Origin of the sequence: Methylobacterium sp. J-068, from assembly GCF_022829445.1 — a bacterium.
Lineage (GTDB): Bacteria > Pseudomonadota > Alphaproteobacteria > Rhizobiales > Beijerinckiaceae > Methylobacterium.
This window is the reverse complement of sequence record NZ_JAKSXY010000122.1, coordinates 113,088-168,283: the sequence shown is the minus strand read 5'-3', so window position 1 is coordinate 168,283 and position 55,196 is coordinate 113,088. Positions and strand designations below refer to the sequence as shown.

Below are 55,196 nucleotides of genomic sequence, written 5' to 3'. Positions count from 1 at the left end.
GAAGGCCGAAGAGACGATCGAGATCGACCTGATGGGCCGGACGTCCCTGGCCGACACCATGATCATCACCTCGGGCCGCTCGCAGCGCCATGTCGGCGCGATCGCGGACCGCGTCCTTCAGGAGATGAAGGCGAAGGGGCTCGGCACCGCCCGCGTCGAGGGCCTGCCGGCCTGCGACTGGGTGCTGATCGATGCCGGCGACATCATCGTGCACATCTTCCGTCCCGAGGTGCGGGGCTTCTACAATCTCGAGAAGATGTGGGGCGCCGACCGTCCCGTCGCCGCCCCGGCCGAGTGAGCGACGGCGCCGCGTGCGCCTGCTCGTGGCGGCGGTCGGCCGCCTCAAACCCGGCCCCGAGCGGGACCTCGCCGCGCGCTACCGCGAACGCGCCGCGCAGGCCGGACGGGGGCTCGGCTTCACCGCCTGCGACATCGTCGAGATCCCGGAGAGTCGGGCGCGCCGCGCCCCGGACCGCGCCGCCGAGGAGGCTGCCGCGATCCTGGGCCACGCATCGGCCACCGGCGCCGTGCTGGCCGTCTACGACGAGCGCGGACGCGCGGATCTGACCAGCGAGACCATCGCCGAGCGCGTGGGCGGCTGGCGCGATGCGGGCCGCTCCGTCCTCGTTCTCGCCATCGGGGGCGCGGACGGGCTCGACCCGGCCGTGCGGGCGCGCGCCGAGCTCGGCCTGTCCTTCGGCGCCGCCACCTTGCCGCATGGCCTTGTGCGCGTCCTCGCGCTGGAGCAGGTGTATCGCACGCTGACGATCCTCGCCGGCCACCCGTACCACCGCGGAAACCTCGACGAGCGATGAATCCGGTCCGGCGACGCAGGCGAGCAGGGGTGAGGCGCGGTCTGCTCGTGGCCGCCTGCCTCTCCGTGACGGCGGCTCCCCGCGCCGAGGAGCCGACGACGCCGGACGCTGTCCAAAGGGCGCTCGACGAGAAGAACCGCCGGGCCGAGAACCTGAAGCGCATCGAGGAGGCGCTCGCCGCCAGCACCGGCGCGCGGGCGAAGTTCGAGGCCGAGATCGCCGCGATCGGCGGCGATCGGGCCAAGCTCAACACCGCGCTCCTCGACGCCGCGCGGCAATCCCAGGCCACCGAGGTGCGGATGAGCCGGCTGGAGGAGCGTCTGAAGACGCTCGGCGCCAGCGAGGCGGCCCTGCGCCGCTCGCTCGAATCCCGGCGCGGCGTCATCGCGGAGATCCTCGCCGCGCTCCAGCGCATGGGCCGGCGCCCGCCGCCGGCCGTGCTGGTGCGGCCGGAGGACGTGCTGGCGGTGATCCGCACCTCCATGCTCCTCGGCGCCGTGGTGCCCGAACTGCGCGGCGAGGCCGAGACCCTGGCCGGCGACCTCTCCGAGCTCGTGCGCCTCAAGGGACTGATCGCGTCGGATCGCGAAGGTTTGACCGGCGATCTCGCCGGCTGGGCCCGCGAGCAGCAGCGCCTGAACGCGCTGATCGCGGCGCGCCGGACCCGGCAGGCCGAGGTCGAGAGCGGCCTCTCCGCCGAGCGGACGCGCACCGCCGAACTGTCGGTGCAGGCCAAGAGCCTGAAGGATCTGCTCGACCGGATGGAGGGCGAGGTCGCCTCCGCACGGCGCGCGGCGGAGGAGGCGCGGGCGGCCGAGACCCGCGAGGCGCGCGCGACCCAGGAGCGGTTCGCCGCCGCAAGCGCGCGCGATCCGGCCCGGCTCAGCCCCAAGGTCCGCTTCGTCGATACGCGCGGCGACCTGCCCCGCCCCGTGAGCGGCACCCTCCTGCGCGGCTTCAACCAGCCCGACGGAACGGGCGGCGCCAGCCGCGGCATATCGCTCGCGACCCGGCCCAAGGCGGTGGTTTCCTCTCCGGCGGATGGCTGGGTGTCCTTCGCCGGCCAGTTCCGCTCGTACGGGCGACTCTTGATCATCAACGCCGGCGATGGCTACTATCTCTTGTTGGCGGGGATGGACCAGATCAACGTCGAGGTCGGCCAGTTCGTGCTCGCGGGCGAGCCGGTGGCGGCGATGGGGGAGGGCGGCACCGGCGCCGATTCGGCGGGCGGTGATCGCGGCGATCCGGTCTTATACGTCGAGTTCAGAAAAGACGGCGGCTCCATCGATCCGGAGCCTTGGTGGGCGAAAAGCCCCAGCGAGAAGGTTCGCGGATAATGCGCAAGGTTTCCCTGATACTGCTCGGCGCGTTCCTCGGCGTCGGATCCTCGGTGGTGGCGACCCAGACCCGCCTGCTCTCGGGGACGAGCGCCGTCGCCGCCTCCGCCGAGACCTACCGCCAGCTCAGCCTGTTCGGTGACGTGTTCGAGAAGGTCCGCACCGACTACGTCGAGAAGCCCGACGAGGCGAAGCTGATCGAGGCGGCTGTGAACGGCATGCTCACCTCGCTCGATCCGCATTCCAGCTACATGGATTCGAAGAGCTTCCGCGACATGCAGGTGCAGACGCGCGGCGAGTTCGGCGGCCTCGGCATCGAGGTCACGATGGAGGACGGCCTGATCAAGGTCGTGACCCCGATCGACGACACCCCGGCCTCGAAGGCGGGCATCCTCACCAACGACGTGATCACGCAGATCGACGAGGATCAGGTCCAGGGCCTGACCCTGAACCAGGCCGTCGACAAGATGCGCGGCCCGGTCAACTCGCCGGTCAAGCTGAAGATCAGCCGCAAGGAATCCAAGGACCCGATCGAGGTCACGCTCAACCGCGACGTGATCAAGATCAAGCCGGTGCGCTCGCGCGCCGAGGGCGGCGACGTCGGCTACATCCGCCTGACCCAATTCAACGAGCAGACCTTCGACGGCCTGCGCGCGGCGATCGACAAGCTCAACACCGAGATCGGCGCCGACAAGCTCAAGGGCTACGTGCTGGACCTGCGCAACAACCCGGGCGGCCTCCTCGACCAGGCCGTGATGGTGTCGGATGCGTTCCTCGACCGGGGCGAGATCGTCTCGACCCGCGGCCGCAACCCCGACGAGACCCAGCGCTTCTCGGCCAAGTCCGGCGACCTGACGAAGGGCAAGCCCATCGTCGTGCTCGTCAATGGCGGGTCCGCCTCGGCCTCCGAGATCGTGGCCGGCGCCCTCCAGGACCACAAGCGCGCGACGGTGCTCGGCACCCGCTCGTTCGGCAAGGGCTCGGTGCAGTCGATCATCCCGCTCGGCGGCAGCGGCGCGCTCCGCCTGACCACCGCGCGCTACTACACGCCGTCGGGCCGCTCGATTCAGGCCAAGGGCATCGAGCCGGACCAGGAGGTCCTGCAGGAGGTGCCGGACGAGCTGAAGGGCAAGGACGAGACCAAGGGCGAGGCCGGCCTGAAGGGCCACCTCAAGCAGAAGGATGTCGAGGAGCGCGGCGGTTCCTCCGCCTACGTCCCGCCGGACCCGGCCAAGGACAAGCAGCTCATCGCGGCCTTCGACTTCCTGCGCGGCATCCAGAAGGGCGCGGCCAACACGCCGAAGGCGGCCGTTCCCAACTGAGACCCGGTCGCCGCGCCTTAGCGAAGCGTTAACCATGTCGGCCCCCAATGTCGGTTCAGAACCGGTCGTGGGGGCCGTTCTCGTTTCACGACGGGCTTGCCTCCGCACCGGTCCACGACCCTGGGGAAGCGGCTGCGCGTGGCCACCGACGACATCCTGACCCGACCGCTCGGGGCGAAGCCTTCCGCCGGCCAGCGTCTGCGATCGCTGCGGCAGGTCAGGATCACCGCGCCGCTGATGCTCGGTGGCCTCGTGGCGGGCCTCGTCGTGGGTCTCAGCATCCTGGTCGTGGTGGGAGATCCGGAGGGCGGCGAGCCGAGCGCGGTCGCGGCCATCACCCTGCGCGAACCCGTCATGGCGCCCGTGGCGGCGCAGGTGCCGCCCAAGGCGGAGCGGCCGAAATCCGCCTCGAGCAGCGCCGACGAGGTCGAGACCGCCTCCGGCGTCACGGTGTTTCGCCCCACCGGAACCGCCGCCCCGACCGACGCGGTGGTGATCCAGGTTCCCTCCGCCGCGCCGATCCGGCTGAGCGCGGCGCCCGATTCCCGTCTGATCGAGCGTGGCCGCCACGGTAACCTGCCGCGCCTCGGCGAAGGGCGCTTGCGTTCCCTCGACGTCTATGCCCGGCCGGAGGCCGGCGGCGGCTCGGGGCCGCGCGTCGCCATCCTGGTCTCGGGGCTCGGAATCGGGCAGGCCGCCACCGCGAGCGCCATCACGCGGCTGCCGCCGGCCGTCAGTCTCGCCTTCGCACCCTATGGCGGCGACCTCGAACGTACCGTGACCCGTGCGCGCGAGGCCGGGCACGAGGTGCTGCTCCAGGCGCCGATGGAGCCGTTCGATTATCCCGACAGCGATCCTGGCCCCCAGACGCTGCTGACCACCTCGCGGCCGCCGGAGAATCTCGACCGCCTGAGCTGGATCATGAGCCGCTTCCCGGGCTTCGTCGGCATCGTCAATTACATGGGCGCCAAGCTGACCAGCGACGCCGCCGCCCTCGATCCGGTGCTGCGCGAGATCGGCGCCCGTGGCCTCGGCTTCGTGGACGACGGCACCTCGCCGCGCTCGCTCGCCACCACCCTGGCCGGCAAGGCCAAGGTTCCGGTCGCCCGTGCCGAGATCGTGCTCGATGCCCTGGCGCGTCCCGAGGCCATCGACCGCGAACTGGCCCGGCTCGAGGCCCAGGCCCGGCAGAAGGGCTTCGCCCTCGCCTCGGCCAGCGCCATGCCGATGAGCATCGACCGGATCGCCCGCTGGGCCGCGGAGGCGGAAAGCCGCGGCATCCGGCTGGTGCCCGTGAGCGTCGCCCTGCGCGGGAGCGGACCCACCCGCCTCACCAGTGCGAAACCCTGAAGTGTGATGCCTTGTCGTTTCGTGCGTTGCGGCACATGGCGTCCCTGCCTATGGTCTCGCTTATGACCGCATCCCCGATCGCCGACGGCGCCGACCTGCCGTACCGCCGCTGCGTCGGCATCACCCTGATCGCGCGGTCCGGCCTCGTCTTCATCGGGCGCCGGCGCGCCGATGCGGGGCCGGAGCACGTCGCGGACGGTCGCGCCTGGCAGATGCCCCAGGGCGGCATCGACGCGGGCGAGGACCCGGAGGCGGCGGCCCTGCGCGAACTCTACGAAGAGACCAACGTCTCGGCCGGCTCGGTGGTGCGGCTCGGCGAGACGGAGGGATGGCTCTCCTACGACCTGCCGCCGGCCGTGCTGAAGCAGGCCTGGAAGGGGCGCTATCGCGGCCAGACCCAGAAGTGGTTCGCCTTCGGGTTTCTCGGCTCCGACGACGAGATCGACGTGATCTCCCCCGGCAACGGCGCCTTCAAGTCCGAGTTCGACGCGTGGCGCTGGGAGCCGATGTCGGGCCTGCCCGACCTGATCGTGCCCTTCAAGCGGCCGGTCTACGAAGGTGTGGTCGCCGCCTTCGCGGGGCTGGCCGCCTGGCGCGCGCCCTCGTGATCGCCTGAGCCGGCGCCCCGATGCGGTGGTGGTCGATTCCGATCCTGGTGGCGCTCGGCTGGTTCGCCTTCACGCTGACGCCCCTGTGGGCGCTCTACGATCTGGCCCGCGCGGTCCAGGCGCACGACACCGACTACATCGCCCGGCACGTCAATTTCCGCACCCTGCGGCTCTCCGTCATCCGCCAGGCCGCCGCGGCGGCCCAGGCGCGCGATCCGTCCGCGCCCGACGTGGAACCGCGCGAGCGCCAGCGCATCTCGGAGGCCGCCGCCGCCCTGGCGATCCCGATCGCCGAGGCGCTGGTGACGCCCGCCATGGTGGTGGATCTCCTGGACGACGGCTGGCCGCAATCGGTCGAACTCGGGCGGGAGGCGCCCGCGTCGAAATCCGGGGGCGGGGGGCTGCGCATCGAGAGCCTGCGCCGGCTGATCCCGTTCTATCTCGCCTCCGAGATGCGCGGCTTTCGCACGGTGGTCGTCGGCGTGCCCCCCGAGGCGAGCCGGGATCGCCGGCTGCGCATCCGCCTGCGCCTGCGGGCCTGGACCTGGCGCGTCGTCGACATCGAGCTGAACAACGAGTTGCGCGAGCGGATCGCCCAGACCTTCGCCCGCGCGAACGCGAAAGGGCGCTGACGCCCCTCGGTTCGCCGCCGGCGGGCGCCCGTCGTCCCAAATCCCGTTGATCCCTTCCGGCGATCCGTGAGGGATCGCGTTCGGGATCGCGTATCCGGGCTTCGCTCGGGCGCCGCGCGGTCTTTAGTCCTCGTCCGCCTCGGTGTTGCGGTTGGTGAAGCGCGCGTTGCCGAGGCCGGTGCCGATGGTGAGCACGCCCCAGCGCTCCACGTCCTTGCGGTCCGGCACCTCGCTCAGGCCCTGCACCACGGCATCGTTGTGCATCACCACCATGGTGGCGTGCTCGCCGATGCGCGGGATCGCCTCGACGAGGCGCTCGGCGAGGTTGAAGTCCCGGCCCTCCCAGTTGCCGGGCAGGTTCTGGCCGCCCCGCGAGATGGTGCCGTCGGCCGCCATGACGCCGGGGCAGCCGATTCCGATGAAGGGCGCCAGGGTGAGGTCGGCCCGGTCCGCGCGCCGGATCAGGTCGTTCAGCATGCCGATCAGGCGGTCGACGGCCTCCTCGCGGCTCGGCATCGGCTCCTCGTCGCGGTGCCGCCAGATCTCCGAGCGCCAGACCGCGCTGCGGGAAAGGTCGGGCGCCTTCCGGAGGTTCGTCGTGACCACGCCCGCGCGGATGTTGCTGCCGCCGATATCGACCGCGAGCAGGCTGTCGTAGCCGGAGAAGATCCAGGCCGGGGCGAGATGCACGGCCCCGATCAGGCCCCCCTCGTCCGGATGGTGCCGGATCGGGGTGAGCGTGATGTCGATGCCCTCCGCGCGCAGGAGGAAGCCGGCCCGTCCGATGGCGAGGCAGCCGGCGCGGCTGTCGCGGAACCCGCCGCCGACGACGATGGCCTGGGTTCCCTGCCAGCCGTCCTGCGACAGGAAGATCCGCACCACGCGGGCGAGTTCCTGCGCGAAGGCCTCGATGGCGCTCCACACCACGCCCGAGGCGATCGGGTCGTCGGCGAGCAGGATCTGATCGAGGCGACGTTTCGAGAAATCGCAGCTGTCCCGGTCGCCGAGCGGGTCCGGGCCGAGGGGGCGGAGGCGCTCGCGGCACGTTTCCAGCATCGCGCGGAAGGCGGTCTTCGACACCCGGTCGCCGATGAAGCCGTCACCGTCCTTCAGCTCGATGTTGTAGTCGTCGATGACGACGGACGGCAGCCGCTGGGCCGCGTGGGCGATTCCCGCCTCGCGGATCTGAGTTTCTCTCGCCATGCTCGTCCGCTTACCTCTCGTCATGCCTTCGTGCGCATCCCAACGCGCGAGCCGGCTATTTGGGCTTGGCGGTTTCGGCGGCGGGCGGCGTTTTCGGCTCGCGGGCCTCCATGAGGTCCTCGGCCTTCTCCTCGTCGGTGTCGCCGCCGCGCTCGATGGTCTTCTCCGGGTTCGCCGTCAGGGAGCGAACGATCGCCACGAGGCGCTCGCACTCGGCCTCGTACTTGTAGGTCTCGAGCACGATGGCGGCGTCGCGCAGGGTGCGAAGGTCGCGCACCGTCTGCTTGTTGGCGGTCTCCCGCAATTCGGATTTGCCGGCGATCGCCTCCTCGAGCTTCGCGCCCTTCACGTCGCAGGCGGCATCGGCCGTGGCGGCGCCGGCGAGCAGGACGAGGGCGGCGGTGAGGCCGGACCACAGGGGGAATGGGCGCATCGTGAGGCTCCGGGGGCTGGGTCTCGCGCGACGGGTCGCGCGGCCGGCTCAGGCGAGATGGGGAAGGGGACGCAGGATCTCGTTGGCGAGGGCCACGAGGTGGCTCAGCCGGTAGGGCTTGGGCACGAAGACCGAGTGCGCGACCGCGTCGGCCTGCGAGAGGTGGGCGCGCCCGCCCGACGTGTAGACCACGGGCAGGTTCGGCCGGTGCCGGCGGGCGCGATGGGCCAGGGCGATGCCGTTCGTGTTGCGGGCCAGATCGATATCGGTGAAGAGCAGGTCGACGCGCTCCCGCGCCAGGATGTCCTCGGCTGCGTCGGCATCGGCGGCGGTGAGGACGCGGTAGCCCTCGTCGAGCAGCGCCTCGGCGGCGAGTTCGCAGACCATGATCTCATCCTCGACCACCAGCACGGTCTCTGCGGCGGCGCGCGGGCTGAAGGCGGGGATGGCGGGAAAAGCGCAGGCGAAGGAAATCATGACGCAACTCCTACTCACCCGGTGTGAGGCCTTACGGCTCGTGCCGGATCGTCAGACAAACGGGTCGCCAGGGCGCATCGTTCGCCGCCGTTCACTCCAATTGCGCGGACTTGGTAAGCGAAGCTTTAACCCTGCGGGCCGGGAGATGAACGGACGCGCGCATCATCCATGATCCGCACTTCGCCATGACCCGCCCTTTTCGATGACTCGTACTTTCCTATGACCCGTACTTTCCTATGACCCGTTCCTGGCACCTCGGCTTCGGCCTCGTCCTGACGGCGCTCGCCGGCTACGTCGACGCCCTCGGCTTCATCCGCCTCGGCGGCCTCTACACCTCGTTCATGAGCGGGAACACGACGCAGTTCGCGGTGTCCCTCGGCCACGGCGACCCGCACCATGCGCTGCTGCCGGCCCTCCTGATCCTCGCCTTCCTTCTGGGCGGCATCTGCGGCGGCGGCCTCTCGGCGCTGACCCCGTCGCGCTGGGTCACGCCGGTGGTCCTCGGCTTCGAGACGGCGGTGGTGAGCGGCGCCTTCCAGGCCGCCACCGCCGCGCCCGATTCCGGGATCGCCTCGCTGATGCTCGCCCTGGCGATGGGCGCGCAGAACGCGGTGCTCTCGCACGTCCAGGGGTTCCGGGCGGGCACCACCTTCGTCACCGGCGCGCTGTTCGGCTTCGGCCAGAAGCTCGCCCTGGCGCTGGCCCGGCGCGGTGCGCGCACGGCCTGGGTCGGCGACGGCGTCGTCTGGTTCTCGCTGCTCGTCGGATCGGTGACCGGAACCATCGCCTACGGGAAGCTGGCGTTGTATGCCCTCGCCATTCCCGCCGGCATCGCCGGTTTCCTTGCGCTCCTCGCGACGATCCTGATCGCGCGCGCCGCACCCGCCAGGGCAGGCGCCCCGAAGGTCGCCGCGAAGGGAACCCGCGAGGCCTCAGCGTCGAGAGGCGCGTCTTGAGAGATCCGTTCGCATGAGTGCCCCCTCCCTCCTCGATCACGTCGTGCCGGTCGCGGCCGGTGCCCATGTCACCCAGGCGATCTGGCTGAAGGACACGCTGGCCCTGGCGCTGGGCGATGGCGGCGTGCTTCTGGTCTCCGGCACGGAGACCCGGCGGGTGGACGCGCATCCCGACGCGGCGATCCTGGTGGGAGCGAGCGATGGCCGGCGCCTCGTCACCGGCGGCGACGACGGCCGGGTGATGGCGACGTCCCCCACGGGCGACGTCGTCGAAGTCGCGTCCGCGAAGAACGGCGCCTGGATCGACGCCCTGGCCCTGCACCCGGACGGCGCCATCGCGTACGCCGCCGGCCGCAACGTCGTCGCCCGGGATGCCAAGGGCCGCGAGAAGATCTTCGCGGCACCCTCCACCGCGCGCGGCCTCGCCTTCGCGCCGAAGGGCTACCGCCTCGCGGTCTCGCACTACAACGGCGCGACCCTGTGGTACCCCAACCTCGACAGCGCGCCCGATCTCATCGAGTGGAAGGGCTCGCATATCGACGTGACCTGGTCGCCGGACGGGCGCTTCGTCGTCACGACGATGCAGGAGAACGCGCTGCATGGCTGGCGCCTTCAGCCGGACCGCGGCCACATGCGGATGTCGGGTTATCCGGGCAAGGTCCGCTCGGTCTCCTGGTCCGGCGACGGCGACTGGCTCGCCACCAGCGGCGCCGAGGCGGCGATCGTCTGGCCGTTCGATTCGAAGGAAGGGCCGACCGGCAAGGCCCCGCGCGAGTGCGGCGTGCGCCCCGCCCGCGTCTCGCGGGTCGCGTTCCACCCCAAGGCCCTGGTGCTGGCGATCGGCTACGAGGATGGCTGCATCCTGCTCGTGCGCTTCTCCGATGCGTCCGAACTGCTGGTGCGCCACGCCGTGAAGGGCAGCGCGATCTCGGCCCTGGCCTGGGACGGGCGCGGCAACCGCCTCGCCTTCGGCTGTGCCGACGGGCAGGCGGGCCTCCTCACCCTGCCGGCCTGAGGCGGTTGCGATGGCCCTGTTCGGACTCGGCCGCCGTCAGCCCCCGGCGGACCAGGGCGCACGCGCGGCGATCGTCGCCTGGGTTCGCCGCGTGGGCGGGTTCGACGAGGCCGTCATCGTCAAGGTGAGCGAGATCGTCTGCGCCGATCCGGCCTGTCCGGGCACCGAGACGGTGATCCTCGTCATGGTGCCGGGTGTCCCGACGCGGGCGGTCAAGGTCGCGCGCGCCATGGCCGAGGTCACCGAGGCGGAGATCGCGGCGGCGTTCCACGCCGGCCCGTGACCGGACGCTGGAACCTGCCGCGCCGTCGGGCCCTTGTCCCAGGTCGTCAAGAGCGGGAGGTTCCGTGTTTCGCGTCCTGCGCACCCTCGGCCTCGCGCTCGGCCTCCTCGGCGGTGCCATCGCGGCCCAGGCCCCGGAATTCGCCCAGCAATACGCCCAGCGCCTCGGCGGGACCGTCGACGAGCTGCGCCGGGTGGTGGCGGCCTTCGAGGCGGATGCCGCCGCCAGCGGCCGCAGCCGGGACGCCGCGCTCGACCGCCTGCGCGGTGACGGGGATGCCCTCGTGGCCCGGCGCGGCGAGGCGGCCCGCCACGACATCGCGCGTCTCGACGCCCTGAGCGCGCAGCAGCGCAGCCTCGCCGAGGCGGGCGGGCCCCTCGGACGGGCCGTCACCGTCCTGCGCGATCCGGACCTGTCACTCGCGCGCGCCACCTACGAGGATTACAGGCCGGCCATCCCGACCACCGCCGACGGGTTGACCGCCGGCTTCCTCGGATTTCTCGCCACCTGGGCGGGCTGGCGGCTCGTCGCGGATCTCGGGCGACATCTCGCCACCGGGCGACGCAGGCGTCCCACGATCGAACGGGCCTGACGCCGCCGGGCGGGGCCCGACTGTTGCACATCGTCTACAGCCCGCCCCGCCTCGCTGCACTAGGACTGGAGCCGTAGCGCGCGGGCTCGATCCTGGCGCCGTTTCACGGCCTCGATCGAACGTATGGCGCGCGCCCCTCACTCTTCCGTCGATCCGGCCCTCGATGCCGCGGCGCTGCTGCGCCGCATCGGCTTCATCGGCCTGTTCGTGATCATGCCGGTGAGCGCGCAGTTCGCGCGCCGCGCCGTGGTCGTCCTGGCGCCGATCGCCGTCGCGCTGCTGGTTCTGGCGAGCATCATCGACGGCAAGTCGCGTCCCGTGCGCCCGGCCTCGACCCGGCTGCTGCGCTCGCCCGCCTTCCTGTCCGGATGCCTGTTCATCCTCTGGGCCGCCCTGTCCCTGGTCTGGACGCCCTTCCTCGACCTCGCCACCGAGCGCCTGCTCAATCTCGTGGCCACCCTGCTGATGACGATGGCCGGCTACCTCGCCCTGCCGGACCGGATGCGCTCGGCCAATCTCTACCTGCTGCCGGTGGGCCTCGCGGCGGCCTCCATCGTCGCCATCGGCCTCGGACTGACCGGGAACGGCCTGTTCGGGCGCGGCCTGGGGGCGCTGGCCGACGACGAGTCCATCCTCGATCGCGGCCTCATCCTCCTCGTCCTGCTGGTCTGGCCGGGCGTCGCGTGGCTCCGGTCGCGCGGGCGCAACGCGGAGGCGCTCGGCCTCGCCGTCCTCGTCTCCGTGGCCCTCATCGCCTCGCCGGGGCCGACCACCCTGGTGGCGCTGGCGGTCGGCGCGCTCGCCTTCGCGCTCACGGTGTTCCGGCCGACGCTCGGCCCGCGCATCCTGGCCTTCGTCGCCGCGTCGCTGCTCGTGCTCGGCCCGGTCCTGCCGTTCCTCGCGCGGCCGATCGGCGCGACGCTGTTCGGCGGCCGCTCGCCCGGCGTGCTCAGCCTGAAGGCCTGGCAGACGATCGTCACCTCGGAGCCCGTCCGTCTCGTCACCGGCCACGGGTTCGAGACGGCCCTGCGCGGCCGCTTCGTCAACCTGCTGCCGATGAATGCGCCCCGCACCCTGCTGTTCGAACTCTGGTACGAACTCGGCCTCGTCGGCGCCTTCGCCGCCGCATTCGCGCTCCGCGCCGCGATCCTGCGGGCCGGACGGGAGGTCTCCGTGCTGGTGCCGGGGGCTATGGCGGCCTTCGCGGCGGCCTTCCTCATCGCCTGCATCGGCGTCGGCATGATGGTGATGTGGTGGCTCACCACCCTGGCGCTCGCGGTGCTGGTCTTCGTCGCGGTGGAGCGCGGCCAGTTCCGGACGCGCCGGCCCAAGGCCAGCCTGCTGCGCCCCAGGCTCGGCGGCTGATCAGGCGTCCGAAGCGCCTTCGATGCCCTGCGCCTCGATGGCCTGCATGTCGTCGTCGGACAGGCCGAAATGGTGGCCGATCTCGTGGACGAGCACGTGCGTGACGAGATGCCCGAGGCTCTCGTCGTGCTCGGCCCAGTAATCGAGCAGGGGCCGCCGGTAGAGCCAGACCTGGTTCGGCATCTGGCCTGTCGCGATCTCGCCGCCCTGCGCGAGACCGATCCCGCGAAACAGGCCGAGCAGGTCGAATTCGCTCTCGCAGGCCATCTCGGTGAGGGTCTCGTCGTCGGGAAAATCCTCGACATGGATGACGAGGCCGGCGCAGAGCCTCCGGAAGGCCAGGGGCAGGTTGGCGAAGGCCGCGTCCGCGAGCACCTCGAACGCCGCGAGGTCGGGCGCGCGCAGGGTCGCCCAATCGATGCTCCGGTCGCCGCTCACGCGAGGTCCGGCAGCACGTGCTGGCGCAGGAAGCCCGCGAGGTCGCTGGTGATGTGGTCGATATGCGGTTCGCGCACGGCCTCCTGCTCGAACGCCTCGCGGAACGGGTCGAGGGTCGGGGGCACCACCAGCACGGTGGACATGCCGATGTCGTGCGGCACCACGAGGTTGCGGGCGATGTCCTCGAACAGGGCCGCCCGGCGCGGGTCCACGCCGTGCCGCTTCAGGAAGCGCTCGTAGGTGGAGCGCTCGGGCTTCGGCACGAAATCCGCGTCGGCGATGTCGAACACGTCCTCGAAATGCTCGAGGATACCGAGCTTGGCGGCCACGTTCTCGGCGTGCCGGCGCGAGCCGTTGGTCAGGATCAGCTTGCGTCCGGGCAGGCGCGCGATGGCATCGCCCAGGGCCTGGTCGAGGCGGATCGACGAGTGGTCGATGTCGTGGGCGAAGTCGAGAAAGTCGTGCGGGTCGATCGCGGATTCAACCATCAGCGCCTTCAGGGTTGTGCCGTAGCGATGATAGAAATACTTCTGCAGCGCCCGCGCCGAGAGACCGTCGAGCCCGTAGAGCCGCATCACGTAGAGGGTGATGCGCTCGTCGACCTGTGGCCAGACCCGCGCGTCGCTCGGATAGAGCGTGTTGTCGAGGTCGAAGACCCAGGCATCGACATGGCGAAAGCCGCGGGACTGGGCGGTGGTGAAATGGCTCTCGCCGGGAAGGAACAAGGCGTTTCGACACGGTTCGGGGTGGGCTCGGAAAGGCCCGGCCGTCCCAGATGGGGACCGAGCCTCGCGAAGGGAAGCGTCGCGTGAGCGCTTTTCAGAGCATGACCGTGAGCGGCCGGCAAGCCGTCCGTCCGCTCGGCCCGGTGGAGACGACCGCTCCGGGGCTGGGAGGCCAAACGATGCCGTCGAATCCGAGGGCGGCGAGCAGCTGATCGTTGTTTGGGCAAAAAGCCATAAAATTGAGCGTCATCCGGTTGCTTGATCGGTTGCTTCGACGGATCGTTGCTTGCGACTTGAAAACGAGTCCTTGATGTCGATTTAACGGCGCATATACGAATATCACGCTAATCGTGAGCGGCGGCATGGCGCGACGCGCGGACCTGCCGTCGATGCCGTCGGCCGGGAGAGATTGCTTTGCTCGCTCGCGATTTCATGAACTTCTTCGATGCCTCGCGACGTCAGGGCGTCATTCTCTCCTTCGGCGGCGATATTTCCGAGAACGTGCTGTTTTCCCTGGGCGAGGTGCTCAAGGTGCGCATGAGCCAGGGCGAGACCGACGCCTCGGTGGCCAAGCGCGTGTTCGCGATCTTCGTCGAGCAGGCGCAGAACGTCATCCGCTACTCGGCCGACAAGCTCACGAGACCGTCCGGTCCGCCGCCCGGACTGATCAGCAACGGCGTCATCGTGGTCGGCATGGAGGCGAGCCGCTTCTACGTCGTGTGCGGCAACGAACTGCCGGAGGCCGACGTGCCGCACCTGCGGGCGCGGCTCGACCACATCGCCAGCCTCAGCAGCGACGAACTGAAGGCGTTCTACCGCGAGAAGCTGCGCCAGCCTCCGGACGAGGGCAGCCTCGGCGGCAGCATCGGATTGATCGAGATCGCCCGGCGCTCCAGCGCCCCCGTCGAGTACGGTTTCCAGGCGCTGGACGACCTGCGCAGCTTCTTCTGCCTCAAAGCCTACATCTGATGGGGCCGCCGACGATGGATCGCATCCAGCTTGCCGCCACGGACCGCTCGCCGCAGGTCGATTTCGACTTCGCCTCCGGCCACCTGTCCCTCCGCGGCGAATCCTACCCTGAGGACGCGGCCGCCTTCTTCGGGCCGCTCCTGCAATCGCTGCGCGCCCACCTCGCCGAAACCTCCGCGACGCCGATCGTGTTCGAGGTCGGGCTCGCCTACTTCAATTCGTCGAGCGCCAAGGCCCTGATGAACCTGTTCATGCCCCTGGAGGATGCCGCCGGGGCGGGCCGGCCCGTGACGGTGCGCTGGCGCTTCGCCGAGGGGGACGAGACCATCGCGGAGGCGGGCGAGGATTTCGCCGCCGATTTCGCGCATGCCCGCTTCGAGATGGTGGAGGAGGCATGACGCGCGCGGTCAGGGCCGTGGCCGGGACGCCTCCCGCCGAGACGACGGATGCCTTCAGCCTCTACGACGCCGAGGAAGCGGTCCTCGCGCGCACCGAGGCCATGCTGTCGGGGCTCTCCGACGTGGCGGGCGGTGTCCAGGCCCTGGCCGACGCCTATCGCCGGGGTTACCGCGAGCAGCGCCGGCTAGTGCGGATGAGCGACCGGATGCAGCTCGACCTGCAGAAGGCCAACCAGGCGCTCGCCGAGCAGCGTCGCGACCTCCAGGCCCTGAACGCGGCCCTGTCGAGCGAGATCGAGCACCGCACCCGGCTCGAGGCCGAGCTGCGGCGCCTCGCCGACACGGACGACCTCACGGGCGCCCTGGCCCGTCGGCGCTTCATGGAGATCGCCGCGCGCGAATGGCTGCGTCACGAGCGCAGCGGCGCCCCGGTCTGCATCCTCATGCTGGATCTCGACCGCTTCAAGCTACTGAACGACAGCTTCGGCCACGCGGTGGGCGATGCCGCGCTGGTGGCCTTCGTGGCGACCTGCCGGGCCAACCTGCGCACCCTCGATGTCATCGGCCGCACGGGCGGCGAGGAATTCGCCATCGTGCTGTCGGACGCCACCCTCCCTGCCGGCGTCGCCTTTTCGGAGCGCCTGCGCGAGGCGGTCGCCAGGACACCGGTCGCCAGGACACCGGTCGCCAAGGTGGAGGCAGTGGTGACGATCACGGTCAGCATCGGCGTCGCCGAGGCCCGGCGGGGCGAGACCCTGGAGAGCGCGATGCAGCGGGCCGACGCGGCGCTCTACGCGGCCAAGCGCGATGGCCGGAACCGGGTCGCGCGACAGGCCGAGACGACCGGCGAACCGGACCGGCCATGAGCGTCGAGGCGATGCCGCCGGAAGCGACGCCCGCGCCGACGCGCGGCGGTTCCCTGCGGGGCGCCGGTCCGCGCCGAAACAGCGACTTCCTGCGCGCGGCGGGCTTCGTCGACGCGTCCGCAGCGGAGCCCGGCGCGATGCGGCCGGGTGCCCTGCGCGGTTCGGCCAGGGGGCGCGACCTCGACTCGCTCGCCCACACCCTCTTCCTGCGGATCTACCCCGTCATCGCGGTCGTCGTGCTGGTGACGCAGATCGGCATCGCCTGGGTCAATTACCGCGACCAGCTTCACCTCTACACGCAGCGCGCGGAGCTGATGGCCGCCCTCACCGCCAAGGCCATCGCCCGGCCGGCCTGGAGCGCGAGCCCCGAGATCTACCGCCGGCAGGTCGAGGCGCTGACCCTCGATCCGGCCTTCCGGTCCGCGACCCTGCGCGACGCCGCCGGTGCGGTGGTGCTGAGCCTCGGCGACGCGCGCCGCGGCCGTTCCTTCGAGCGCATCACCGCCCAGGCCGACCTGTCGTCGGGCCAGGACGGCCCCGCGCTCGGCCGGCTCACCCTGTCGATCTCGGCCGAGGACCTGCGGGGGAATGCCGAGAAGCAGGCGGTGATGGCGGTCGTCACCAGCCTGATCCTGATGCTCGCCTTCGTGCTGACCCTGCACGCCAACGTGCGCCGGCACGTGCTGGCCCCCCTGAAGCGCCTGCTGCTCGCCATGCGCGAGGTGGAGCACAAGCGCTGGGTGCCGGTGGAACTCGACCGCGCCTTCCGGGCCAGCAACGAGATCGACGTCATCTCCCAGGCCTTCAACCGCATGGTCGACGGCCTGCGCAGCGGCGACGAGGCCAAGCAGTTGCTGCAGCAATTGGAACAGGCCCACCAGAAGCTGGAGGACGCCAATCGCCTCGTGATGGAGAGCATCGGCTATGCCCGGCGCATCCAGAGTTCGGTCCTGCCCGACCGGGCGGCCCTCGACGGGAGCGGCCTGGAGGTCGCCGTCCTGTGGGAGCCGCTGCACCTCGTCGGCGGCGATTATTTCTGGCTCGAATCGATCGATGGGCTTGGAATCCTCGTGGTCGCCGATTGCACCGGCCACGGGGTGCCGGGCGCCTTCCTCACGCTGATCGTGGCGACCGCCCTCGATCGCCTGCTGCACGAGCGCGGCTTGCGCGATCCGGCCGCCATCCTGGACGCTCTCGACGGCATGGTCCGGGCGCAATTGCGCCAGGACGGCCGCGGCTCGGAATCGGACGACGGCCTCGATTGCGGCATCTGCGTCTGGGACCCGTCCCGGTCGGAGATCCGCTTCGCCGGGGCCGGCACGGCGCTCACCACCATCGACGGCGCGGCCGTGACCCGCATCCGGGGCGCCAAGCGCGGCCTCGGCTATCCGCAGCGGCCGGGGGAACGCTTTTCCGTCGACGAGACGACGCTGCGGATCACGCCCGGCATGACGCTCTACCTGATGACCGACGGAATCACCGACCAGATGGGCGCGGCGCGGCCGGGCCGCCGCCTCCTCGGCCATCGCGGCGTCACCGACATCCTCGCGAGCCACCAGCGGGCGCCCCTGGCCGAGCAGGTGGCCCGCCTCGACGCGGCCCTCGGCGCCTATCGCGAGGGCGAGCCGCGCCGGGACGACATGACCCTCGTGGCCTTCCGGCCGAAGTCGGGGGACATGCCCCGCGCCGCGTGAGCGCGGGGCATGTCCCGTTGGCGGGCTTAAGCTCAGCCGCGCCGGATCAGCGTACCGGCACCGTAATCGGTGAACAATTCGAGCAGCACCGCGTGGCTGACCTTGCCGTCGAGGATGACCACCGCCTCGACGCCCTGTTCCAGGGCGTAGATGCAGGTCTCGACCTTCGGGATCATCCCGCCCGTGATGGTGCCGTCCGCGATCAGGCGGCGGCAATCGTCGATGGACAATTCCGGGATCAGCTTCTTGTCCTTGTCGAGCACGCCGGGGACGTCGGTGAGCAGCAGCAGGCGCTTGGCCCGCAGCGCGCCCGCGATGGCGCCCGCGAAGGTGTCGGCGTTGACGTTGTAGGTCTGCCCATCGGCCCCGAAAGCCACGGGAGCGAGGACCGGGATCAACTCGGCCTTCAGCACCGCGTCGAGCACGCCGCGCTCGACGTGCTCGGGCTCGCCCACGAGGCCGAGATCGACCTCCTGCTCCGTCTGGCTCTCCGGATCGATGATGGTGCGCGTGGCCTTCCGGGCCCGCACCATGTTCCCGTCCTTGCCGCAGAGGCCCACCGCCCGTCCGCCCTCCGCGGAGATCCAGCCGACGATCTGCTTGTTGATCGAGCCGGCCAGAACCATCTCGACCACCTCGACGGTGGCCTCGTCGGTGACGCGCAGGCCGCCCCGGAACTCGGATTCGATGCCGAGGCGACCGAGCATGCGTCCGATCTGCGGGCCGCCGCCATGCACCACGATCGGCTTCAGGCCGGATTGCTCCAGCAGCACGATGTCCTCGGCGAAATCCTCGGCCGCGGCGCGGTCACCCATGGCGTGCCCGCCATACTTGATGACCACGATCTCCTGGTCGTAGCGCTGCATGTGCGGGAGGGCCTGGACCAGGACCTCGGCGCGCACATGCACGTTGGGCAGCGGTTCTTTCATCGTGGGGCTGGTCCTCGATGGCGCGTCGGGCAGCGCGCGCGACGCCGGGCTTCTAACGCAGCACGGGGACGCTGCGAAGCGGCGATGATGTGAATTTTCTCTGACGGCGTGCGGGCTTCGTCCGCCGGCACGACGGTCCGGGACCATGGGGCCGCTGACCGTCCCAGCCGGCGCCCGCGCGATCCGGTTGTGTCCCCGTCGACCGGTTGTAAGCTTTTGTTAGGGTTGACGGTCGATGATCATGCGGTCTCTCGAGGGCCTGCACGATGCTCAACGCCGACCCGCTCCTGTCCCGCCCGACGCTGCTGAACCCCAGCCTCCTCGCCAGCGCCCTGGATCAGATCAGCCATCGTGCGAATTCGGAGAAGGATGTCTGGCGGCTTCTGACCGAGAACTTCACCGTCGATCTCGATGCGGTGGCCGCCATCCTGCCGCGCACCGAGCCCGAGCCGCACTGGCTGCAAACGCGGCGCTGAGACGGAGCCCGCCTGGCATACGCCGTGCTTGAGGCTGGACACGTCCGTTCCGACGACAACGATACGGGGAAACACTCAAGGCAACGATCACGCGGCCGCTCGAACGCCGGAGCCACCCCGCGGACCTTATTCGCCATCTCGAACAAGGGGTCCGTCATGCCTGAACTGTTGTCCGTTGCCCTCGTCTGCGCCGGGACGCTGCTCGCCCGGGATTGCTCCCGCGAGACCGCCCTCGACGTCATCGTCTCACCCGCCCGCACCCCCATGGAGTGCCTGATGCACGGGCAGGCCGTGGCCGCCGCGACGGGGCTGCCCGGCGGTGACGACCGCTACCTCAAGGTCACCTGCGAGCGGCGCCACGCGGATCTGCGCCACCTGCGCCGGGCCGGCTACGCCGCCGCCATCGTGCTGGTGCGTCGGGACGCGATCTGACCCGCCGCATGCCCGGGGCGGCGCCCGAGCCGGAACGCGAGGCGTCTCGCGTCCGCCAGAGCCGTGCGGCTCCGGGGCATGATCGGGCCGGCGTCGCGGCATCGGCGCGGACGATCTTTGCGTCTTCTCATCAGCAGACAAAGATTATAGCATCGGTTTCGTAGCGAGACGGACGGCTCAAGCCGATGGCGTGAGCGATCACGCGTCGTCGCGCATCGGCTCGGCGTCGACGATCGACGGAAAAACATCCATCGATCTGTCGGGGTGAAGCGGAATTCTGTGTCGTCTCGACGGTCCGGTAAGCCATGATTGATCTGAAGACGTATTTCAGTACGCAGATCGAGGGCAGGAACGGGCAGCTCTTCTATACCGGCGCCGATGGGGCGGCGAACCTGCTGACCTACTACACCGCCGGCATCATGCCCGATGCCGTCCGGTCGTGGCGGGCGACCTTCGCGCGAAGGGGCCGGGAACTCGCCAAGCGCGGCATCCCCTACCACGTCATCATCGTTCCGGGGGCGCACGTCGCCTGCGGGGACGACCTGCCGGATGCCTTGCGGGGGACGATCAAGGCGCCGTTCCCCGAACTGGCGGCCGCCATGGAAGGCGTCGCGGGTGTCACGCTCCACGACGCCCTGCCGGACCTCGTCGTCGACGATCCGCCCTACCGGACCTACCGTCGAAACGACACGCACTGGACGGATTACGGCGCCTATCTCAGCTATCGGGCGGTGTGCCGGCGCGTCGCCCAGGACGTCGCCGTCCGCCTGGTCGCGCCGGAGGACTTCTCGGTGGAGGTGAAGAATGCCTTCGGCGACCTCTCGATCCACCGCGTGCCCGAGGGCGCGCCCGAACCGATCCCGCTCTTGAAGATCGGGCGCCGGCACCGGGCCCGCGTGGTCCAGAAGACCACGACGGTGGTGCGCAACCGCTTCATCCGGATGGAATCCGACACGGCGCCCGACACCTCGGCCTTCTTCTTCCACGATTCCTACGCGACGGCGCAGGCGAAATTCTGGGCCAGGAGCTTTGGTCGCACGTTCTTCGCCGGCGTCTCGCATCGGGTCTATCTCGACGCGATCGACCGCTATCGGCCGGACGTGGTGTTCTCCATCATGGCCGAGCACCGCCTGTTCCAGAAGCCGAACGACCACGATCACTGGACGTTCGCGGATGATTTCGAGAGCGACTGCGCCTCGCCGGCGGGGGTGAGGGCGGCGGAACTGCTGGTGCTCTACCGCCAGCAGAAGCTCGCCGAGGCGGCGCGGGCCGCGTCGGGGATCGAAGACCTCGCGGGGTTCGGAGCCTACCATGCCCGCGTGGCCGCCCAGATCCTCGTCTCCGTCCATCGCTACGACGAAGCCCTGGCGATGAGCCGGACCGCCCTCTCCCTCGATCCCCAGAGCCCTTCCCACCTCTGGATGGCGGCCTATGCCAGCCTCTATGCGGGCCGGGCCGACGAGGCCGTCACCCTCGCCACCTGGGCGGTGGGCAAGGACCCGTTGAACGGGGCCTGGGCCGAACTCCTGGCCTCCGCGCTGATCGGGCTCGGCCGCTGGGACGATGCGGCCCTGCTCCTGGAGAACACGGTTCCGGGACTCGACGATCATCCGGGGCTCTGGCGCCACCTCGCCCATGTCCGGGACCGGCGCGGCGACCGTGAGGGCCGCGACCACGCGCGCGCCATGGCGGCGGCCCTCGACGGAGCGGAGGCACGGCTCGCCTCCTGAATTCGTGCGCGGGTACCGGCGAGGGGATGGCCGCCGGGGAGCGTCTGAGACTGTTGCCGCCTCATCCGTTCAGTGATGAGGGGGCCCGTCGCGTCTGATCGTCCCGAAGGGATCAAGCGGAACAGGTCTCAGGCGAGGCCGAGACGCTCCCCCTGCCGCAAGACCCCGCCCGCGACGATCTCCGCGTAGACCCCGCAATCGGTGTGGCCCAGATGCTGGGACAGGGTGCGGGGGATGGCGAGATCGCGCTGGCCCGTCACGGGGTCGACATCCGTCGCCGCGCAGCGCTGGGTCCGCTTGTGGATGCGCAGGCGCACGCCGCCCTCGGTGGTGATCTCGCGGTCGACGAGGTCGAGCTCGGCCCAGGGTGCGAGGCCCGAGACGTAGAGGTTCGCCCGAAAGCGCAAGGGGTCCACGGCGGCGCCGGTCATGTCCTCGACGGCCGCCACGCTCGCGAGATTGATCAGGGAGACGAAGCCGCGCGGTGAATCCGTGAAGCGGTACCCCTCCGGGGCGGCGAGGACCCGGGCCGGACCTCGCAGGGCGTCGGGGATATAGGCGGTGAGGAAGGCCTCGATCGCCTGACGTCCCTCCGCCGAGCGGAGGTCGCCTTGAACCGAGACCGTGCCGCCCTGGCGGATCGCCAGGGTCCCGGTCGCCGGCTCGTAGCGGGTGTCGAGCTGCGCCAGGGCCTCGTGGCGCATCAGCATCAGAAACTTGATCTTCGGCTGGTGCGTCGGCGCCGCGGGATCGAAGCCCGACGGGCCGTTCTCCACCGCGAACAGCCGATCGCCGGGAAAGTAGGAGCCGGGCGTGAGCTCGGCCGCGTCGAGCCGCTCGGGCGAGAGCCCTTTCACGGGATAGCGGTAGAGGCTTTCGAGCCGGAGGACGGGGGCGGGCATGGCAGCGTTCATGCACTGAGCGTGGCCCTGATTTGCGCGTCGAGGCAAGCCCCGCCATGCGTGGCCGAACGGCGCCAGATCGTCGGGCCCGGACCCTTGTGGTGCTGATTTGCAACACCACATCCCACAGACCGGCGGCCATGGTGGCGCCGGGGCTCCCGGCGGCCTTCGGCCGAGGGGGCGACGTCTCGGCGACCGGCCGTGCCGCGGGCAGCGGGCAGCGGGTCGTGCCGACACGGGGAGGTGGGACCAGATGAACTTCGAGATCTATACCGAACGCGCCCGCGGCTTCGTCCAGGCGGCGCAGAACCTCGCGATGCGCGAGGGCCATCCGCAATTCCAGCCGGGCCATATCCTCAAGGTTCTGCTCGACGATCCCGAGGGCCTCTGCGCCGGTCTCATCGACCGGGCCGGCGGTCAGTCGCGGGTCGCGCTCGCGCAGACCGAGGCCTGGCTCGCCAAGCAGCCGAAGGTGTCCGGCAACGCCTCGCAGCCGCAGGCGACGCGCGAACTCGTGCGCCTGTTCGACACCGCCGAGAAGGCGGCCGAGAAGGCCGGCGACAGCTACGTCACCGTCGAGCGCCTGCTGCTCGCGCTCGCCGTCGAGAAGGACACCGAGGCCGGCCGGGCGCTGGCGGCGGCCGGCGTGACGGCGGCCTCGCTCAACGGCGCCATCAACGCGCTTCGCAAGGGCCGCACCGCCGACAACGCCACGGCCGAGAACGCCTACGACGCGCTCAAGAAATACGCCCGCGACCTCACGGAGGCGGCGCGCGAGGGCAAGCTCGACCCGGTGATCGGCCGCGACGAGGAGATCCGCCGCACGATCCAGGTCCTGTCCCGGCGCACCAAGAACAACCCCGTCCTCATCGGCGAGCCCGGCGTCGGCAAGACCGCCATCGTCGAGGGCCTGGCGCTGCGCATCGTCGACGGCGACGTGCCGGAATCGCTGCGGGACAAGAGCCTTCTGGCCCTCGACATGGGGTCGCTGATCGCCGGCGCGAAGTATCGCGGCGAGTTCGAGGAGCGGCTGAAGGGCGTGCTCTCCGAGGTCACGGCGGCGGAGGGCGGCATCATCCTGTTCATCGACGAGATGCACACCCTGGTCGGGGCCGGCAAGGCGGACGGGGCCATGGACGCCTCGAACCTCCTGAAGCCGGCGCTGGCGCGCGGCGAGCTCCACTGCGTCGGCGCGACCACGCTGGACGAGTACCGCAAGCACGTGGAGAAGGACGCGGCGCTCGCGCGGCGCTTCCAGCCCGTCTTCGTGTCCGAGCCCACCGTCGAGGACACGGTCTCGATCCTGCGCGGGATCAAGGAGAAGTACGAGCAGCACCACGGCGTGCGCATCCAGGATGCGGCGCTGGTGGCGGCCGCGACCCTGTCGAACCGCTACATCACCGACCGCTTCCTGCCCGACAAGGCCATCGACCTGATGGACGAGGCGGGCTCGCGCCTGCGCATGCAGGTCGATTCGAAGCCGGAGGAACTCGACAACATCGACCGCGAGATCGTGCGCCTCAAGATCGAGGGCGAGGCCCTGAAGAAGGAGACCGATTCCGCCTCCCGCGACCGCCTCGTGCGGCTGGAGCGCGAACTGGCCGACCTGGAGGAGCAATCCGCCGCGATCACCTCGCGCTGGAAGGCCGAGAAGGACAAGCTCGGGGCGGCGGCCGAGTTGAAGCGCAAGCTCGACGAGGCGCGCAACGATCTCGCCTCGGCCCAGCGCCAGGGCCAGTACCAGCGCGCGGGCGAACTCGCCTACGGTGTGATCCCGGGGCTGGAGCGCCAGCTCACGGAGATCGAGGCCCAGGCCGAGAGCGCCATCGTGCGCGACGGCATGGTCGAGGAGGCCGTGACGCCGGCCCATATCGCGGGCGTCGTCTCGCGCTGGACCGGCGTGCCCGTCGACAAGATGCTGGAGGGCGAACGCGACAAGCTCTTGGCCATGGAAACCGTGCTGGGCCAGCGCGTCGTCGGGCAGCGGGAAGCCGTGGAGGCGGTCTCGACCGCCGTGCGCCGGGCGCGCGCCGGGCTCCAGGATCCGAACCGGCCGATCGGCTCGTTCATCTTCCTGGGACCCACGGGCGTCGGCAAGACGGAGCTGACCAAGGCGCTGGCTGGCTTCCTGTTCGACGACGACACGGCGCTCGTCCGCCTCGACATGTCGGAATACATGGAGAAGCACTCCGTGGCCCGGCTGATCGGCGCGCCGCCCGGCTATGTCGGCTACGAGGAGGGCGGTGCCCTGACGGAAGCCGTCCGCCGCCGGCCCTATCAGGTCGTGCTGTTCGACGAGGTCGAGAAGGCGCATCCGGACGTGTTCAACGTCCTCCTGCAGGTGCTCGACGACGGGCGCCTGACGGACGGCCAGGGGCGGACGGTGGATTTCCGCAACACGCTCCTGATCATGACCTCGAACCTCGGCTCGGAATACCTCGTCGGTCAGGGGGAGGGCGAGGACACCGAGGCCGTGCGCGAGGAGGTGATGGGAGTGGTGCGCGGCCACTTCCGGCCGGAATTCCTGAACCGGATCGACGAGATCATCCTGTTCCACCGCCTCAAGCGGTCGGAGATGGGCGCGATCGTCGATATCCAGCTCAAGCGCCTGCAGAAGCTCCTCGACGAGCGCAAGATCACCCTCGACGTCGATCCGGACGCCCGCGACTGGCTCGCCGACAAGGGCTACGACCCGGCCTACGGGGCGCGCCCCCTGAAGCGGGTGATCCAGAAGGCGGTGCAGGACCGGCTGGCCGAGCAGCTCCTGTCGGGGACGATCCACGACGGGGAGGCGGTGCCGGTTCAGGTCGGTCCACTCGGTCTGATGGTCGGCACGTCCGGCGTCTCGACGGAGCGCCGACCCGAGCGCGTCACCCTGAACTGATCGCGGGCCCCTGGTCCGTCACGAAGCCCGCGCCGGCCCCCGCCGGCGCGGGCTTCCTCGTGCCGTAACCGGACGGCTCATGCCAGATCCGGTCGATCCCTTCGAGGTGGCGGATTTGGGGATGGCGGATCTGGGTTTCACTCAGGCGCCGCACGGGCCGAGCGGGACCGGATCACGGTATCCTGTGATCCCTTGATCATTGGCCGGAACGCAGGACGACGCTCCGTAGCCGTCCGTCCAGCGCCCGGAAGCGCGCCTGGATGCCCTGGCTCGCGCAGGCCTGGAAGCTGTCGCCGGCGAAGAAGCCGCGGACGCTCTGCTCGCGGCAGGCGAACAGGGGCGGGACCAGCACGACGCTCAGCCCGATCAGCAGCACCAGCGCGATGTTGAGGGCGACCGCGACGAGCCACCCCAGGGGCGACAGGAACGGCCGTTCCGCAGGGTCCGTATTGCGGCTGTCCGACGAGAGATCGCGGACAGCGCCGCCGCGCGCGCGGCGCTCGGCCATCCGCATGTCGAGGTCCCGGACTTTCGAAGCTTCGGCCACCGACGATCCCCTGTGTTCGGTGTCCTAATCCTGGGCCCGAAACCTCAAGGAAGCTTGAAGCGCCACCCCCGGGGTTGGCTGAACCTCGGATGACAAAACCCGGCCATGCTTGTGAACTCGCCGATAATCGCCTTGAGCGTGGTCGGCATCTGCGGACAATGCAGCTCCCGAAGCCCAAGCTCTCTTTCCCGCAGGACCGTTCGATGTCGACACTTCCGCCGGAGCGCAGACCCGACGCCGTCGCCACGGAGGGCGCGCTTTCCCGTGCCGGCATCCGCTTCACCGCCTGGGCCGAGAAGTGGTTCCCCGACGCCTTCATCTTCGTCGCCATCGCGGTGGTCATCGTGGCCCTGGGTGCGCTGGCCAACGGCGCCCCTGCGCCCGCCATCGCCAAGAGCTTCGGGGACGGCTTCTGGAGCCTGATCCCCTTCACCATGCAGATGGCCTTCGTGACCATCGGCGGCTACGTGGTGGCGACCGCGCCGCCCGTGCAGGCGCTGATCGACCGCCTCGCCGGCATTCCGAAGACCGGGCGCGGCGCCGTCGGCTTCGTGGCGGCGGCCACCATGCTGTCCTCGTTCCTGAGCTGGGGCCTGAGCCTGATCTTCGGCGGCCTGCTCGCCCGGGCGCTCGCCCGCCGCACCGAGCTGCGGATGGATTACCGGGCCGCGGGGGCCGCCGCCTATCTCGGCCTCGGCGCCACCTGGGCGATGGGCCTGAGTTCCTCGGCGGCCCAGCTTCAGGCGAACCCGGCGAGCCTGCCGAAGGCGCTCCTGCCCATCACCGGCGTGATCCCCTTCAGCGAGACCATCTTCCTCTGGCAGTCGATGCTGATCGCCGCGATCCTGTTCGTGATGTCGGTGATCATCGCCTACGCCTCGGCCCCGCGCCCGAACACGGCGGTCACGGCGGAGGATCTCGGCGTCGACGTCGCGCGCGAGAAGCCGGATCTCGGACGGCCCGAGCAGCCCGGCGAGTGGCTGGAGCATTCGCCGATCCTCACCGTGCTGCTGGTGGTGATCGCGGCGGGCTGGATCTACCAGGAATTCGCGCGCCAATCCTGGATCACCGCGATCTCGAACCTGAACACCTACAACCTGCTCTTCATCACCCTCGGCCTCCTGATGCACTGGCGCCCGAAGCGCTTCCTGGTGGCGGTGGCCAAGGCGGTCCCCGCCACGGCCGGCATCCTGATCCAGTTCCCGCTCTACGCCGCCATCAGCGCGATGCTGACCGGCCCGAAGAACGCGGCCGGCACCTCGGTCTCGGAGGTGATCACCCACGCCTTCGTCAGCCTGAACACCACCGGCAGCTTCCCGATCTCGATGGGCGTCTACTCGGCGGTGCTCGGCTTCTTCGTGCCCTCGGGCGGCGGCAAGTGGCTGCTGGAGGCGCCCTACGTGATGCAGGCGGCCAACGAGTTGCAGGTCCATCTCGGCTGGGCCGTGATGGTCTACAACGCGGCCGAAGCCCTGCCGAACCTCATCAACCCGTTCTGGATGCTGCCCCTGCTCGGCATCCTCGGCCTCAAGGCGCGCGACATCGTCGGCTTCAGCTTCCTGCAGCTTCTCATCCACCTGCCGGTGGTGCTGTTCCTGCTCTGGGCCCTGGCCTTCACGCTGACCTATCACCCGCCGGTGATGCCGTAGGCGGGCGGGAATTGACCCTGCATTTTCGCGCTGCTACCGCTTGCGGCAAGGCTCGTGCAGCCTGCCGCTCGCACCCTCCGGGGATGGTGAATGCACGACCCGACATGGGTCGAACCCGTCGCCAGGGCCGATGTGTCGGCAACGCGAGCACTGACATGGATTCGGCCCATGCCGAGGTTCGACCATGCTCGATGTCTCTCATGCCAAAGCGATGGCGCGCACGCTCCGGGACGGTCTGTCCGAGCGCAGCATCGCTCTCAGCCACAGCGATTGCCTGGAACTCGTCGCCCATCAGTTCGGCTTCGCGAACTGGAACGTGCTGGCCGCGCGCCTGGACGCGCCGAAGAGATCGGCGCCCGCGCTCGCGCTCCCGAAGGGCTGGTTCGTGACCGGGAGCGTGACGCCGGGCTCGCACCGCCTCGGGCTCGACCCGACCGCGCCCGGCACGATCCTGATCGAGAGCCTGCTCGAACGACCGGCGGGGCTCGGCTCGCTCACCGACCGGATCGCCGTTCTCATGCAGAGCGTGCAGGCCGCCCCGTTCCTCGGCCGCCGCCTGCGCCTCGGCGCGGATTTACGCTGCCGGGAGGCCGATTGCGGCACCATCTGGATGCGCGTCGACGGGCTGGAGCGCCGCAGCCTCGCCTTCGACAACCTGATGACGCGCGCCGGCGACGGTCCGGTCTCGGGCGATCACGGCTGGACCTGGCGCAGCATCGTCCTCGATGTCTCCGGCGAGGCCGCCAGCCTGCATTTCGGGATCTTCCTGAAGGGCTACGGCAAGCTCTGGGCGCGCCACCTGCGCCTCGAGGTGGTGGACCTGGACGTGCCGGTCACCGGCGGAGCCCATTCCGAGGTGTCCCACGACACCAGCCGGCTCGCCGCCGAGCCGTCCAATCTCGGTTTCACCGAGGTGTAGAGCATTCGCGCGCCGCGCCTCGGCGAGGCGCGCTGGCCCATCCCCATCTTCAGGAAGACCTCACGACGATGCCGCCGACGGAACCGCACGCCCCCCAGGACCGCCTGCCGGAGATCCCGGCCGATGGACTCTCGCCGGATCAGAAGGCTGCGTCCGAGACCTTCCTCGCCGCGCGCGGGACCCCGGTGTTCGGCCCGTTCGTGCCGCTGCTGCGCAGCCCCGAGCTGATGACCAATGCCAGCACCATGGGCCTGCACCTGCGCTACCGCAGCGTGCTGCCCCTGCGCCTGAGCGAACTCGTCATCCTCATCACCGCGCGGGAATGGACGCAGCAGGTCGAGTGGCACATCCATGCGCCGATCGCCCTGAAGGCCGGCCTGGACCTCGAGATCGTCGCGGCGATCCGGGAGGGCCGCCGCCCGGACGCGATGGGGCCCGAGGAAGCCCTCGTCTATGCCTTCTCGACGGAGCTCCACCGCAACAGGGCCGTGAGCGACACGACCTATGCCCGCGTGGTGGAGGCCTTCGGCGAGCAGGGGGCCGTCGAGATGGCGGGGATGAACGGCTACTACACGCTGCTCGCCATGAGCATGAACGTGGCGCGTACGGCGCTGCCGGACGGCGCGACGCCGCCCCTTCCGCCGCTGGTCCGCTAAGGGCCCGCCCTCAGCGGCCCTGCCGTGCCGCGGAGGCCTCGTGCAGGCGCACCGCGACGTAGCCGAGCGCCACGACGATGGCGGGCGTGATCACGAAGGCCAGGAGGGCGAGTTCATTCATGATACGAGACCTCTCAACGTACGTCTCGCTAAGAGATGTAGGATGATGGCTGCGGAAAGCCAACCCGCCACGCCGAGGACCAGGGTCCAGGCACTCAAGGTCATCTGCAGGTTGCTGACATTGTAGACGTAGCCCGCGACGGGCGTCGCGATGCCGACCGTGAAGCAGGATGTCGCGGCGGTGTTCAGGGCCGTGGCCAGCAGTTTGGTCTGCTCGTTGAAGACGACGCTCATCGGCGGTCTGTCTGGTACAGGGCTCGATGCTCAGGCGCGCCGGAGCGGAACGAAGGCCGCGACCGCCACGAGCAGCCATCCGACCATCAACAGGATGCCGCCGCTCGGCGCCGCCATGGGAAACAGCGGCGTGCCGTGCAGGGCCCGCAGGGCGAGGTCGCCGGAGAACAGCGTCAATCCAAGGACGAGGGCGCCCGCCGCGAGGCGCGTGGTCGGCCGGTGCGTCGTGCCGGTCGCCGTCAGGGCGACCAGCCCGAGGAGCGCGGGTGCGTGGAAGAGCAGGAACTGTGCGGCGATCTTCAGGCTGTCGGCGCCGCTGACATGGGCGGCGGCCGCGCTCGCGGCGACGCCGAGCAAGCCGGCCAAGGCGCCGAGCGCCAGGAGAAGGCGGTCGAGGCCGCTCACGCCCCGCGCTCCTTCAGGAGGCGAGCGACGCTGGCGCGCAATTCCGGCACGCCGCGATCGTCGCGGCTGGAGGTGAGGAGGATCTCCGGATAGGCCGCCGGCCGGCGGGCGATGGCGCTCTGGACGCCGGCGATGCGGGCATCCATCTCGGATTTCTTCAGCGCGTCCCCCTTCGTCAGCACAATCTGGTAGCTCACGGCCGCCTTGTCGAGGCCATCGAGCACGTCGGTGTCGATGCTCTTCAGGCCGTGGCGGGAATCGATCAGCATGAAGACGCGGGCGAGGTTCGAACGGCCCTTGAGGTAGTCGTGGATCAGATCGGTCCAGGCCTCGACCTTGGTCTTCTCCACCGCCGCGTAGCCGTAGCCCGGCATGTCCACGAGGGTGAGCCGGCCGCCGATATCGAAGAAGTTCAGCTGCTGCGTCCGGCCCGGCGTGTGCGAGGTGCGCGCCAGGGTGTTGCGCCCGGTCAGAGCGTTGACGAGGCTCGACTTGCCGACGTTCGAGCGGCCCGCGAACGCGATCTCGACGCCCTTCATCGGCGGCAGCGCGGGCACGTTCGGCGCCGAGGCGATAAAATCGGCGGCCCCCGCAAACAGCAGGCGGCCGGCTTCCAGCAGGGCCGCATCGTCTTCGGCTTGGGTCATCGGGCGCTCCCAGACGGGTGTTCTCAGCGGGTGTTCTCGGCGACATGTCCACCGCCCTCGCGAGCCGACATGCCGAAAACAGGAAGTCCTCCCCGTCGTGAAACGGAGAGGACCGGATGGATGACGCGCGACGTACCCGGAGGCCGGGGTCGATCCGCTGTCGATCAGCTCTTGGCGACGGCGCTCTTGTCGGCGGACTTGCGCCTGAACATCCCGCGCAGGTTGTCCCACAGCTCCACCTTCACGCCGTTGCGGCGCATGATGATGTATTGCTGGATCACCGAGAGGGTGTTGTTCCAGGCCCAGTAGATCACCAGACCGGCGGGGAACGAGCCCAGCATGAAGGTGAACACGATCGGCATGAAGGTGAAGATCTGCGCCTGGACCGGGTCCGGCGGCGCGGGGTTCATCTTCATCTGGATGAACATCGTGATGCCCATGATGATGGGCCAGATGCCGAGATGGATGAAGTCCGGGGCCGCGAAGGGGAGCAGGCCGAACAGGTTGAGGATGTTCGTCGGATCGGGCGCCGCCAGATCCTGGATCCAGCCGAAGAACGGCGCGTGCCGCATCTCGATGGTGATGAACAGGACCTTGTACAGCGCGAAGAAGACCGGGATCTGGATCAGGACCGGCCAGCAGCCGGCCACCGGATTGATCTTCTCCTTCTTGTAGAGCTCCATCATCGCCTGCTGCTGCTTCATCTTGTCGTCAGCATAGCGCTCGCGGATCGAAGCCATCTCCGGCTGCACGGCCTTCATCTTGGCCATGGACTGGTACGACTTGTTGGCGATCGGCAGGAACAGCAGCTTCAGGCAGAGCGTGACCACGAGAATGGCGATGCCGAAATTGCCGAAGAGATGGAAGAAGAAGTCCAGAGCCCGGAACATCGGCTTGGTGATGAAGTGGAACCAGCCCCAGTCGATCAGCAGGTCGAACTGCTTGATGTTCTGGTTCGCCTGATAGGCGTTGACGGTGTTCACTTCCTTGGCGCCGGCGAACAGCTGCTGCGTCGCGGCGACCGTGGCGCCGGGCTGCACCGTCTGCGCGTTGCCGAAGACGTCGGCCTGATAGACCTTGGTGGCGCCGTCCGTCCGCTCCGTGAAGCGCCCCGTATAGGGGGACGACTGGTCCGGGATGGCGGCAGCGGCCCAGTACTTGTCGGTGATGCCGACGAAGCCGCCGGTCACGCCCGTCCAGGTCTTGCCCTTGGTGCCCGCATTTCCGAGGGCCGGCTCCTTGGCGAGATGGTCGTAGGTGTATTCCTGAAGGCCATCGGCGCCGAGCACGCCGATCATGCCCTCGTGGAGCACGTAATACCCCTGCGTGTGCGGCTTACCCCAGCGCGAGACGAGGCTGTAGGGAAAGAGGCTGACGGTCTTGGTGCCCTTGTTCTCGACCTCGTCGCGGACCGTGAATAGGAACTTGTCGTCGACCGCGATCACCCGCTTGAACAGCAGGCCCGCGCCGTTGTCGTAGCTCAGCGTCACGGGCTTGCCGGGCGCCAGGGTGGTGGTGTCGGCGGTCCAGACCGTCTCGGCGCCCGGCAGCGGGCCGGCATCCTGGCCGACCCAGCCGAACTCGGCGTAGTACGGATTCTCGGTGCCGGTGGGCGAGAGCAGCACGATGCGCGGGCTCTTGTCGTCCACGGTCTCGTGGTAGTTCTTCAGCGAGACGTCGTCGATGCGACCGCCCTTGAGGGCGATCGAGCCGGCCAGCGCCGGGGTATCGATGGTCACGCGCGGGGAACGGGCGATGGCGGCCTCGCGGGACATGATGCCGCCGCCGGCACCCGACGCGTTCGGCAGGGTTCCGGGCATGGGGGTGGCGGGGCCACCCTCCTTCGGGCTGGCGCTCGGAACGCCGTCCGGTCCGGACACCTGCCCAGAACCTTGCGTCGCCGCCTTGTTCTGGAGGGCGGCCTGGCGCTGCTGCTCCACGCGCGGGGCGGCGATGAAGTAGTTCCAGCCGAGCAGGACCGCCAGCGACAAGGCGATCGCGACGATCATGTTCGTCTTGTCATTACCCATCGGTCGGTCCGTCGCATGCGTTGGATGGAGGGGAGGGCGCGCTCGCAAGGGCCGGCCCGGAGCCCGATCTCTCGGGGCCGGGCGTCGCTGCGGACGCCGTCGCGCCGGAGGCCAATACCGGAGCCGCCGCCGATATGCCAGACTTCGGTGAGGCAGAAGACTTCGGCGCGCCGGAGGACGTCGCCGCGCGTTTGCCGCGTCCGCGACCGGAGGAGGGCGCCGACCCGGCATCGGTCGAACGGGTGGTCTGCGGCTTCGTCACCACGGCGACCGCGCGGCGCAGATCGTCGATCAGGGTCTCGAAGGGGGCGTGCAGGGCGGGACGCCGTGCCACCAGCACCACGTCGGCCGCGCGGACGGGCAGGTCGCCCGCCGCTTCCGCCACGGCCGCGCGAAGACGCCGCCGGATGCGGTTGCGCTCCGTGGCGTGTCCGACCCGCTTGGTGATGGTGAAGCCGATGCGAAGGCCGTCGGGCGCATCGGGGTTCGATCCGTCGCCGGCGCGAACCAGGCCCTGCGCCGAGAGACGTTCGTTGTGGAAGCGACGTCCGCCGGCTGCGGCCAGAAATTCCGAGCGTCGCGTGAGCCGTCCGATCCTCGACACGGCCGATCCGATCCCGCGACGCATTCCATGGCCTTCGGCCCGATCGCTACGGGCCGAGCCAGTTCGGGCCAAATTCATGACAGGGCGCGCCGCCTGGACGGCGCTGCCGCTGCCCTCAGGCCGAGAGCTTCTTGCGGCCGTGCGCGCGACGGGCGGCGATGACCTTGCGGCCGCCGGCGGTCGCCATGCGGGCGCGGAAGCCGTGGCGACGCTTACGCACGAGCTTGCTGGGCTGATAAGTTCTCTTCATGGCGCGATCTCCGAATGGCCGAGGATCGATCCGTGCTGCGCCGAAGGCCGCGCCGGATATTCACTCGCCCTGAAATGTGTCTGCAAGCGCGAACAGCGCCCCTCAAGGGCGCCGCGTCGCGATGGCGCGGCTTATGGCGGAAGGTATCGCGCGAGTCAATTCCGGCGTCGCGTCCGGGGGCGTTCGAAGGGAAGCGATGCCGCTAACGGTTCGTTAACCGCATCGGGGCATCCTGTGATCCTGTTCGGTGATCCCGGACAGCGCGCGGACCGCTTATCCGCTCGCTTGGACTGCTCCCGACACTCTCTCCCAGGCCGCTCCGAAAGGAGCGGCCTTTTTTCGTGCGCGCGAAGGCCGCGATGCCGCGCCGGGCACCGATCGCCCGAATTAACGTTAACACCGGGTAAATGACCTGGGCCGGGCATTCGGCGCTAATGTTGCGCTCTGAGGTGCAAACGCACCGCCTTCGTCCCAATCGGAGACGAAATCGGATCGGTCGCGGCACAGGAGGCACCATGAGCGGGTTCGACGTCATGTTTCGGGACGAGCGGGATTGGGTCAATTTCGGTGACACCTACGTCACCTCCGAGGCGTTCAAGACGCTCTTTCGCGAGGGCATGACCCTGGTCGAGGAAGCCGCGGCCTACCTTGACGGCACGGGCCGCGAGGAATCCCGCCTGATGTCCCGCGACGGCACGCTGAGCTACGCCAGCGAGAGCATGCGCCTCACGACCCGGCTGATGCAGATCGCCTCCTGGCTGCTGGTCCAGCGGGCCGTGTCCGAAGGGGAATTGACCCCCGCCGAGGCCATGCAGGAGAAGACCCGCGTGCGCCTGACCACACCCGAGACCTTCCGCGCGGAGGTCTTCGGCGTGCTGCCGCCGACCCTGCAGGATCTCATCGTGCGCGCGCGCCGGCTCCACACCCGGATCCTGCATCTCGACGCGATCATCACCGACGCGCGTCCGACCCCGGTTCCGCAGGAGAGCCCGGTGGTGGCGCAGCTCAGCCTGCTGCGCTCGGCCTTCGCCCCCGCCACCGCGTGAAGCCGGCGACCCCGGCGGAAGCGCCGGGGCCTCGTCCCGCCAAATCGGTCTTCGGGAAACGGTCCTCGCAACGCAGAACGGGCGGCACCCAGGGTGCCGCCCGTTCTGCTGAGTCCCGAGAAGACTGCCGGGTCTCGTGGGGTTCGCCGCCGCGTCGCCGCGGCGGCGAACCCGGAGCGCCTTACTTCTTGCCGAAGGAGAGCGCACCGAAGCGCGAGTTGAAGCGCGACACGCGGCCACCGCGATCGAGCATCTTCTGCTCGCCGCCGGTCCAGGCCGGGTGGGTGTTCGGGTCGATGTCGAGGTTGAGGGTGTCGCCCTCCTTGCCGTAGGTCGACCGGGTCATGTAGTCGGACCCATCGGTCATCACGACCTTGATGAAGTGGTAGTCGGGATGCTCGGTACCCTTGGCCTTGTTGGCCGCGCTCTTTGCCATGACGAAATCCTTGAATAGCCAAGCCGACCGGCCCGTCTGGCGGCCCGCGGCCATAGATCACGCGCAATCGGATGAAGGCGCGCCTATACCCCACGCACCTTCGCCCGACAAGCGTGCGCCGATCGAAGAGACCGCCCCGCGGTCGCTTTTCCTTGCAGACCAATGATGACGAGGCACCATGGCTCGCGGCCGTGACAAGAAAAATCCCGGGGAGGCCCGGCCCAAGGCGCCGCTCGGTTCGCTGCGCCCGCTGATTCCCTTCGCGGCGGTCTATCGCGGCCGGATCCTCGCGGCGTTCCTGTCGCTGCTGGCGGCCTCGGGCGCGACGCTGATCGTGCCCATCGCCCTGCGCCGGGTGATCGACCACGGCTTCTCGCCGGACGGACACGGCGTCATCGACACCTATTTCGCCGCCCTCATCGGCGTGGTCGCGGTGCTCGCCCTGTCGAGCGGCGCGCGCTACTACACCGTGGTGACGCTCGGCGAGCGCGTGGTGGCGGATCTGCGCACCGCCGTGTTCCGGCGTCTGACCCAGCTCGACCCGGCCTTCTTCGACCGCTCGCTCTCGGGCGAGATCATCTCGCGCCTGACGGCGGACGCGACGCAGGTCAAGGCCGTGTTCGGCGTCTCGATCTCGATCCTCCTGCGCAACGCCTTCCTGTTCTCCGGCGCCGTGGTGATGATGGTCATCACCAGCCCGAAGCTCTCCATCCTGGTGCTGGCGGCGATTCCCCTCATCGTGTTCCCGCTGATCCTCTCCGGGCGCGGCGTGCGCCGGCGCTCGCGGGCGGCGCAGGACCGCCTCGCCGACGCCTCGGCCTACGCGGCCGAGGCCGTGAACGCGATCCGCACGATGCAAGCCTTCGGCATGGGCCGGGCTACGGCGACCCGGTTCGCCGACGCCTCCGAGAACGCCTACGGAGCGGCGCGCGACTCGATCCAGGCGCGGGCGCTGCTGACGGGCGTGGCGATCTTCCTGATCTCGGCCAGCGTCGTCGGGGTGATGTGGTACGGGGCGCAGGGCGTGCTGGCCGGTACCATGACCGCCGGCCAGCTCTCGCAATTCGTGCTCTACGCCGTGTTCGGCGCCAGCGCGCTCGGGCAGCTCTCCGAGGTCTACGGCGAACTCGCACAGGCGGCCGGCGCCGCCGAGCGCCTCGGCGAGATCCTGGCCGCCGAATCGGCGATCCGCACGCCCGCCGACCCCGTCGCCCTGCCGAGCCCGCCCAAGGGCGCCGTGGCCTTCGAATCGGTGCGCTTCCTCTACCCGACGCGGCCGGACCACCCCTCCCTCGACGGGATCAGCTTCACCATCGCGCCGGGTGAGCGCGTCGCCCTGGTCGGCCCGTCGGGCGCGGGCAAGACCACGGTGCTGCAACTGCTGCTGCGCTTCTACGATCCGCAATCCGGCACCGTCCGGATCGACGGCGTCGACATCGCGCGGGCCGATCCCGAGCGCTTACGCGAGCGCCTGTCCCTGGTGCCGCAGGACCCCACGGTGTTCTCGGGCAGCGTTTTGGAGAACATCCGCTACGGGCGCCCGGAGGCCACGGAGGCGCAGGTGCAGCGCGCCGCCGAACTCGCCAATGCCGACGGCTTCATCCGCGCGCTGCCGCAGGGCTACGCGACCGCCGTGGGCGAGCGCGGCGTCACCCTCTCGGGCGGCCAGCGCCAGCGGATCGCCATCGCCCGCGCCATCCTCAAGGACGCGCCGGTCCTGCTCCTCGACGAGGCCACCTCGGCCCTCGACGCCGAGAGCGAGCGCGCGGTGCAGGCCGCCCTCGACACCCTGATGCGGGACCGCACGACCCTGGTCATCGCCCACCGCCTCGCGACCATCCGCAAGGCCGACCGCATCCTCGTCCTCGACGGTGGCCGGATCGTCGAGAGCGGGACCCACGAGAGCCTGCTGGCGCAGGGCGCGCTCTACGCGCAGCTGGCCGCACTCCAGTTCACCGACGCGTTCCAGTCCACCGACACCCTCGACGAGACGGCGCGGGGCCGGGAGCCCCGCCCGCGCCTCGCCGCATTGCCGGCGGAGTAGGGGGGCTTCAGCCCGCCGTGCCGGTGCCGTTCAGCGGGTTCGCGTCGTCCCAGGCGTAGCTCAAGGTCTCGAACCGCATCGAGCGGGTGTCGACCATGAGCAGGCGCCCGACCAGGGGCTCGCCGAAATCCGTGACCGCGCGGATCACCTCCAGGGCCATCAGCGAGCCCATGATGCCGGCGAGCGCCCCGAGCACGCCGGCCTCGGCACAGGGGGCGACGCTGCCCGGCGGCGGCGGGTTCGGGAACAGGCAGCGGTAGGTCGGGTTCGGGCGCCCCCGCGCATCGGCCTCGTAGGGCTTCAGGGTGGTCAGCGAGCCGTCGAAGCGTCCGAGCGCCGCCGTCACCAGGGGGCGCCGGGCATGGAAGCAGGCATCGGAGACCGCGTAGCGCGTGGCGAAGTTGTCCGACCCGTCGGCGACCACGTCGTAGGCCTGGATCAGCCCTTGCGCCGTCTCCCCCGTCAGCCGGGTCGCGTGCGCCTCCACCGCCACGTGCGGGTTGAGGCGGGCCACGGCCTCGCGCGCGCTCTCGACCTTCAGCCGGCCGATCTCCGGCGTGCCGTGGATCACCTGGCGCTGGAGGTTCGAGAGCGAGACGACATCGTCGTCGACGATGCCGATCGTACCGATCCCGGCGGCGGCGAGGTACTGGATCAGCGGCGCGCCGAGGCCGCCGGCCCCGATCACGAGGACGCGCGCCGCCTTCAACTGCGCCTGTCCCGGTCCACCGACCTCCGGCAGGACGAGGTGGCGGGCGTAGCGTTCGACTTCTTGCGATGACAGGGCCATGTCCGCCAGATAAGCCCGACCGGCATCGTGCGAAAGCCTGCCGGTGAATTGCACCCGTGCGAGCCGGCGCCTATGGCCCTGCGCATTCAGGACACCACGCGAGAGTCCCGCCCGTGCCGACCGCTCCCCTCGACCGCTCTCCCGTCGACCGCTCTCCCCTGGGCCTCGCCCGGAGCCTGATCCGCTGCCCCTCGGTCACGCCGGAGGAGGGCGGTGCGCTGGCGTGGCTCGCCGGTGTTCTGGAGGGCGCGGGCTTCACCGTCGAGCGCCCGCGCTTCTCGGAGCCGGGCACCCCCGATATCGAGAACCTCTATGCCCGCATCGGCACGGCCGCGCCCTACCTGCTGCTCGCCGGCCATACCGACGTGGTGCCGGCGGGCGACGCGTCGCGCTGGCGCCACGGACCCTTCGCGGGGACCGTGGAGAACGGAATCCTGTACGGGCGCGGCGCGGTCGACATGAAAGGCGGCATCGCCTGCATGCTCGCCGCCGCCCTCGACTACCTCGACGCGGCCGGTCCCGACTTCCCGGGCTCGATCGGCTTCCTCATCACCGGCGACGAGGAGGGGCCGGCGATCAACGGCACGGTGAAGCTGCTCGAATGGGCGCGTGCGCGGGGCGAGCGCTTCGACCATTGCCTGCTCGGCGAGCCGACCAACCCGGATTCGCTGGGCGACATGATCAAGATCGGCCGGCGCGGCTCGCTCACGGGCCGTCTCACCGTGCTGGGACGCCAAGGCCACGTCGCCTATCCGGATCTGGCCGAGAACCCGATCCCCGGCCTTCTTCGCCTCGCCTCCGCGCTGCTGGCCGAGCCGCTCGACGCCGGCACCCGGCACTTCGACGCCTCGAACCTCGAATTCACCACCCTGGACGTGGGCAACACGGCCACCAACGTGATCCCGGCCGAGGCCCGCGCGACCTTCAACGTCCGCTTCAACGAGACCTGGACCGCCCAGACCCTCGGCGCCGAGATCCGCGCCCGCCTCGACCGGGCGGCGGGCCGGAGCGTCCGCTACACCCTCGACCTGCTGCCCTCGAACTCCCCCGCCTTCCTGACCGAGCCGGACGCCTTCACCGAACTCGTGGCCGGCGCCATCGCCACCGAGACCGGACGCCGCCCGGTGCTCTCCACCACGGGCGGCACCTCGGATGCCCGCTTCATCAAGGATGCCTGCCCGGTGATCGAGTTCGGCCTCGTCGGCCAGACCATGCACCAGACCGACGAGTGCGTACCCGTCGCCGATCTGAACCGCCTGACCGCGATCTACACGCGGGTGCTGGCGGCGTATTTCGGGGCCGACCGTCGGGCTCCCTAGGCCCGATCCGCGGGCTCAGTAATCCACCCCCACCAGCGTCAGCCCGCAGGCCGGTGCCAGGGGACCGCAACGGCTGCGGTCGCAGCTCGCCAAGATGTCGGCGACGTTGTCGGCGCTAAGCCGGCCGCTGCCGGCGAGCATCAGCGTGCCGACCATCGAGCGGACCTGATGGTGCAGGAAGGCGCGGGCCGAGGTCGCCACCACGATCTCGTCGTGCAGGCCCATGGCCATCGCGGTCACGTCGAGCCGGTCGAGCGTCCGCACGGGGTTCTTGGCCTGGCACTCGGCGGCCCGGAAGGCGGTGAAGTCGTGCAGGCCGAGGAGGCGCGCGGCCGCCGCCCGCATCCGCGCGACGTCGAGGGGCCAGGGCACCTGCCAGACATGGGCGCGGTTGAGCACCGGCGGGCTGCGCCGGTTGAGGATACGGTAGCGGTAGTGCCGCCGGGTCGCGGAGTGGCGCGCGTTGAAGGTCTCGTCGACGATCTCGGCGCTCAGGATCGCCACCGGGTTCGGCCGCAGATGTGCGTTCAGGGCATCGCGCACCACGTCGCTGCGCCACGCCTTCGCGAGGTCGAGATGGGCGACCTGATGCGTGGCATGCACGCCCGTGTCGGTGCGCCCGGCACAGGTGAGCCCGGCGGCCTCACCGGAGAAGCGCGTCACGGCCGCCTCGATCGCGCCCTGGACGGAGGGCTGCGCGGTCTGGCGCTGCCAGCCGCAGAAGGGGCTTCCGTCATACTCGACGACGAGTTTGTAGCGCGGCATCAGGCACGATCCGCGCGCATCAGGCGAGCCGCGTTCCGGGCGTCCGGTGGGTGCCGCGCACGAACTCGGCCCCGGTGACGACCCCGCCCTTGCCGGCCCGGCGCAACGCGCGCAGGCGCACGGCCCCTACGCCGCAGGCTATGGTCGCGTCCGCGTCGAGGAGCGTGCCCGGCACGCCGGATCCCGGTACCGCCTCGGCCGAGAGCACCTTCACGCGCTCCGGCCCCTTGCCGAAATCCGCCTCGAAGAAGGCACCGGGGAAGGGCGACAGGCCGTTGGCGTGGTTGGCGACCTCACGGGCGGGCCGGCTCCAGTCGATGCGCGCCTCGTCGTTGGTGATCTTGTGGGCGTAGGCGATGCCGGCCTCGGCCTGGGGCGTGACGGGGAGGTCGCCCCGCTCCAGCGCCCGGAGCGCGCGCGCCATGAGGTCGGCGCCGATCGGCATCAGGGCGTCGTGCAACTGCCCGGCCGTCATGCCGGGCGTGATGGGGAGCCGCGCCTCCAGCGCCACCGGGCCGGTATCGAGACCGGCCTCCATGCGCATCACGCCGACGCCGCTCTCCGCATCCCCCGCCATCACCGCGCGCTGGATCGGCGCGGCCCCGCGCCAGCGCGGCAGCAGCGAGCCGTGCAGGTTGAGGCAGCCGTGACGCGGCAGGTCGAGGATCGCCCGGGGCAGCAGCATGCCGTAGGCCACCACCACGGCGACGTCGGCGTCATGGCCCGCGAAGGTCTCGGCCGCCTCCGGCGATTTCAGGGTCGCGGGCGTCAGGATCGGGGCGCCCAGGGGCTCGGCCATCACCTGGACGGGGGAGGGGCGCAGGGCCATGCCGCGCCCGGCCTTGGCGGCGGCCCGGGTGTAGACGGCCACGATCTCGTGCCCGTCGGCGGCCAGACGCGCCAGGGTCGGCACGGCGAAATCCGGCGTGCCCATGAAGACGACGCGCATGGTTCGGGTTCCCTGGAGGCGTCAGACGCCGTCGCGCTTGGCGGCCTTGGCGAACTTCTTCACCACCCGGTCGCGCTTGAGCTTCGACAGGTGGTCGATGAACAGCACGCCGTCGAGATGGTCGATCTCGTGCTGGATGCAGGTGGCGAGCAGCCCGTCCGCCTCGATCTCCCGCTCCACGCCGTCGAGATCGCGAAACCGCACGCGGACCCGGTCGGGCCGCTCGACCTCGCCGTAGAATTCGGGGATCGAGAGGCAGCCCTCGTCGTAGACCCGCTTCTCCTCCGAGGCCCAGACGATCTCCGGGTTGAGGAAGACCTGCGGCTGGCGGTCGTTCTCGTCCTTCGAGGTGTCGATGGTGACGACGCGCTTCGAGACGCCGATCTGGATCGCCGCGAGGCCGACGCCGGGTGCGTCGTACATCGTCTCCAGCATGTCGGCGGCCAGCGTCCGGATCTCGTCCGTCACGGAGCCGACCGCCTCGGAGGCAAGGCGCAGGCGCGCGTCGGGTAGGATCACGAGGGGGCGGATGGTCATGGGGCGATCGGACTGGAACTGGGGTGCGGGGCCGGCGGCCACCTGAACCTCCGCAGATACGGGGGAGCCGGAGGCCGGTCAAATTGTGCCGCGCGCCTCCTTGGTCTCAGAACGGCGTGCGGCTGCGGATGGCGGCGGTGAGCGTACCCTCGTCGAGGTAATCGAGTTCCCCGCCGACCGGCACGCCGTGGGCGAGGCGCGTGACCTTGAGGTTGTGCGCCTTCAGGGATTCCGTGACGTAATGCGCCGTGGTCTGCCCGTCGACAGTGGCGTTCAGCGCCAGGATGATCTCGCGCATCGCCGGGTCCGCCGCGCGGGCCACGAGGCTTTCCAGGTTCAGGTGCTCGGGCCGCACGCCGTCGAGCGCCGAGAGCACGCCGCCCAGGACGTGATAGCGGGCCGTGACCGCGCCCGAGCGCTCCAGGGCCCAGAGGTCGGAGACGTCCTCCACCACCACCAGGATGGCGGGATCGCGGCCCTCGTCGCAGCAGATCGTGCAGGGATCGCGCGTGTCGACGTTCCCGCAGGCGTGGCAGACCACGATGCGCTCGGAGGCCACCCGCATGGCGTCGGCCAGGGGCGCCAGCAGGGTCTCGCGCTTCTTGATCAGTTGTAGCGCGGCCCGGCGGGCGGAGCGGGGGCCCAGGCCCGGCATGCGGGCGAGGAGCTGGATCAGGCGCTCGATCTCGGGACCGGCGACGGCTTGGGGCATGAACGGCGAATCTCGTGATGGATGGCAACCGCGCGAGACGCGCGGCGCGGGCGGCTGGAGCGTCCCGGTGGACGGCGCGGCGCGCTCGCACCCGGCCCGGTTCCTCCCGGCAGAAGATAGGTTTTCTCCGTCCGGATTTCGCCCCCGGCGATGCGGAAAGGTCTCCGAAAGGCGCAGCAGCCCTACGGCTTTTGGAAAAAGCTTGGCGGGCGAAGTTGTTCATACAACTTTTTTTGTCGGCCAACAGGCGAGTTGACGGCAAACCATCCGCGTCTATGCAGGGAAGCGCGCGCTCGGAGCGGAGAACCTGCGTGCGGCGGACCTGACCGACCGCACGGACACTCCGAGATCGCGCGAAAGCGGAGAGCCGGAACGGCTTCCGACGGTGGGGCGGCGACGCGATCAGGGGCCCGAGGAGAGATGAGCGTGACCAATATCGGCGAGTACAATGCGGCGCACGGTTCCGAAGCCATCGGGCTGCGCAACCTGAAGGCCGTCCACTGGAACCTCGAGGCCCCGCGACTCTACGAGGAGGCGCTCGCGCGCGGCGAGGGCCGGCTGGCCCGGGGCGGCGCCTTCGTGGCGACCACCGGCACCCATACGGGCCGTTCGCCCAAGGACAAGTTCGTGGTGCGGGACGCCGCGACCGAGAACGAGATCTGGTGGGACAACAACGGCGCGATCACGCCCGAGCAGTTCGACACCCTGTACGCCGATTTCGTCGCCCACGCGGAGGGGCGCGAACTCTTCGCGCAGGACCTGCGCGGCGGCGCCGACCCGTCGCACGGCGTCAATGCCCGCGTGTTCAGCGAGTTCGCCTGGCACTCGCTGTTCATCCGCAACCTGCTGATCCGGCCGGACCGCGCGACGCTCGCCCGCTACGTGCCCGAATTGACGATCATCGACCTGCCGAGCTTCCAGGCCGATCCGCCGCGGCACGGCTGCCGCTCGAAGACGGTGATCGCCATCGACTTCGCCCGCAAGCTCGTCCTCATCGGAGGCTCGGCCTATGCCGGCGAGATGAAGAAGTCGGTCTTCACCTACCTGAACTACCGCCTGCCCGAGGCCGGCGTGATGCCGATGCACTGCTCGGCCAACGCGGCCCTCGACGAGGCCGGCGACTCGGCCCTGTTCTTCGGCCTCTCCGGCACCGGCAAGACCACGCTCTCCAACGATTCCTCGCGCCAGCTCCTGGGTGACGACGAGCACGGCTGGAGCGAGGACGGCATCTTCAACTTCGAGGGCGGCTGCTACGCCAAGACCATCCGCCTCTCGCGCAACGCCGAGCCGGAAATCTACGCCACCACGGAACGCTTCGGCACCGTGATGGAGAACGTGGTGATCGACCCCGAGACCCGGATCCCGGATTTCGACGACGCCTCGCTCACCGAGAACACGCGCTGCGCCTACCCCCTCGACTTCATCGCCAATGCGAGCGCCACGGGCCGGGCCGCGCACCCGAAGAACATCGTCATGCTGACCTGCGACGCGTTCGGCGTGATGCCGCCGATCGCCAGGCTGACGGGTGCCGAGGCGATGTACCACTTCCTCTCCGGCTATACCGCCAAGGTGGCCGGTACGGAGCGGGGGCTGACCGCCCCGGAGGCGACGTTCTCGACCTGCTTCGGCGCGCCCTTCATGCCGCGTCACCCCAGCGTCTACGGCAACCTGCTGCGGGATCTGATCGCGCACCACGCGGTCGATTGCTGGCTCGTCAACACCGGATGGACCGGCGGCGGCGTCGGAACCGGGCGGCGCATGCCGATCCGCGTCACCCGCCGCCTGCTCACTGCGGCCCTCGACGGTTCGCTCGCGCATGCCGCGTTCCGCCGCGACCCCCATTTCGGCTTCCAGGTGCCCGTCGCGGTGCCGGGCGTCGAGACCGAACTCCTGTCGCCGATCGAGACGTGGACCAACAAGGCGGCCTTCCACGAGACCGCGACCCGCCTCGTCACCATGTTCCAGGAGAACTTCAAGCGCTTCGCCGCGCATGTCGACGCGGATGTCCGCGCCGCCGAGCCGGTCCGCGCCGCCGCCGCCTGATCGCACGGCAATGATGGGCGGGACGCGGCGTCTTCGCCCGCGTCCCGCCGCCGGATCGCGGCTCCGGGATCGCCCTACGCCGTGGGACGATCCGCGCCGGACCCCACCGGGTCGGGAAGCACCTCGGGTGCGTTCTCGCGCGCCTCCAGGAAGCTGACGCCGACGGTGTTCGCATCGTGCCAGATCAGGTGCGCCCGATAGGGCCGGGTGTCCGGCCCGAGGAAGAGGTCGAAGTATTCCGGAACCGTCACGTCCGCGCAGAACACCACGCAGGCGCCGATCGGTGACAGGTTTCGCACGAGGCAGGGCAAGGTTTCAGGGGACGTCCGGTCCAGGGCGGCACGGGCGGCAAGATGTGTCAAAGCCCGACATGTCGTGCGATGCTCGATCATACCCTCTAGAACAAACGCGGACCCGTTAAGGGACCACTTTCGCGATCGTCGAAATCCTGGGCTTTCCGGGTCTTCGAACAAGAAAATCCGGCACGACTTCGCCGATGATCGCATCGGTCCCGGTTCGATTCGTCGATGAGGGCCGGGATCTCCGGCGGCTGAGCGAAAACCCGGTCCGTGTCATACGGCCTCCGGTAGATTAGGTCGGACAGCTGACGAGACGGAGCGCGGGTCCCCTCTCCTGGAAGGAGAGGGACAGGGTGAGGTGCGTAACCTCTCCGGAGATGGACTACACCTCACCCCAACCCTCTCCTTCCAGGAGAGGGAGCCCGTCGCGATCCAGTGATCCGAAGTGATCAGCCGGAACCAGTATCAGACCAGATCCGCCATCCCGAAGGGATCAACCGGTGCGACGTCTCCGGAGATGGACCGCACCTCTCCCCAACTCGCCTTCCAGGAGAGGGGGCGCGTCGCGTCCATCCGAACCGAGGGGATCAGACGAAGCTCGTATCGGGCCGCGCTTTTCCCGTAGGAGCGGGAGCGGGTCGCCCGCGCCCTGACCAGGCCGGTCGGATCGAACCCTGTCCCATCGTGCGGGGGCGCGGCCGCCACCGGCTCAGAACAGCTTCATCCCCGGCGGGATCGGCAGGCCCTTGGTCAGCTCGCCCATGCGCTCGGCGGCGACCTGCTCGGCCTTGCCGCGCGCATCGTTGACGGCGGCCACGATGAGGTCTTCCAGGATCTCGCGCTCGTCGGCGATCATCAGGGCGGGGTCGAGCTGCACGCCCCTGACCAGGCCCTTGGCCGTCATCGTCACCCGCACGGCTCCGCCGCCCGAGGCGCCGGACACCTCGACGGTGTCGAGTTCGCTCTGCAGCGAGGCCATCTTCTCCTGCATGGCCTGAGCCTGCTTCATGATGCCCATGAGGTCGCGCATCGGGTCTGCTCCTGCTTGGTTTTACAGATCGTGGACGCCCGCAAGGTGGGGCGCCGACGCGCGCGAGGCTATGCCTCGTCGTCGGGCTCGTCCGTCTCGGCCTCGCCGGTGGGGGCGGCCTCGCTCGCGGGCGAGGCCTCCGGCGCCTTGTCGCGCACGTCGACGATCTGGGCGCCGGGGAAGCGTGCCAGCACCTCGCGGACCAGCGGATGCGCGGCGGCGTTCTGATGGCGGGTCTCGGTGGCGGCGCGCGCCGTGGCATCGAGGGTCGGTTCGCCCGCCTCCTTCGACAAGGCGACGATCCAGCGCCGGCCGGTCCAGGCATCGAGGGCGCGGGCGAGGTCGTTGGCGATGCTCTGGCGTCCACCCTCGGCGAGGCGGAATTCGATGCGGCCCTCCTCGAAGCGGACGAGGTGGACCTCGCGCTCCAGGGCCATCTTCAGCCCGATGTCGCGCCGCGCATCCGCGAGGGCCACCACGTCGGTGAACCGCGTCAGGCGCGGGCCCTCCGGGTGAGCCTGGGGTACCGGGGCGACGCTCGCCAGGGCGGGGCGTGCATTGCCCCCGCCGGCCGACAGCATCGGTTGAGACATGGCCGGTGCAGTCATGGCCGGCGCGGACATGGCGGGCGCAGTCATGGCCACCGCGGAGACGGCCGGTGCAGACATTGCTGGAGCCGATATGGCCGGAGCCGACATCGACTGAGCCGGCATGGCCGGAGCCGACATGGCCACGGGCGGGCGCGGTGGAGCCGGGTCCGCCGAGAAGGTGGGGATCGGCGGCAGTGCCGGGCGCGCTTCGGCGGTCGAGGCGGCGGGGGAGGGGCCGGCGCTCGCGCCGGACGCGGCAGGCAGGCCGGTCAGCGCCTGTGCCTTCATCTGGCGCAGGGCCTCGTCGGGCGTGGGCAGGTCGGCCGCGTAGGCGAGACGGACCAGGGCCATCTCGGCGGCCGCGAGGGGGCGCGTCGCGGTCTGGACCTCGGGGATCGCCTTCAGCAGGATCTGCCAGGCCCGGGACAGCACCCGCACCGACAGCCTGCCTGCGAAATCGCGTCCGCGCCCGCGCTCCACCTCGCTGAGGGTCGGGTCGGCGGCGGCCTCCTCGGGCACCAGCTTCAGGCGGGTGACGAGATGGGTGAAGCCCGCGAGATCGGAGAGGATCACGGCCGGGTCGGCGCCGGCCTCGTACTGGCCGCGCACCTCCGCGAAGGCGGCCGGGATGTCGCCCCGCATCACCGCCTCGAACAAATCGACGATGCGGCCGCGATCGGCCAGCCCCAGCATGTCGCGCACGCCCTGCGCGCTGACCTGGCCGGCTCCGTGCGCGATGGCCTGGTCGAGGAGCGAGAGCGCGTCGCGCACCGAGCCCTCGGCCGCCCGGGTGATCGCCGCCAGCGCCTCGGCGTCGGCCTCGACGTTCTCGGCGGCGCAGATGCGGGCGAGGTGGCCGACCAGGGTCTCGGCCTCGACGCGGCGCAGGTCGAAGCGCTGGCACCGGGACAGGATCGTCACCGGCACCTTGCGGATCTCCGTGGTGGCGAACACGAACTTGGCGTGCGGCGGCGGCTCCTCCAGGGTCTTCAGGAAGGCGTTGAACGCCTTCTCGGAGAGCATGTGGACCTCGTCGACGATGTAGACCTTGTAGCGGGCCTCGGTCGGCGCGTAGCGGATGCCGTCGATGATCCCGCGCACGTCGTCGATGCCGGTATGCGAGGCCGCATCCATCTCCAGCACGTCCATGTGCCGGGATTCCATGATGGCCCGGCAATGGCGGCCGAGTTCCGGCATCGCGATGGTCGGGCCGGTGTCGGGATGCCCGTCGCGGACGTAGTTGAGACCGCGCGCCAGGATGCGGGCCGTGGTGGTCTTGCCGACGCCGCGCACGCCCGTGAGCATCCAGGCCTGCGGGATGCGGTTGGCCGCGAAGGCGTTGGCCAGCGTGCGCACCATGGCGCCCTGGCCGATCAGGTCGTCGAAGTTCTGAGGGCGGTACTTGCGGGCGAGCACCCGATAGGGCGTCGCGGCCGATGACGGCTCGGGAAGGCCGGGCAACAGGCCGGCATCGCTCGTCAGACCGGAGGTCGCGTCCATGCCGCCTTGGCTCGGTTGGTGCGGCTCCGGTCGGAGGGTGCCGCCACGCGAGCCCGAGGCATCGATCGAGGTGGGAGGCTGGACGAAGACCCGCTCGGTCTCGTTAGGGCTGCTTCCTTCCGGACCTGACCCGGTTGGCGAGTGAAACGTCCCTCGCCAACCTCCCGAGCGCTATATGGCCGGGCTCCGCGGCGGATGCAAGCCGGCAAGGCCGCGAAGTGGCCTTCACCGATGGGGCCGCGTCAACCGAGCCCGGCAGGAGGAAACGGGCGGGATCCGGCCCGGGATGGGATCGGCCTGCCCGCAAATCGCCCGAACTCGGCGCCAGGCTCCGCCCGGTCATCGCCTGGACGGGAGCAAAGCGCATGGGATTGAGCCGATTTGGTCGAAGCCTGCCGGCCCTGCTCTGGCTCGGTATCGGAGGCGCGGCGGCGGCTCCGGAGGCGCCCCGCGCCTGGGCGGGCAGCTACCTCTACGAGCACGATTCCGGCCGCACCGTCGGGGGCTCGCCGATCCTCGTCAGCTATCGTCTTGAGATCGCGCCGGGGCGCGGTCACCGCGACTGCCTCCTGCGGATCGAGGGGTTCCAGACCGACGAGACCATCGTCTGCAAGGCGAGCGGCACCGACGAGGCCGTCTCGGTCGCCTTCCACACCTTCGGCGACGGCCGCACCGTCAACGCCTACGGCACGCGGCTCTACGATGTCGGCGCGCCGCTGTTCGAACTGCGCCGCGGCGCGGGCGCGGTCCTGACGCAGTGGCGGGGCCTCAACCCCAGTGGCGCTGGCGCGACACCGCCGGCCGGCGCCTATTTCACCCGCAAGGGCTGATCCCGTCTCGCGACCGGACCGGCCTCGGGATGGATGCCGGGGACTACTCGGCCTTGCGCTTCACGATGGCGAAGGTCTTCGGATCGAGTTCGAGGTCGAATTGCTTGCCGTTCGCGTCGATGGCGTCGTCGACCTCGATCTCGTCGTCCTCGACCTCGATCTTCTTCCACTTCGTGAAGCCTTCCTGCTTCAGGACGGCCTCGATCTTGGTCTGCTCCTCGGGGGTCGGCTTCCGATCGGCGAAGGCGGAGCCGGTGCAGGCGAGGCCGAGGGCGAGGGCCGCGAGGCTCGTGAGCTTGATCGACATGGGGTCTCCTTCTGGGTGGTGAGAGGGCGTCTGACGCCGTCCGAACCCTCCGGGACGGGCAAGGTTCCGCCGGAGCGGGGGACGGATTGCGCGTTCCGGTTGTGTCCCGGCATGCCGCCCCCTAGGGTCGCGCCACTTTCGGCCCGAGGACGGTTCAACATGGTCACCCGCGTCGCCACCGTGGCCTTCGAGGGCATCGAGGCGCGGGCCGTCGATGTCCAGGTCCAGATCGCGCCCGGCATCGTCGCCTTCACGGTGGTCGGCCTCGCCGACAAGGCGGTGGCGGAATCGCGCGAGCGGGTGCGCTCGGCCCTCATCGCCTCGGGGCTGGCGCTGCCGGCCAAGCGCATCACCGTCAACCTCGCGCCCGCCGACCTGCCCAAGGAAGGCTCGCACTACGACCTGCCCATCGCGCTCGCGGTGATGGGCGCCATCGGCGCCCTGCCGGCGGATGCGCTGGCGGGCTATTGCGTGCTCGGCGAACTCGCCCTCGACGGCACGATCACCGCCGTGTCCGGCGTCCTGCCCGCCGCGATGGCCGCCAACGAGCGTGGGCTCGGCCTGATCTGCCCGGCGGCGACGGGGCCGGAGGCGGCCTGGGCGGGCGGCGAGATGGACGTGCTGGCGCCGCGCTCGCTGATCCAGCTCGCCAACCACTTCAAGGGCACGCAGGTCATGGCCCGGCCCGAGCCGGCCATCGCCGCCGCCGGCGGTCCCCTGCCGGACCTGCGCGACATCAAGGGGCAGGAGGGCGCCAAGCGCACCCTCGAGATCGCGGCGGCCGGAGGGCACAATCTCCTGATGAACGGCCCTCCGGGCGCGGGCAAGTCGATGCTCGCCGCGCGCCTGCCCTCCATCCTGCCGCCGCTGGCTCCGCGCGAGCTCCTCGAAGTCTCGATGATCCAGTCCGTGGCGGGCGAGCTCAAGGGCGGCGCCCTCTCGAACCGGCGGCCCTTCCGGCAGCCCCACCACTCCGCCTCCATGGCGGCCCTGGTCGGCGGCGGCCTCAACGCGCGCCCCGGCGAGGCCTCCCTCGCCCATGGCGGCGTGCTGTTCCTCGACGAATTGCCCGAGTTCACGCCCCAGGTGCTGGATTCCCTGCGCCAGCCGATGGAGACCGGCACGATCATGATCGCGCGCGCGAACCATCGCGTGACGTATCCGGCCCGGTTCCAGCTCGTCGCGGCGATGAATCCCTGCCGCTGCGGTCAGGCCCTGGAGCCGGGTTATGCCTGCCGCAAGGGCCCGAACGAGCGCTGCATCGCGCAGTACGGAGCCCGCATCTCCGGCCCGCTCCTCGACCGGATCGACCTGCGCATCGAGGTGGGCGCGGTGACGGCCGCCGACCTCATCCTGCCGCCGCCGGTGGAAGGCTCGGCCGAGATGGCCGCCCGGGTCGCGGGCGCGCGCAGGATCCAGACCGACCGCTACGCGGCCTACGACCTCGCCGGCGTCGTCACCAACGCGACCTGCCCCGCTCCGGTCATCGAGGACGTGGCGGCCCCCGACCCGGAGGGGGCGGCGCTGATCCGCTCCGCCGCCGAATCGATGCGTCTGTCCGCGCGCGGCTTCCACCGCACCCTGCGGGTCGCCCGGACCCTGGCCGATCTCGACGGGGAGGCGCGCGTGCGCCGGATCCACCTCGCCGAGGCTTTGTCCTATCGCGGGCGCGCCGAACGGCCGGTCGACGCCTGAGCCGAGGCATGGCCCGACAGCGCGCAGGCAATTGGTCAATCAGGCCTGGAAACACATCGGGCGATGTCGCGCATCTCTGCCATGTCTCGGTAATATTAACGGTTATCCGAGCGATCAGGTCTGACTTTCACGCATCGGTGATGAGGTAAAAAATACCGAGTTGGCGCGTTTTCAGTCTTGGGGCGACCGCCGGGGGCTTTTCGACTCGGGCGATAGCTGCAAGGGTCGGCGGAAATTAATCCACCCAACCCGCGCGGTTTGAATGCTTAACGACGGTGTTGTTCCGACCCTCGATGAAGCGCCTGCTTCGGATCGCGCCACGGCCGATGCCGTCGCGTGCAGGCGCACCGATGTCGTGATCATCGGTGCCGGCCTCGCGGGAAGCGTCGCGGCCTCGACGCTGGCCCAGTCCGGCGCCGACGTGGTCCTGATCGACGCGGCCGCGATCGTGCCGCCGAGCCTGCGCGCCGAGAAGCTCGGGACGGATATCTTGGCGCTGTTCGACCGCCTCGGCCTCGGCGAGACCGTCCGCGCCGCGGCGACGCCGATCTCCAGCGTCTGGATCGCGAGGTTCGGACGGGTGATGAAGCGCCGGTCGCGCCTGGAATATGCCTTCGCCTACAAGGATCTGGTGACCGCGCTCCGGGCGAACCTGCCGGCGAAGGTCGACCTCCGTTTCGGGCGGGTCGCGGACATAGAGAGCGGGCCGGACCTCCAGCGGGTCACCCTGAACGACGGCTCCGTGGTGGAGGCCCGCCTGCTCATCGTCGCGACGGGTCCGAGTGCGGCGATCCATCGGCGCGTCGGGATCGACATCGTCGACGCCACGCGGGATCACTCGGTCTGCATCGGCTTCTACCTGAAGGAGCCGCCGCGCGCGTATCCCTTCGAATCGATCGTCTATTACGGCGAGCACTGGAACGATCGGGTCTCCTACATCTCGCTGTTTCCGATCGGGACGCGCATGCGCGCCAACCTGTTCGTCTACCGCACGCATGACGAGCCCTGGATGCGGGACTTCCGTCGCGCGCCGGCCGAGACCCTGCGGCAGACGCTGCCCAACCTCGAGAAGGTCTGCGGTCCGATCGAGATCGAGGGCAACGTCGACGTCAGGCCGATCGACCTGCGCCTGACCGAGGGGCACGAGCGTGCCGGCGTCGTGCTGATCGGCGACGCTTATTGCACGTCGTGCCCGGTCTCCGGCACCGGCATGCACAAGGCCTTGATCGACGTGGAGCGCCTCTGCCGGGAGCACGTGCCGGCCTGGCTCGCAACGCCCGGCATGGGCCCCGAGAAGATCTCGGCCTTCTATGCCGACCGGATCAAGGCGGATTTCGACCGCAACAGCCTCGCGCTCAGCAACCGGCTCCGGGGCCTCGCCACCGGACGCGGCGTGCGCTGGACCCTGGCCCGTGCGGCGGCGGATGCCCGCTCGGCGGCGGCCTTCACGGTGCATCGCGGCGCGCAGATGGCGGCCGTCCTGATCACTCCGATCGCGGAGTTCCTGGAGCGGATCTGATACTGTCGCCGCTTGATCGGGTGGTGACGTGTTGGCTCGCGGGTCCCCCCTCCTGGAAGGAGAGGGAGCCCGTCGCGTCTGATCGTCCCGAAAGGATCACCCGGAACCGGTATGATGCCAGACCTCGATGGGCCGGGCTCAACGAGACCTCGTATCAGGAGCGGCGGCGCTACCGCCCGTAGATGTCCTCGACGCGGATGATGTCGTCCTCGCCGGTGTAGGAGCCGACCTGAACCTCGATCAGTTCGAGTGGGATCTTGCCGGGATTGGTCAGCCGGTGCATTGCGCCGATCGGCAGGTAGACCGCCTCGTTCTCGTGCACGAGCACGACCGCGTCGTTGAGCGTGACTTCGGCGGTGCCCTTGACCACCACCCAGTGCTCGGCCCGGTGGAAGTGCTTCTGCAACGAGAGCCGGCCGCCCGGCGTGACCATGATGCGCTTGACCTGGAAGCGCTCGCCGATGTCGATGCGCTGGTACCAGCCCCAGGGCCGGTACATGCGCCGGTGCGCGTCCGCCTCCGGATGGCCCTTCGCCCGCAGGACGCCGACGAGGTCCTTGACCTGGCCGGAGCGCGCCTTGGAGGCCACCAGCACCGCGTCCGCCGTCGCCACCACCACGACGTCGTCGAGCCCGACCACGGTGGTCAGGTGGTCGCCCTCGCTGTGGATCAGGCTGCCCCGCGTGTCGATGGTCTCGACCCGCCCGCGCAGGGCATTGCCGTCGGCGTCACGCGGCAGCACGTCCCAGACCGCGTCCCAGGTGCCGACATCGGACCAGGGGAAGGCGACCGGGCGCACGCCCGCGCGTTCGGTGCGTTCCATCACCGCGTAGTCGATGGAGGTCTTGGGCGCCTTCGCGAAGGCGTCGGCGTCCAAGCGCACGAAGTCGAGGTCGATCACCGCGCCGTCGAGGGCCGCCCGCGTGGCGGCCAGGATCTCGGGGGCGTGCGTTTCCAACTCGGCCAGCATCACGTCGGCGCGGAACAGGAAGTAGCCGGAATTCCACAGGGCGCCCTCGGCGATCAGGCGCTCGGCCCCGGCCCGGTCCGGCTTCTCGACGAAGCGCTCGACCCGGTGATTGCCGTCAGCCCCGTCGAGGGACGCGCCGACGCGGATATAGCCGTAGCCGGTGGCGGGCGTGGTGGGCGTGATGCCCAGCGTCATGATCTGCCCGGCGCGGGCGCCGCCGGCGGCGGCCATCGCGGCCGCGACGAAGGCCGGCGTGTCGCCGATGACGTGGTCGGCGGCCATGATCAGCACCACGGCCTGCGGGTCGCGCCGGGCCGCGTGCAGGGTCGCCACCGCGACGGCGGCGGCCGAGTCGCGGCGCTCCGGCTCCAGGATGATGTCGGCCTGGATGCCGGTCTGGGCGAGCTGCTCGGCCACGATGAAGCGGGCATCGCTGCTGGTGAGCACGGCGGGCCGCGCGAAGACGCTGCTGTCGCCGAGGCGCCGGGCCGTGTCCTGAAAGGTCGTGCTGTTGGGGTCGACCAGCCGCGTGAACTGCTTGGGCATGCTCTCGCGCGAGGCCGGCCACAGGCGCGTGCCCGACCCACCGCAGAGGATCACGGGGTGGATCGTCAGGCCGGCATCTCGTGACACTACGATCTCTCCCTCGGGACGGTGAAGGTCGATCCACGGATCGTGCCCGGACCGCATGGATCGCGTCATAGCGCGTCCGCGGCCCGGCCGCCACGGACGCGTCCCGTCAGAGTCAAAGTGCGGTTAGCGGCGGCGCGCGGACCGCCCCACGCTACTCCGCGGCCTGGCGCGCCGCGTAGCCGAGGCGGCCGTTCAACTCCTCGATCAGCTTCACAGCGGCCTCGGCGATGACCGTGCCGGGCGGGAAGATCGCGGAGGCGCCGGCCGCGTGGAGCGCGTCGTAATCGCCCGGCGGGATCACGCCGCCGATCACGATCATCACGTCGCCACGACCCTGCTCGGTCAAGGCGGCCTTGAGTTCGGGGACCAGCGTCAGGTGGCCGGCTGCGAGCGACGAGACGCCGACGATATGGACGTCGTTCTCCACCGCTTGCCGCGCCGCCTCGGCGGGTGTCGCGAAGAGCGGCCCGATATCCACGTCGAAGCCGAGATCCGCGAAGGCGGACGCGATGACCTTCTGGCCGCGATCGTGCCCGTCCTGGCCCATCTTGGCGACGAGGATGCGGGGACGCCGCCCGTCGTTCTCCTCGAAGGTCTCCACGAGCTGACGAACGGTCTCGACCACCGGCGACATGCCACCCACCTCCCGCTTGTACACGCCCGAGATCGAGCGGATCTCGGCCCGGTGCCGGCCCCAGGCCTTCTCCAGGGCGTCGGAAATCTCGCCCACCGTGGCCTTGGCGCGTGCCGCGCTCACGGCAAGTTCGAGCAGGTTGCCGGTCCCCTGTGCCGCCGCCGTGAGGGCCGCGAGGGCGGCGTCGACATCGGCCTGGCTGCGCTCGGCGCGCAGGCGCTTGAGCTTGTCGATCTGCAGGGTGCGGACGTTGCCGTTGTCGACCCGCATCAACTCGATGGCGCGGTCGTCGTCCGGCTTGAACTTGTTGACGCCCACGATGGTCTGGCGCCCCGAATCGATCCGGGCCTGGGCCCGGGCGGCGGCCTCCTCGATGCGCAGCTTCGGAATGCCCGCCTCGATGGCTTTCGCCATGCCCCCCAACTCATCGACTTCGCGAAGATGCTCCCAGGCGCGGGCGACGATGTCCTGGGTCAGCTTCTCGACGTAGTACGAGCCGCCCCACGGATCGACGATGCGCGTCGTCCCGCTCTCCTGCTGCAGGAACAACTGCGTGTTGCGGGCGATGCGGGCCGAGAAGTCGGTGGGGAGCGCCAGCGCCTCGTCAAGCGCGTTGGTGTGCAGCGACTGGGTGCCGCCCTGCGTCGCCGCCATCGCCTCGATGCAGGTGCGGGTGACGTTGTTGAACACGTCCTGCGCGGTCAGCGACCAGCCGGAGGTCTGGCTGTGGGTGCGAAGCGGCAGGGACTTGTCGCTTTTCGGCTCGAACTCCTTGACGAGCTTGGCCCAGATCAGGCGCGCGGCCCGCATCTTGGCGATCTCCATGAAGAAATTCGTCGAGATCGCCCAGAAGAACGACAGGCGGGGCGCGAACTGGTCGATGGTGAGGCCGGCGGCAAGGCCCGCCTTGATGTACTCGACGCCATCGGCCAGCGTGTAGGCGAGTTCGAGGTCGTTCGTCGCCCCGGCTTCCTGCATGTGGTAGCCGGAAATCGAGATCGAGTTGAACTTCGGCATGTTCTTGGAGGTGTAGGCGAAGATGTCGCCGATGATCCGCATCGAACCCGCCGGGGGGTAGATGTAGGTGTTGCGGACCATGAACTCTTTGAGGATGTCGTTCTGGATCGTGCCGGCGAGTTTTTCCGGCGGCACGCCCTGCTCCTCGGCCGCCACGATGTAGAGGGCGAGGATCGGCAGAACCGCACCGTTCATCGTCATCGACACGGTCATCTCGTCGAGCGGAATGCCGGAGAAGAGCGTCCGCATGTCGTAGATCGAGTCGATCGCGACGCCCGCCATGCCGACATCGCCCGAGACGCGCGGATGGTCGGAATCATAGCCCCGGTGGGTCGCGAGGTCGAAGGCCACCGACAGGCCCTTCTGCCCGGCCGCCAGGTTGCGCCGGTAGAACGCGTTCGAATCCTCGGCCGTCGAGAACCCGGCATATTGCCGGATGGTCCAGGGCTGAGTGACGTACATGGTCGGGTAGGGGCCACGCAGGTACGGCGCCACGCCCGGATAGGTGTCGAGGAACTCGATGCCCTCGCGGTCCTCGGGGCCGTAGACGCCCTTCACCGGAATGCCCTCGGGCGTCATCCAGGGCTCGCCCGTGGGCGGCACCGGGGCCGGGACGGCATCGGCCGCGTAGGGAACGGT

General features: G+C 70.1%; 56 protein-coding genes and 1 other RNA gene (2 of these 57 cut by a window edge). 30 read left to right on the top strand and 27 right to left on the bottom strand.

Features of this window, described 5'->3' with window-relative positions; translation table 11 throughout:
* From rsfS to MKK54_RS21035, 7 genes are all read left to right on the top strand, one after another.
* A protein-coding gene (rsfS, locus tag MKK54_RS21065) for a ribosome silencing factor (RefSeq protein ID WP_244013885.1) crosses the window boundary here: on the top strand, nt 1–298 show its 3' portion. 131 nt of this gene lie to the left of the window's left edge; 298 of the gene's 429 nt are visible here — the last part of the coding sequence; its start codon lies beyond the left edge, outside the window; the stop codon is at nt 296–298.
* Nucleotides 299–311: 13 nt separating this feature from the next.
* On the top strand, nt 312–815 hold the full coding sequence (rlmH, locus tag MKK54_RS21060) for a 23S rRNA (pseudouridine(1915)-N(3))-methyltransferase RlmH (protein ID WP_244013883.1): 504 nt from the start codon (nt 312–314) through the stop codon (nt 813–815).
* A complete protein-coding gene (locus tag MKK54_RS21055; protein ID WP_409564218.1) occupies nt 812–2,152 on the top strand; it encodes a murein hydrolase activator EnvC family protein in 1,341 nt (446 codons plus the stop codon). The genes rlmH and MKK54_RS21055 overlap by 4 nt, the downstream gene beginning before the upstream one ends.
* Nucleotides 2,152–3,474, top strand: coding sequence for a S41 family peptidase (locus tag MKK54_RS21050; RefSeq protein WP_244013881.1), 1,323 nt, complete (start codon nt 2,152–2,154; stop codon nt 3,472–3,474). Before MKK54_RS21055 ends, MKK54_RS21050 begins: the two co-directional genes overlap by 1 nt.
* A 132-nt stretch (nt 3,475–3,606) precedes the next feature.
* Nucleotides 3,607–4,824, top strand: a complete 1,218-nt coding sequence (locus tag MKK54_RS21045) for a divergent polysaccharide deacetylase family protein (RefSeq protein WP_279597495.1) — start codon at nt 3,607–3,609, stop codon at nt 4,822–4,824.
* Nucleotides 4,825–4,886: 62 nt separating this feature from the next.
* Nucleotides 4,887–5,432, top strand: a complete 546-nt coding sequence (locus MKK54_RS21040; protein ID WP_244013877.1) for an RNA pyrophosphohydrolase — start codon at nt 4,887–4,889, stop codon at nt 5,430–5,432.
* A gap of 20 nt (nt 5,433–5,452) precedes the next feature.
* On the top strand, nt 5,453–6,064 hold the full coding sequence (locus MKK54_RS21035; RefSeq protein ID WP_244013875.1) for a DUF2939 domain-containing protein: 612 nt from the start codon (nt 5,453–5,455) through the stop codon (nt 6,062–6,064).
* Between the two features lie 123 nt (nt 6,065–6,187).
* Here the strand turns inward: MKK54_RS21035 and MKK54_RS21030 are convergent, their stop codons facing one another.
* From MKK54_RS21030 to MKK54_RS21020, 3 genes are read right to left on the bottom strand one after another with little or no spacing between them, the layout of a single operon-like run.
* Nucleotides 6,188–7,267 (bottom strand): ROK family protein, encoded by a 1,080-nt coding sequence (locus tag MKK54_RS21030; protein WP_244013873.1) that lies wholly within the window; start codon nt 7,265–7,267, stop codon nt 6,188–6,190.
* Nucleotides 7,268–7,322: 55 nt separating this feature from the next.
* Entirely contained in the window at nt 7,323–7,700 is a 378-nt protein-coding gene (locus tag MKK54_RS21025) for a photosystem reaction center subunit H (RefSeq protein WP_244013871.1), read from the bottom strand.
* 48 nt (nt 7,701–7,748) lie between these two features.
* Complete coding sequence (locus MKK54_RS21020; RefSeq protein WP_244013868.1) at nt 7,749–8,177, bottom strand: response regulator; 429 nt, start codon at nt 8,175–8,177, stop codon at nt 7,749–7,751.
* 236 nt (nt 8,178–8,413) lie between these two features.
* Between MKK54_RS21020 and MKK54_RS21015 the strand changes: the two genes are divergently transcribed.
* The 5 genes from MKK54_RS21015 (at nt 8,414) to MKK54_RS20995 (ending at nt 12,388) form a co-directional block, all read left to right on the top strand.
* Nucleotides 8,414–9,133: a YoaK family protein gene (locus MKK54_RS21015; RefSeq protein ID WP_244013866.1), complete on the top strand. Its 720-nt coding sequence runs from the start codon at nt 8,414–8,416 to the stop codon at nt 9,131–9,133.
* 13 nt (nt 9,134–9,146) lie between these two features.
* Nucleotides 9,147–10,148 (top strand): WD40 repeat domain-containing protein, encoded by a 1,002-nt coding sequence (locus MKK54_RS21010; protein WP_244013864.1) that lies wholly within the window; start codon nt 9,147–9,149, stop codon nt 10,146–10,148.
* Between the two features lie 10 nt (nt 10,149–10,158).
* Complete coding sequence (locus MKK54_RS21005; RefSeq protein ID WP_244013862.1) at nt 10,159–10,431, top strand: hypothetical protein; 273 nt, start codon at nt 10,159–10,161, stop codon at nt 10,429–10,431.
* 64 nt (nt 10,432–10,495) lie between these two features.
* Entirely contained in the window at nt 10,496–11,023 is a 528-nt protein-coding gene (locus tag MKK54_RS21000) for a DUF2937 family protein (protein WP_244013860.1), read from the top strand.
* Nucleotides 11,024–11,146: 123 nt separating this feature from the next.
* Nucleotides 11,147–12,388, top strand: a complete 1,242-nt coding sequence (locus MKK54_RS20995) for a peptide ABC transporter permease (RefSeq protein WP_244013858.1) — start codon at nt 11,147–11,149, stop codon at nt 12,386–12,388.
* Here MKK54_RS20995 and MKK54_RS20990 read toward each other — a convergent pair whose 3' ends face one another.
* Together MKK54_RS20990 and MKK54_RS20985 are read right to left on the bottom strand one after the other, a co-directional pair.
* A complete protein-coding gene (locus MKK54_RS20990) occupies nt 12,389–12,826 on the bottom strand; it encodes a metallopeptidase family protein (RefSeq protein WP_244013856.1) in 438 nt (145 codons plus the stop codon). It lies immediately after the preceding gene.
* The gene (locus MKK54_RS20985) at nt 12,823–13,551 is read right to left on the bottom strand and encodes a pyrimidine 5'-nucleotidase (RefSeq protein ID WP_244013854.1); all 729 of its coding nucleotides are present in this window, start codon (nt 13,549–13,551) and stop codon (nt 12,823–12,825) included. The genes MKK54_RS20990 and MKK54_RS20985 overlap by 4 nt, the downstream gene beginning before the upstream one ends.
* 414 nt (nt 13,552–13,965) lie before the next feature.
* Between MKK54_RS20985 and MKK54_RS20980 the strand changes: the two genes are divergently transcribed.
* Genes MKK54_RS20980 through MKK54_RS20965 form a run of 4 tightly spaced genes read left to right on the top strand, consistent with a single transcriptional unit; the run spans nt 13,966 to nt 17,478 of the window.
* Nucleotides 13,966–14,520, top strand: coding sequence for a SiaB family protein kinase (locus tag MKK54_RS20980; protein WP_244013851.1), 555 nt, complete (start codon nt 13,966–13,968; stop codon nt 14,518–14,520).
* A 14-nt stretch (nt 14,521–14,534) separates the two neighbouring features.
* Nucleotides 14,535–14,918: a DUF1987 domain-containing protein gene (locus MKK54_RS20975; RefSeq protein ID WP_244013849.1), complete on the top strand. Its 384-nt coding sequence runs from the start codon at nt 14,535–14,537 to the stop codon at nt 14,916–14,918.
* On the top strand, nt 14,915–15,784 hold the full coding sequence (locus MKK54_RS20970) for a GGDEF domain-containing protein (RefSeq protein ID WP_244013846.1): 870 nt from the start codon (nt 14,915–14,917) through the stop codon (nt 15,782–15,784). The genes MKK54_RS20975 and MKK54_RS20970 overlap by 4 nt, the downstream gene beginning before the upstream one ends.
* Nucleotides 15,781–17,478: a SpoIIE family protein phosphatase gene (locus tag MKK54_RS20965; RefSeq protein WP_244013844.1), complete on the top strand. Its 1,698-nt coding sequence runs from the start codon at nt 15,781–15,783 to the stop codon at nt 17,476–17,478. The genes MKK54_RS20970 and MKK54_RS20965 overlap by 4 nt, the downstream gene beginning before the upstream one ends.
* A gap of 32 nt (nt 17,479–17,510) precedes the next feature.
* On the opposite strand, the gene argB is transcribed toward MKK54_RS20965, so the two are convergent.
* Complete coding sequence (gene argB, locus MKK54_RS20960; protein ID WP_244013842.1) at nt 17,511–18,407, bottom strand: acetylglutamate kinase; 897 nt, start codon at nt 18,405–18,407, stop codon at nt 17,511–17,513.
* A gap of 266 nt (nt 18,408–18,673) precedes the next feature.
* Between argB and MKK54_RS20955 the strand changes: the two genes are divergently transcribed.
* The 3 genes from MKK54_RS20955 (at nt 18,674) to MKK54_RS20945 (ending at nt 21,045) form a co-directional block, all read left to right on the top strand.
* On the top strand, nt 18,674–18,883 hold the full coding sequence (locus MKK54_RS20955; RefSeq protein WP_244013840.1) for a hypothetical protein: 210 nt from the start codon (nt 18,674–18,676) through the stop codon (nt 18,881–18,883).
* A gap of 156 nt (nt 18,884–19,039) precedes the next feature.
* The gene (locus MKK54_RS20950; protein WP_244013837.1) at nt 19,040–19,315 is read left to right on the top strand and encodes a hypothetical protein; all 276 of its coding nucleotides are present in this window, start codon (nt 19,040–19,042) and stop codon (nt 19,313–19,315) included.
* Between the two features lie 305 nt (nt 19,316–19,620).
* Nucleotides 19,621–21,045 (top strand): alginate O-acetyltransferase AlgX-related protein, encoded by a 1,425-nt coding sequence (locus tag MKK54_RS20945; RefSeq protein ID WP_244013835.1) that lies wholly within the window; start codon nt 19,621–19,623, stop codon nt 21,043–21,045.
* Between the two features lie 128 nt (nt 21,046–21,173).
* On the opposite strand, the gene MKK54_RS20940 is transcribed toward MKK54_RS20945, so the two are convergent.
* Complete coding sequence (locus tag MKK54_RS20940) at nt 21,174–21,947, bottom strand: MOSC domain-containing protein (protein WP_244013832.1); 774 nt, start codon at nt 21,945–21,947, stop codon at nt 21,174–21,176.
* A gap of 253 nt (nt 21,948–22,200) precedes the next feature.
* On the opposite strand from MKK54_RS20940, the gene clpB reads away from it, so the two are divergent.
* Nucleotides 22,201–24,831: an ATP-dependent chaperone ClpB gene (gene clpB / locus MKK54_RS20935; RefSeq protein WP_244013830.1), complete on the top strand. Its 2,631-nt coding sequence runs from the start codon at nt 22,201–22,203 to the stop codon at nt 24,829–24,831.
* A gap of 196 nt (nt 24,832–25,027) precedes the next feature.
* On the opposite strand, the gene MKK54_RS20930 is transcribed toward clpB, so the two are convergent.
* A complete protein-coding gene (locus MKK54_RS20930) occupies nt 25,028–25,378 on the bottom strand; it encodes a hypothetical protein (protein ID WP_244013828.1) in 351 nt (116 codons plus the stop codon).
* Nucleotides 25,379–25,581: 203 nt separating this feature from the next.
* Here MKK54_RS20930 and MKK54_RS20925 point away from each other — a divergent pair, with 203 nt between their 5' ends.
* From MKK54_RS20925 to MKK54_RS20915, 3 genes are all read left to right on the top strand, one after another.
* The gene (locus MKK54_RS20925) at nt 25,582–27,027 is read left to right on the top strand and encodes a short-chain fatty acid transporter (protein WP_244013825.1); all 1,446 of its coding nucleotides are present in this window, start codon (nt 25,582–25,584) and stop codon (nt 27,025–27,027) included.
* A gap of 184 nt (nt 27,028–27,211) precedes the next feature.
* The gene (locus MKK54_RS20920) at nt 27,212–27,946 is read left to right on the top strand and encodes a glyoxalase superfamily protein (RefSeq protein WP_244013823.1); all 735 of its coding nucleotides are present in this window, start codon (nt 27,212–27,214) and stop codon (nt 27,944–27,946) included.
* Nucleotides 27,947–28,014: 68 nt separating this feature from the next.
* The gene (locus tag MKK54_RS20915; RefSeq protein WP_244013821.1) at nt 28,015–28,602 is read left to right on the top strand and encodes a carboxymuconolactone decarboxylase family protein; all 588 of its coding nucleotides are present in this window, start codon (nt 28,015–28,017) and stop codon (nt 28,600–28,602) included.
* Nucleotides 28,603–28,719: 117 nt separating this feature from the next.
* Here MKK54_RS20915 and MKK54_RS20910 read toward each other — a convergent pair whose 3' ends face one another.
* From MKK54_RS20910 to rpmH, 6 genes are all read right to left on the bottom strand, one after another.
* Nucleotides 28,720–28,956 carry a hypothetical protein gene (locus MKK54_RS20910; RefSeq protein WP_244013819.1) on the bottom strand — a complete coding sequence of 79 codons (237 nt, stop codon included), beginning with the start codon at nt 28,954–28,956 and terminating at the stop codon, nt 28,720–28,722.
* A 30-nt stretch (nt 28,957–28,986) separates the two neighbouring features.
* Nucleotides 28,987–29,361: a DUF423 domain-containing protein gene (locus MKK54_RS20905; RefSeq protein ID WP_244013816.1), complete on the bottom strand. Its 375-nt coding sequence runs from the start codon at nt 29,359–29,361 to the stop codon at nt 28,987–28,989.
* Complete coding sequence (gene yihA / locus MKK54_RS20900) at nt 29,358–30,008, bottom strand: ribosome biogenesis GTP-binding protein YihA/YsxC (RefSeq protein WP_244013814.1); 651 nt, start codon at nt 30,006–30,008, stop codon at nt 29,358–29,360. Before yihA ends, MKK54_RS20905 begins: the two co-directional genes overlap by 4 nt.
* Nucleotides 30,009–30,172: 164 nt before the next feature.
* The gene (gene yidC, locus MKK54_RS20895; protein ID WP_244013812.1) at nt 30,173–32,038 is read right to left on the bottom strand and encodes a membrane protein insertase YidC; all 1,866 of its coding nucleotides are present in this window, start codon (nt 32,036–32,038) and stop codon (nt 30,173–30,175) included.
* On the bottom strand, nt 32,031–32,642 hold the full coding sequence (rnpA, locus tag MKK54_RS20890) for a ribonuclease P protein component (RefSeq protein WP_244013810.1): 612 nt from the start codon (nt 32,640–32,642) through the stop codon (nt 32,031–32,033). The genes yidC and rnpA overlap by 8 nt, the downstream gene beginning before the upstream one ends.
* A gap of 115 nt (nt 32,643–32,757) precedes the next feature.
* The gene (gene rpmH, locus MKK54_RS20885; protein WP_055947927.1) at nt 32,758–32,892 is read right to left on the bottom strand and encodes a 50S ribosomal protein L34; all 135 of its coding nucleotides are present in this window, start codon (nt 32,890–32,892) and stop codon (nt 32,758–32,760) included.
* Nucleotides 32,893–33,407: 515 nt separating this feature from the next.
* On the opposite strand from rpmH, the gene MKK54_RS20880 reads away from it, so the two are divergent.
* Nucleotides 33,408–33,938, top strand: coding sequence for a DUF1465 family protein (locus tag MKK54_RS20880; RefSeq protein WP_244013808.1), 531 nt, complete (start codon nt 33,408–33,410; stop codon nt 33,936–33,938).
* Nucleotides 33,939–34,119: 181 nt separating this feature from the next.
* Here MKK54_RS20880 and rpmE read toward each other — a convergent pair whose 3' ends face one another.
* Entirely contained in the window at nt 34,120–34,374 is a 255-nt protein-coding gene (gene rpmE, locus MKK54_RS20875; RefSeq protein WP_244013806.1) for a 50S ribosomal protein L31, read from the bottom strand.
* A gap of 178 nt (nt 34,375–34,552) precedes the next feature.
* Here rpmE and MKK54_RS20870 point away from each other — a divergent pair, with 178 nt between their 5' ends.
* On the top strand, nt 34,553–36,418 hold the full coding sequence (locus MKK54_RS20870) for an ABC transporter transmembrane domain-containing protein (protein ID WP_244013804.1): 1,866 nt from the start codon (nt 34,553–34,555) through the stop codon (nt 36,416–36,418).
* Between the two features lie 7 nt (nt 36,419–36,425).
* Here MKK54_RS20870 and MKK54_RS20865 read toward each other — a convergent pair whose 3' ends face one another.
* Entirely contained in the window at nt 36,426–37,208 is a 783-nt protein-coding gene (locus MKK54_RS20865) for a HesA/MoeB/ThiF family protein (protein ID WP_244013802.1), read from the bottom strand.
* 113 nt (nt 37,209–37,321) lie between these two features.
* Here MKK54_RS20865 and dapE point away from each other — a divergent pair, with 113 nt between their 5' ends.
* On the top strand, nt 37,322–38,527 hold the full coding sequence (gene dapE / locus MKK54_RS20860) for a succinyl-diaminopimelate desuccinylase (RefSeq protein WP_244013800.1): 1,206 nt from the start codon (nt 37,322–37,324) through the stop codon (nt 38,525–38,527).
* 15 nt (nt 38,528–38,542) lie between these two features.
* Here dapE and truA read toward each other — a convergent pair whose 3' ends face one another.
* The 4 genes from truA to recR form a co-directional block, all read right to left on the bottom strand.
* Nucleotides 38,543–39,292 (bottom strand): tRNA pseudouridine(38-40) synthase TruA, encoded by a 750-nt coding sequence (gene truA / locus MKK54_RS20855; protein ID WP_244013798.1) that lies wholly within the window; start codon nt 39,290–39,292, stop codon nt 38,543–38,545.
* A 19-nt stretch (nt 39,293–39,311) separates the two neighbouring features.
* Nucleotides 39,312–40,241, bottom strand: coding sequence for a methionyl-tRNA formyltransferase (gene fmt, locus MKK54_RS20850; RefSeq protein WP_244013796.1), 930 nt, complete (start codon nt 40,239–40,241; stop codon nt 39,312–39,314).
* Between the two features lie 21 nt (nt 40,242–40,262).
* Complete coding sequence (locus MKK54_RS20845; protein ID WP_244013793.1) at nt 40,263–40,778, bottom strand: peptide deformylase; 516 nt, start codon at nt 40,776–40,778, stop codon at nt 40,263–40,265.
* A gap of 106 nt (nt 40,779–40,884) precedes the next feature.
* A complete protein-coding gene (recR, locus tag MKK54_RS20840) occupies nt 40,885–41,490 on the bottom strand; it encodes a recombination mediator RecR (RefSeq protein ID WP_244013791.1) in 606 nt (201 codons plus the stop codon).
* Between the two features lie 426 nt (nt 41,491–41,916).
* Between recR and MKK54_RS20835 the strand changes: the two genes are divergently transcribed.
* On the top strand, nt 41,917–43,533 hold the full coding sequence (locus MKK54_RS20835) for a phosphoenolpyruvate carboxykinase (protein ID WP_244014614.1): 1,617 nt from the start codon (nt 41,917–41,919) through the stop codon (nt 43,531–43,533).
* Between the two features lie 74 nt (nt 43,534–43,607).
* On the opposite strand, the gene MKK54_RS20830 is transcribed toward MKK54_RS20835, so the two are convergent.
* The 4 genes from MKK54_RS20830 to ffs form a co-directional block, all read right to left on the bottom strand.
* Entirely contained in the window at nt 43,608–43,895 is a 288-nt protein-coding gene (locus tag MKK54_RS20830; protein WP_244013789.1) for a PilZ domain-containing protein, read from the bottom strand.
* A gap of 646 nt (nt 43,896–44,541) precedes the next feature.
* The gene (locus tag MKK54_RS20825) at nt 44,542–44,862 is read right to left on the bottom strand and encodes a YbaB/EbfC family nucleoid-associated protein (protein WP_244013787.1); all 321 of its coding nucleotides are present in this window, start codon (nt 44,860–44,862) and stop codon (nt 44,542–44,544) included.
* Between the two features lie 68 nt (nt 44,863–44,930).
* Nucleotides 44,931–46,952: a DNA polymerase III subunit gamma/tau gene (locus MKK54_RS20820; protein ID WP_244013785.1), complete on the bottom strand. Its 2,022-nt coding sequence runs from the start codon at nt 46,950–46,952 to the stop codon at nt 44,931–44,933.
* 69 nt (nt 46,953–47,021) lie between these two features.
* An RNA gene (ffs, locus tag MKK54_RS20815) (signal recognition particle sRNA small type) lies at nt 47,022–47,118 on the bottom strand.
* Nucleotides 47,119–47,317: 199 nt separating this feature from the next.
* On the opposite strand from ffs, the gene MKK54_RS20810 reads away from it, so the two are divergent.
* Nucleotides 47,318–47,782 (top strand): DUF5991 domain-containing protein, encoded by a 465-nt coding sequence (locus MKK54_RS20810; protein ID WP_244013783.1) that lies wholly within the window; start codon nt 47,318–47,320, stop codon nt 47,780–47,782.
* A 43-nt stretch (nt 47,783–47,825) separates the two neighbouring features.
* On the opposite strand, the gene MKK54_RS20805 is transcribed toward MKK54_RS20810, so the two are convergent.
* Nucleotides 47,826–48,089: a PepSY domain-containing protein gene (locus MKK54_RS20805; RefSeq protein ID WP_244013781.1), complete on the bottom strand. Its 264-nt coding sequence runs from the start codon at nt 48,087–48,089 to the stop codon at nt 47,826–47,828.
* A 159-nt stretch (nt 48,090–48,248) separates the two neighbouring features.
* On the opposite strand from MKK54_RS20805, the gene MKK54_RS20800 reads away from it, so the two are divergent.
* Both MKK54_RS20800 and MKK54_RS20795 read left to right on the top strand, forming a co-directional pair.
* On the top strand, nt 48,249–49,784 hold the full coding sequence (locus MKK54_RS20800; RefSeq protein WP_244013778.1) for a YifB family Mg chelatase-like AAA ATPase: 1,536 nt from the start codon (nt 48,249–48,251) through the stop codon (nt 49,782–49,784).
* 355 nt (nt 49,785–50,139) lie between these two features.
* Nucleotides 50,140–51,303, top strand: a complete 1,164-nt coding sequence (locus tag MKK54_RS20795) for an FAD-dependent oxidoreductase (RefSeq protein WP_244013776.1) — start codon at nt 50,140–50,142, stop codon at nt 51,301–51,303.
* Between the two features lie 169 nt (nt 51,304–51,472).
* Here MKK54_RS20795 and MKK54_RS20790 read toward each other — a convergent pair whose 3' ends face one another.
* Together MKK54_RS20790 and scpA are read right to left on the bottom strand one after the other, a co-directional pair.
* Entirely contained in the window at nt 51,473–52,906 is a 1,434-nt protein-coding gene (locus tag MKK54_RS20790; RefSeq protein WP_244013773.1) for a mannose-1-phosphate guanylyltransferase/mannose-6-phosphate isomerase, read from the bottom strand.
* 151 nt (nt 52,907–53,057) lie between these two features.
* Nucleotides 53,058–55,196, bottom strand: the 3' portion of a protein-coding gene (scpA, locus tag MKK54_RS20785) for a methylmalonyl-CoA mutase (RefSeq protein ID WP_244013771.1). Its footprint extends 27 nt past the window's final position; 2,139 of the gene's 2,166 nt are visible here — the last part of the coding sequence; its start codon lies beyond the right edge, outside the window; it ends in the stop codon at nt 53,058–53,060.

Excerpts from the sequence above, each read along its gene's own strand:
- MKK54_RS21055 (WP_409564218.1), top strand. The coding sequence starts at position 812 with ATGAATCCGGTCCGGCGACGCAGGCGAGCAGGGGTGAGGCGCGGTCTG.
- MKK54_RS21050 (WP_244013881.1), top strand. The coding sequence starts at position 2,152 with ATGCGCAAGGTTTCCCTGATACTGCTCGGCGCGTTCCTCGGCGTCGGA.
- MKK54_RS21040 (WP_244013877.1), top strand. The coding sequence starts at position 4,887 with ATGACCGCATCCCCGATCGCCGACGGCGCCGACCTGCCGTACCGCCGC.
- MKK54_RS21035 (WP_244013875.1), top strand. The coding sequence starts at position 5,453 with ATGCGGTGGTGGTCGATTCCGATCCTGGTGGCGCTCGGCTGGTTCGCC.
- MKK54_RS21030 (WP_244013873.1), bottom strand. The coding sequence starts at position 7,267 with ATGGCGAGAGAAACTCAGATCCGCGAGGCGGGAATCGCCCACGCGGCC.
- MKK54_RS21025 (WP_244013871.1), bottom strand. The coding sequence starts at position 7,700 with ATGCGCCCATTCCCCCTGTGGTCCGGCCTCACCGCCGCCCTCGTCCTG.
- MKK54_RS21020 (WP_244013868.1), bottom strand. The coding sequence starts at position 8,177 with ATGATTTCCTTCGCCTGCGCTTTTCCCGCCATCCCCGCCTTCAGCCCG.
- MKK54_RS21015 (WP_244013866.1), top strand. The coding sequence starts at position 8,414 with ATGACCCGTTCCTGGCACCTCGGCTTCGGCCTCGTCCTGACGGCGCTC.
- MKK54_RS21010 (WP_244013864.1), top strand. The coding sequence starts at position 9,147 with ATGAGTGCCCCCTCCCTCCTCGATCACGTCGTGCCGGTCGCGGCCGGT.
- MKK54_RS21005 (WP_244013862.1), top strand. The coding sequence starts at position 10,159 with ATGGCCCTGTTCGGACTCGGCCGCCGTCAGCCCCCGGCGGACCAGGGC.
- MKK54_RS20995 (WP_244013858.1), top strand. The coding sequence starts at position 11,147 with ATGGCGCGCGCCCCTCACTCTTCCGTCGATCCGGCCCTCGATGCCGCG.
- MKK54_RS20975 (WP_244013849.1), top strand. The coding sequence starts at position 14,535 with ATGGATCGCATCCAGCTTGCCGCCACGGACCGCTCGCCGCAGGTCGAT.
- MKK54_RS20970 (WP_244013846.1), top strand. The coding sequence starts at position 14,915 with ATGACGCGCGCGGTCAGGGCCGTGGCCGGGACGCCTCCCGCCGAGACG.
- MKK54_RS20965 (WP_244013844.1), top strand. The coding sequence starts at position 15,781 with ATGAGCGTCGAGGCGATGCCGCCGGAAGCGACGCCCGCGCCGACGCGC.
- argB (WP_244013842.1), bottom strand. The coding sequence starts at position 18,407 with ATGAAAGAACCGCTGCCCAACGTGCATGTGCGCGCCGAGGTCCTGGTC.
- MKK54_RS20955 (WP_244013840.1), top strand. The coding sequence starts at position 18,674 with ATGCTCAACGCCGACCCGCTCCTGTCCCGCCCGACGCTGCTGAACCCC.
- MKK54_RS20950 (WP_244013837.1), top strand. The coding sequence starts at position 19,040 with ATGCCTGAACTGTTGTCCGTTGCCCTCGTCTGCGCCGGGACGCTGCTC.
- MKK54_RS20945 (WP_244013835.1), top strand. The coding sequence starts at position 19,621 with ATGATTGATCTGAAGACGTATTTCAGTACGCAGATCGAGGGCAGGAAC.
- MKK54_RS20940 (WP_244013832.1), bottom strand. The coding sequence starts at position 21,947 with ATGCCCGCCCCCGTCCTCCGGCTCGAAAGCCTCTACCGCTATCCCGTG.
- clpB (WP_244013830.1), top strand. The coding sequence starts at position 22,201 with ATGAACTTCGAGATCTATACCGAACGCGCCCGCGGCTTCGTCCAGGCG.
- MKK54_RS20925 (WP_244013825.1), top strand. The coding sequence starts at position 25,582 with ATGTCGACACTTCCGCCGGAGCGCAGACCCGACGCCGTCGCCACGGAG.
- MKK54_RS20920 (WP_244013823.1), top strand. The coding sequence starts at position 27,212 with ATGCTCGATGTCTCTCATGCCAAAGCGATGGCGCGCACGCTCCGGGAC.
- MKK54_RS20915 (WP_244013821.1), top strand. The coding sequence starts at position 28,015 with ATGCCGCCGACGGAACCGCACGCCCCCCAGGACCGCCTGCCGGAGATC.
- MKK54_RS20910 (WP_244013819.1), bottom strand. The coding sequence starts at position 28,956 with ATGAGCGTCGTCTTCAACGAGCAGACCAAACTGCTGGCCACGGCCCTG.
- yihA (WP_244013814.1), bottom strand. The coding sequence starts at position 30,008 with ATGACCCAAGCCGAAGACGATGCGGCCCTGCTGGAAGCCGGCCGCCTG.
- yidC (WP_244013812.1), bottom strand. The coding sequence starts at position 32,038 with ATGGGTAATGACAAGACGAACATGATCGTCGCGATCGCCTTGTCGCTG.
- rpmH (WP_055947927.1), bottom strand. The coding sequence starts at position 32,892 with ATGAAGAGAACTTATCAGCCCAGCAAGCTCGTGCGTAAGCGTCGCCAC.
- MKK54_RS20880 (WP_244013808.1), top strand. The coding sequence starts at position 33,408 with ATGAGCGGGTTCGACGTCATGTTTCGGGACGAGCGGGATTGGGTCAAT.
- rpmE (WP_244013806.1), bottom strand. The coding sequence starts at position 34,374 with ATGGCAAAGAGCGCGGCCAACAAGGCCAAGGGTACCGAGCATCCCGAC.
- MKK54_RS20870 (WP_244013804.1), top strand. The coding sequence starts at position 34,553 with ATGGCTCGCGGCCGTGACAAGAAAAATCCCGGGGAGGCCCGGCCCAAG.
- MKK54_RS20865 (WP_244013802.1), bottom strand. The coding sequence starts at position 37,208 with ATGGCCCTGTCATCGCAAGAAGTCGAACGCTACGCCCGCCACCTCGTC.
- truA (WP_244013798.1), bottom strand. The coding sequence starts at position 39,292 with ATGCCGCGCTACAAACTCGTCGTCGAGTATGACGGAAGCCCCTTCTGC.
- fmt (WP_244013796.1), bottom strand. The coding sequence starts at position 40,241 with ATGCGCGTCGTCTTCATGGGCACGCCGGATTTCGCCGTGCCGACCCTG.
- MKK54_RS20845 (WP_244013793.1), bottom strand. The coding sequence starts at position 40,778 with ATGACCATCCGCCCCCTCGTGATCCTACCCGACGCGCGCCTGCGCCTT.
- recR (WP_244013791.1), bottom strand. The coding sequence starts at position 41,490 with ATGCCCCAAGCCGTCGCCGGTCCCGAGATCGAGCGCCTGATCCAGCTC.
- MKK54_RS20825 (WP_244013787.1), bottom strand. The coding sequence starts at position 44,862 with ATGCGCGACCTCATGGGCATCATGAAGCAGGCTCAGGCCATGCAGGAG.
- MKK54_RS20820 (WP_244013785.1), bottom strand. The coding sequence starts at position 46,952 with ATGGACGCGACCTCCGGTCTGACGAGCGATGCCGGCCTGTTGCCCGGC.
- MKK54_RS20810 (WP_244013783.1), top strand. The coding sequence starts at position 47,318 with ATGGGATTGAGCCGATTTGGTCGAAGCCTGCCGGCCCTGCTCTGGCTC.
- MKK54_RS20805 (WP_244013781.1), bottom strand. The coding sequence starts at position 48,089 with ATGTCGATCAAGCTCACGAGCCTCGCGGCCCTCGCCCTCGGCCTCGCC.
- MKK54_RS20800 (WP_244013778.1), top strand. The coding sequence starts at position 48,249 with ATGGTCACCCGCGTCGCCACCGTGGCCTTCGAGGGCATCGAGGCGCGG.